The 57502-nt window shown below is 72.7% G+C and carries 50 protein-coding genes (2 of these 50 running past the window's edge); 23 read left to right on the top strand and 27 right to left on the bottom strand.

All coding sequences use genetic code 11. The annotated features are described in order from the left end of the window. Together AB0D29_RS05595 and AB0D29_RS05590 are read left to right on the top strand one after the other, a co-directional pair. Positions 1-534, top strand: the 3' portion of a protein-coding gene (locus AB0D29_RS05595; protein WP_362852287.1) for a hypothetical protein. 294 nt of this gene lie to the left of the window's left edge; only the last 534 of its 828 coding nucleotides appear in the window; the start codon falls outside the window, past its left edge; its stop codon occupies positions 532-534. A 53-nt stretch (positions 535-587) separates the two neighbouring features. After that, positions 588-1145 carry a hypothetical protein gene (locus AB0D29_RS05590; protein ID WP_362852286.1) on the top strand — a complete coding sequence of 186 codons (558 nt, stop codon included), beginning with the start codon at positions 588-590 and terminating at the stop codon, positions 1143-1145. On the opposite strand, the gene AB0D29_RS05585 is transcribed toward AB0D29_RS05590, so the two are convergent. From AB0D29_RS05585 to AB0D29_RS05565, 5 genes are all read right to left on the bottom strand, one after another. After that, a complete protein-coding gene (locus AB0D29_RS05585) occupies positions 1142-3175 on the bottom strand; it encodes a prolyl oligopeptidase family serine peptidase (protein WP_362852285.1) in 2034 nt (677 codons plus the stop codon). The two genes, AB0D29_RS05590 and AB0D29_RS05585, sit on opposite strands and share 4 nt — an antisense overlap. A 13-nt stretch (positions 3176-3188) precedes the next feature. After that, positions 3189-4550 carry a M20/M25/M40 family metallo-hydrolase gene (locus AB0D29_RS05580; RefSeq protein WP_362852284.1) on the bottom strand — a complete coding sequence of 454 codons (1362 nt, stop codon included), beginning with the start codon at positions 4548-4550 and terminating at the stop codon, positions 3189-3191. 1 nt (position 4551) lies between these two features. After that, on the bottom strand, positions 4552-5385 hold the full coding sequence (locus AB0D29_RS05575) for a M55 family metallopeptidase (protein WP_362852283.1): 834 nt from the start codon (positions 5383-5385) through the stop codon (positions 4552-4554). 147 nt (positions 5386-5532) lie between these two features. Next, entirely contained in the window at positions 5533-5976 is a 444-nt protein-coding gene (locus AB0D29_RS05570) for an SRPBCC family protein (protein ID WP_030715419.1), read from the bottom strand. A 75-nt stretch (positions 5977-6051) separates the two neighbouring features. Continuing rightward, on the bottom strand, positions 6052-6876 hold the full coding sequence (locus AB0D29_RS05565; protein WP_362852282.1) for a hypothetical protein: 825 nt from the start codon (positions 6874-6876) through the stop codon (positions 6052-6054). A 110-nt stretch (positions 6877-6986) separates the two neighbouring features. Here AB0D29_RS05565 and AB0D29_RS05560 point away from each other — a divergent pair, with 110 nt between their 5' ends. Together AB0D29_RS05560 and AB0D29_RS05555 are read left to right on the top strand one after the other, a co-directional pair. Continuing rightward, a complete protein-coding gene (locus AB0D29_RS05560; protein WP_362852281.1) occupies positions 6987-8018 on the top strand; it encodes an Rv2578c family radical SAM protein in 1032 nt (343 codons plus the stop codon). 112 nt (positions 8019-8130) lie between these two features. Beyond that, complete coding sequence (locus AB0D29_RS05555; protein WP_362852280.1) at positions 8131-9687, top strand: alpha/beta hydrolase; 1557 nt, start codon at positions 8131-8133, stop codon at positions 9685-9687. On the opposite strand, the gene AB0D29_RS05550 is transcribed toward AB0D29_RS05555, so the two are convergent. Further along, the gene (locus AB0D29_RS05550; protein WP_362852279.1) at positions 9688-10239 is read right to left on the bottom strand and encodes an adenylosuccinate lyase; all 552 of its coding nucleotides are present in this window, start codon (positions 10237-10239) and stop codon (positions 9688-9690) included. It lies immediately after the preceding gene. 472 nt (positions 10240-10711) lie between these two features. On the opposite strand from AB0D29_RS05550, the gene AB0D29_RS05545 reads away from it, so the two are divergent. The 12 genes from AB0D29_RS05545 to AB0D29_RS05490 all read left to right on the top strand — a co-directional run bounded on the left by AB0D29_RS05545 (position 10712) and on the right by AB0D29_RS05490 (position 24726). After that, positions 10712-12508: a 3-hydroxybutyryl-CoA dehydrogenase gene (locus AB0D29_RS05545; RefSeq protein ID WP_362852278.1), complete on the top strand. Its 1797-nt coding sequence runs from the start codon at positions 10712-10714 to the stop codon at positions 12506-12508. Between the two features lie 163 nt (positions 12509-12671). Then, complete coding sequence (locus AB0D29_RS05540; RefSeq protein ID WP_362852277.1) at positions 12672-13484, top strand: TetR family transcriptional regulator; 813 nt, start codon at positions 12672-12674, stop codon at positions 13482-13484. 403 nt (positions 13485-13887) lie between these two features. Then, the gene (gene ccrA, locus AB0D29_RS05535) at positions 13888-15225 is read left to right on the top strand and encodes a crotonyl-CoA carboxylase/reductase (RefSeq protein WP_362852276.1); all 1338 of its coding nucleotides are present in this window, start codon (positions 13888-13890) and stop codon (positions 15223-15225) included. A gap of 31 nt (positions 15226-15256) precedes the next feature. Then, positions 15257-17326, top strand: a complete 2070-nt coding sequence (locus AB0D29_RS05530; RefSeq protein ID WP_362852275.1) for a protein meaA — start codon at positions 15257-15259, stop codon at positions 17324-17326. Continuing rightward, on the top strand, positions 17323-18297 hold the full coding sequence (locus tag AB0D29_RS05525; protein ID WP_249768874.1) for a CoA ester lyase: 975 nt from the start codon (positions 17323-17325) through the stop codon (positions 18295-18297). Before AB0D29_RS05530 ends, AB0D29_RS05525 begins: the two co-directional genes overlap by 4 nt. Before the next feature lie 5 nt (positions 18298-18302). Then, positions 18303-18815 (top strand): MaoC family dehydratase, encoded by a 513-nt coding sequence (locus tag AB0D29_RS05520; protein ID WP_030010163.1) that lies wholly within the window; start codon positions 18303-18305, stop codon positions 18813-18815. Between the two features lie 2 nt (positions 18816-18817). Further along, positions 18818-20023 carry an acyl-CoA dehydrogenase family protein gene (locus tag AB0D29_RS05515; protein ID WP_030027413.1) on the top strand — a complete coding sequence of 402 codons (1206 nt, stop codon included), beginning with the start codon at positions 18818-18820 and terminating at the stop codon, positions 20021-20023. A 186-nt stretch (positions 20024-20209) separates the two neighbouring features. Further along, entirely contained in the window at positions 20210-20866 is a 657-nt protein-coding gene (locus AB0D29_RS05510; protein ID WP_030010161.1) for a phosphatidylserine decarboxylase, read from the top strand. Continuing rightward, positions 20853-21713 carry a CDP-diacylglycerol--serine O-phosphatidyltransferase gene (gene pssA / locus AB0D29_RS05505; RefSeq protein ID WP_362852274.1) on the top strand — a complete coding sequence of 287 codons (861 nt, stop codon included), beginning with the start codon at positions 20853-20855 and terminating at the stop codon, positions 21711-21713. The genes AB0D29_RS05510 and pssA overlap by 14 nt, the downstream gene beginning before the upstream one ends. Positions 21714-22220: 507 nt before the next feature. Beyond that, a complete protein-coding gene (locus tag AB0D29_RS05500; RefSeq protein ID WP_351585426.1) occupies positions 22221-23705 on the top strand; it encodes an AlkA N-terminal domain-containing protein in 1485 nt (494 codons plus the stop codon). A gap of 10 nt (positions 23706-23715) precedes the next feature. Next, positions 23716-24240 carry a methylated-DNA--[protein]-cysteine S-methyltransferase gene (locus AB0D29_RS05495; RefSeq protein ID WP_362852273.1) on the top strand — a complete coding sequence of 175 codons (525 nt, stop codon included), beginning with the start codon at positions 23716-23718 and terminating at the stop codon, positions 24238-24240. A 96-nt stretch (positions 24241-24336) separates the two neighbouring features. Next, positions 24337-24726, top strand: coding sequence for an SHOCT domain-containing protein (locus tag AB0D29_RS05490; RefSeq protein ID WP_362852272.1), 390 nt, complete (start codon positions 24337-24339; stop codon positions 24724-24726). 21 nt (positions 24727-24747) lie between these two features. Here the strand turns inward: AB0D29_RS05490 and AB0D29_RS05485 are convergent, their stop codons facing one another. Genes AB0D29_RS05485 through AB0D29_RS05475 form a run of 3 tightly spaced genes read right to left on the bottom strand, consistent with a single transcriptional unit; the run spans position 24748 to position 27452 of the window. Then, positions 24748-25176, bottom strand: coding sequence for a hypothetical protein (locus tag AB0D29_RS05485; RefSeq protein ID WP_362805526.1), 429 nt, complete (start codon positions 25174-25176; stop codon positions 24748-24750). A 35-nt stretch (positions 25177-25211) separates the two neighbouring features. After that, positions 25212-25712 carry an NUDIX hydrolase gene (locus AB0D29_RS05480; RefSeq protein ID WP_362852271.1) on the bottom strand — a complete coding sequence of 167 codons (501 nt, stop codon included), beginning with the start codon at positions 25710-25712 and terminating at the stop codon, positions 25212-25214. Between the two features lie 18 nt (positions 25713-25730). After that, entirely contained in the window at positions 25731-27452 is a 1722-nt protein-coding gene (locus AB0D29_RS05475; protein WP_362852270.1) for a BCCT family transporter, read from the bottom strand. A gap of 143 nt (positions 27453-27595) precedes the next feature. Here AB0D29_RS05475 and AB0D29_RS05470 point away from each other — a divergent pair, with 143 nt between their 5' ends. Then, complete coding sequence (locus tag AB0D29_RS05470; protein WP_362852269.1) at positions 27596-28744, top strand: glycerate kinase; 1149 nt, start codon at positions 27596-27598, stop codon at positions 28742-28744. Positions 28745-28913: 169 nt separating this feature from the next. Next, positions 28914-31694, top strand: coding sequence for a SpoIIE family protein phosphatase (locus AB0D29_RS05465; protein WP_362852268.1), 2781 nt, complete (start codon positions 28914-28916; stop codon positions 31692-31694). A 15-nt stretch (positions 31695-31709) separates the two neighbouring features. Here the strand turns inward: AB0D29_RS05465 and AB0D29_RS05460 are convergent, their stop codons facing one another. Next, positions 31710-33776: a SpoIIE family protein phosphatase gene (locus tag AB0D29_RS05460; RefSeq protein WP_362852267.1), complete on the bottom strand. Its 2067-nt coding sequence runs from the start codon at positions 33774-33776 to the stop codon at positions 31710-31712. A 229-nt stretch (positions 33777-34005) separates the two neighbouring features. On the opposite strand from AB0D29_RS05460, the gene AB0D29_RS05455 reads away from it, so the two are divergent. Further along, positions 34006-36555, top strand: coding sequence for a discoidin domain-containing protein (locus tag AB0D29_RS05455; protein ID WP_362852266.1), 2550 nt, complete (start codon positions 34006-34008; stop codon positions 36553-36555). A gap of 68 nt (positions 36556-36623) precedes the next feature. Here the strand turns inward: AB0D29_RS05455 and AB0D29_RS05450 are convergent, their stop codons facing one another. Continuing rightward, on the bottom strand, positions 36624-37841 hold the full coding sequence (locus AB0D29_RS05450; protein WP_362852265.1) for an aromatic amino acid transaminase: 1218 nt from the start codon (positions 37839-37841) through the stop codon (positions 36624-36626). Next, on the bottom strand, positions 37834-38859 hold the full coding sequence (locus AB0D29_RS05445) for a DMT family transporter (protein WP_362852264.1): 1026 nt from the start codon (positions 38857-38859) through the stop codon (positions 37834-37836). The genes AB0D29_RS05450 and AB0D29_RS05445 overlap by 8 nt, the downstream gene beginning before the upstream one ends. A gap of 135 nt (positions 38860-38994) precedes the next feature. On the opposite strand from AB0D29_RS05445, the gene AB0D29_RS05440 reads away from it, so the two are divergent. Further along, entirely contained in the window at positions 38995-39474 is a 480-nt protein-coding gene (locus tag AB0D29_RS05440) for an Lrp/AsnC family transcriptional regulator (protein WP_362852263.1), read from the top strand. A 19-nt stretch (positions 39475-39493) separates the two neighbouring features. Here AB0D29_RS05440 and AB0D29_RS05435 read toward each other — a convergent pair whose 3' ends face one another. The 4 genes from AB0D29_RS05435 to AB0D29_RS05420 all read right to left on the bottom strand — a co-directional run bounded on the left by AB0D29_RS05435 (position 39494) and on the right by AB0D29_RS05420 (position 43362). Then, positions 39494-40012, bottom strand: a complete 519-nt coding sequence (locus AB0D29_RS05435; protein ID WP_362852262.1) for an O-acetyl-ADP-ribose deacetylase — start codon at positions 40010-40012, stop codon at positions 39494-39496. 60 nt (positions 40013-40072) lie between these two features. Continuing rightward, positions 40073-41491, bottom strand: coding sequence for an NAD(P)/FAD-dependent oxidoreductase (locus AB0D29_RS05430; protein ID WP_362852261.1), 1419 nt, complete (start codon positions 41489-41491; stop codon positions 40073-40075). Between the two features lie 113 nt (positions 41492-41604). Then, positions 41605-42429, bottom strand: coding sequence for an inositol monophosphatase family protein (locus tag AB0D29_RS05425; protein WP_362852260.1), 825 nt, complete (start codon positions 42427-42429; stop codon positions 41605-41607). A gap of 111 nt (positions 42430-42540) precedes the next feature. Continuing rightward, entirely contained in the window at positions 42541-43362 is an 822-nt protein-coding gene (locus AB0D29_RS05420) for a helix-turn-helix transcriptional regulator (protein WP_362852511.1), read from the bottom strand. 141 nt (positions 43363-43503) lie between these two features. Here AB0D29_RS05420 and AB0D29_RS05415 point away from each other — a divergent pair, with 141 nt between their 5' ends. Then, the gene (locus AB0D29_RS05415; RefSeq protein ID WP_362852259.1) at positions 43504-44922 is read left to right on the top strand and encodes an MFS transporter; all 1419 of its coding nucleotides are present in this window, start codon (positions 43504-43506) and stop codon (positions 44920-44922) included. A gap of 275 nt (positions 44923-45197) precedes the next feature. Here the strand turns inward: AB0D29_RS05415 and AB0D29_RS05410 are convergent, their stop codons facing one another. The 9 genes from AB0D29_RS05410 to AB0D29_RS05370 form a co-directional block, all read right to left on the bottom strand. After that, positions 45198-45818 carry a VOC family protein gene (locus AB0D29_RS05410; protein WP_362852258.1) on the bottom strand — a complete coding sequence of 207 codons (621 nt, stop codon included), beginning with the start codon at positions 45816-45818 and terminating at the stop codon, positions 45198-45200. Between the two features lie 249 nt (positions 45819-46067). Then, positions 46068-47069, bottom strand: coding sequence for a TIGR03842 family LLM class F420-dependent oxidoreductase (locus tag AB0D29_RS05405; RefSeq protein WP_362852257.1), 1002 nt, complete (start codon positions 47067-47069; stop codon positions 46068-46070). An 18-nt stretch (positions 47070-47087) separates the two neighbouring features. Continuing rightward, positions 47088-48488, bottom strand: a complete 1401-nt coding sequence (gene hydA, locus AB0D29_RS05400; RefSeq protein ID WP_362852256.1) for a dihydropyrimidinase — start codon at positions 48486-48488, stop codon at positions 47088-47090. Positions 48489-48498: 10 nt separating this feature from the next. After that, positions 48499-49794 carry an aspartate aminotransferase family protein gene (locus AB0D29_RS05395; RefSeq protein ID WP_351292612.1) on the bottom strand — a complete coding sequence of 432 codons (1296 nt, stop codon included), beginning with the start codon at positions 49792-49794 and terminating at the stop codon, positions 48499-48501. Beyond that, positions 49791-50633 (bottom strand): nitrilase-related carbon-nitrogen hydrolase, encoded by an 843-nt coding sequence (locus tag AB0D29_RS05390; protein WP_362852255.1) that lies wholly within the window; start codon positions 50631-50633, stop codon positions 49791-49793. The genes AB0D29_RS05395 and AB0D29_RS05390 overlap by 4 nt, the downstream gene beginning before the upstream one ends. A 492-nt stretch (positions 50634-51125) precedes the next feature. Then, complete coding sequence (locus AB0D29_RS05385; protein WP_362852254.1) at positions 51126-52640, bottom strand: hypothetical protein; 1515 nt, start codon at positions 52638-52640, stop codon at positions 51126-51128. 99 nt (positions 52641-52739) lie between these two features. After that, positions 52740-53120: a PPOX class F420-dependent oxidoreductase gene (locus tag AB0D29_RS05380; RefSeq protein WP_351292618.1), complete on the bottom strand. Its 381-nt coding sequence runs from the start codon at positions 53118-53120 to the stop codon at positions 52740-52742. A 9-nt stretch (positions 53121-53129) separates the two neighbouring features. Then, positions 53130-53336, bottom strand: a complete 207-nt coding sequence (locus tag AB0D29_RS05375) for a hypothetical protein (protein WP_362852253.1) — start codon at positions 53334-53336, stop codon at positions 53130-53132. 171 nt (positions 53337-53507) lie between these two features. After that, a complete protein-coding gene (locus AB0D29_RS05370; RefSeq protein ID WP_362852252.1) occupies positions 53508-53759 on the bottom strand; it encodes a helix-turn-helix transcriptional regulator in 252 nt (83 codons plus the stop codon). Positions 53760-53824: 65 nt separating this feature from the next. On the opposite strand from AB0D29_RS05370, the gene map reads away from it, so the two are divergent. Continuing rightward, entirely contained in the window at positions 53825-54592 is a 768-nt protein-coding gene (map, locus tag AB0D29_RS05365; RefSeq protein WP_362852251.1) for a type I methionyl aminopeptidase, read from the top strand. A 3-nt stretch (positions 54593-54595) separates the two neighbouring features. Here map and ggt read toward each other — a convergent pair whose 3' ends face one another. Beyond that, on the bottom strand, positions 54596-56401 hold the full coding sequence (gene ggt / locus AB0D29_RS05360; RefSeq protein WP_362852250.1) for a gamma-glutamyltransferase: 1806 nt from the start codon (positions 56399-56401) through the stop codon (positions 54596-54598). 159 nt (positions 56402-56560) lie between these two features. Between ggt and AB0D29_RS05355 the strand changes: the two genes are divergently transcribed. Continuing rightward, on the top strand, positions 56561-57289 hold the full coding sequence (locus tag AB0D29_RS05355; protein ID WP_362852249.1) for a hypothetical protein: 729 nt from the start codon (positions 56561-56563) through the stop codon (positions 57287-57289). Here the strand turns inward: AB0D29_RS05355 and AB0D29_RS05350 are convergent. Beyond that, positions 57249-57502, bottom strand: the 3' end of a protein-coding gene (locus tag AB0D29_RS05350) for a cytochrome P450 (RefSeq protein WP_362852248.1). 1006 nt of this gene lie beyond the right edge of the window; the window shows 254 of its 1260 coding nt (coding positions 1007-1260); its start codon lies beyond the right edge, outside the window — the gene reads right to left on this strand; its stop codon occupies positions 57249-57251. The two genes, AB0D29_RS05355 and AB0D29_RS05350, sit on opposite strands and share 41 nt — an antisense overlap.

Genomic DNA, 57502 nt, shown 5'->3' with positions numbered 1-57502 from the left:
AAGGACAGCTTCGCCCGTCTGGACCTGGCCGGGGACGGCTTCGAGGTGCTGTTCGAGGCGCAGTGGATCCACCGCCCGGCCGGGAGCGCGGCTGCGGTGGCGGCCTCGTCCGGGCTGGAGTGGTCCGAGGTGACCGGTGCCGAGGAGCTGGCGGCCTGGGAGGGCGCCTGGGGCGGCGAGGAGGGCACCGGGCCGTTCCGGCCAGCCCTGCTGCGCGAGGGCATCGTCTTCCTGGCGGGCCGCGCCCCGGGGGACGCCGGGGGCCGGATCGTCGCCGGGGCGGTCGTGAGCACCGGCGGCGGTGTGGTGGGCGTCTCCAACCTGTTCGCCGGTGACGGGGCTCCGGCCGACGCGGCCTGGGCGGGCGTCCTCGCCGCGGTCGCCGCCCGCTGGCCGGACCTGGACGTCGTCGGCTACGAGGGCGGGGCGGACCTGGACATCGCGGTCCGCAGCGGTTTCACCGCCATCGGCCCGCTGCGGGTCTGGCTGCGCACGAGCGAGCGGACCCGCCACCTGCGGCGCAGCGCCGAATGAGGCGGTGGCCGCGGCTTTGCGCATCATGATCGACTTCGATCAGACTGGGTGTCATGACATCGCATCAGACGAGTGGGCTCATCGGCGCCGCGTTCGGAGTCTTCTTCGTCCAGGCGAACGCCGGAGCCCTGCCTCCGGCCGTCGCCGTTCCCCTGCGCCTCCTCGCGATATCCGCCTTCGTCTGGCTGTTCATCGCGCTGCGCCGGTCCCGCGTACCCTCGGCCGCCGCCGACTGCCCGGCGCCGAGGAGGTTCGGGCGGGGCTACCTCCTCGTGGTGGCCGCCGAGGTGGTCGTCGTCGCGGCCGGCCTCTTCGTCATCAACCGCCTGCTGCACGTCCCGCGGGCCACGGTCGGCTGGATCGCCCTGATCGTCGGCCTGCACTTCTTCGGCCTGGCGGCGGTCTGGCGCATGCCGTCGCTCCGGCTGCTGGCGGCCGCGATGTCCGCCTGTGGCGCCGCCGGTCTGGTGCTGGCCGCCTGCGGCTGCTCCGCGGCCGCCATCGCCGCGGTCGCGGGCATCGCCCCGGGAGCCCTGCTGCTCGGCTCCGTCTGGTGGAGCGTACGGACCGCGCCGCGGTCCGCCGACAGCCCGGCTCAGACTGCGGCCTAGGCCTCCAGCGCCAGCCGGGGGACGTCGGTCCGTTCGATCCCGAAGACCTGGGCGTACAGCGACAGTTCGGCCTCCAGCGCCCGGATCATGGTGTCCGCCCGGCGGAAGCCGTGGCCCTCGCCCGCGAAGGCCACGTATGCGTGCGGCACCGGCGCGTGCGGCAGCGGACGGTCCCGCAGGGCCGCCAGGAACCGCTCCGCCTGGGCCGGCGGGCAGATCGCGTCGTCCAGGCCCTGGAGCAGCACGAACGGCGCCGTGATCCGGTCGGCGCGGGCCACCGGGGAGCGCTCGCGGCAGAGCACGGCGAGGGTCTGCGGCGGCCCGGCGAGGCCCTCGATGTAGCGGGACTCCAGGTCGTGGGTCTCCTCCGCGAAGCCCAGCAGGTCCAGCACCGGGTAGATGATCGCGGCGCAGGCGTAGAGGTCGGTGGCGGCCAGCGAGGCCGCCGCCGTCCAGCCGCCGGCGCTGCCGCCGCGGATGGCGAGCCGGTCGGGGTCGGCGGTGCCCTCGGCGGCGAGCGCCCGGGCCACCGCCGCGCAGTCCTCCACGTCGACGACGCCCCACTGCCCGCGCAGCCGCTCCCGGTAGGCGCGTCCGTAGCCGGTGGACCCGCCGTAGTTGACCTCGACCACGCCGATGCCGCGCGAGGTGAAGTACGCGATGTGCAGGTCGAGTACGGGCGGCACGTGGTCGGTGGGGCCGCCGTGCGCCCACACCACGTACGGGGGCAGTTCGTCGGCGGCGGCCCGGCAGGCCGGGTGGTGCGGCGGGTAGACGTGCGCGTGGATCTGACGGTCGTCGGGGCCGAGGAAGGTGCGGCTCTGCGGTTCCGGGTAGTAGGCCGGGTCCACCGGGTCCACGCCCTGCGCGCCGATCACCCGGGCGTGCCCGGTCGCGGTGTCCAGCTCGACCACCTCGTACGCGCTGCGCGGGCTGGCGGCGACCCCGTAGACCCGGGTGCCGTGCACGGCGAGCGTCGGCTGCCAGGCCGTCCACGGCCCGGCCGCGTCGACCAGGTCGCCGCTCTCGGCGTCGAGGATGCCGAGCACCGGGGAGCCCTGGCCGTGCAGGACGGCGAGGAGTCCGCCGCCGGCACCCGCGACCCGGGTGGCACCGTCGGGCAGCGGGGCGAGCCAACGCAGCCCGGGCTTCCACAGCGGGCCGCCGAACTCCTCTTCCCTGGGGCACAGGTTGACGGCTGCGCCCGTCTCCGGGTCCACCCGGTACGGGTTCCACCAGCCGCCTCGGTCGCTCACGGCGAGGAGGGTTCCGCCGGCCGTCCAGTCCACTTGGGCCACGGACTCCTCGGGGCCGCCGAGCACGGTCCGTACCCCGGTCAGCCTCGCGTCCGCGGTGATCTCGGCCAGCTTCAGCTCGGTGCCGTCCCAGGGCATCCGGGGATGGTCCCACGCCAGCCAGGCCGCGTGCCGGCCGTCCGGGGAGAGCCGGGGCCCGGTGGTGAAACGGTGCCGGCCGTCCGTCAACTCCCGTACCGCCGAGCGGTCTTCCGCCGCGGATCCGTCGAGCGGCACGGCGGCCAGCACCCGGCGCACGTCGGTCGGGGCGGGCCCGGTGAACTCCTCCAGCACGCACCAGACCTCGCCGCCGCGCAGCACCGGGTCGGCCCAGCGCAGTCCACCGCCGGTCCCGGACAGGGGGGTGAGGGGGCGCGGCGCCGGGGCGCCGGGCGCGTCCGGTTCGTAGGCGTACAGCCGCTGGTCGGCGAAGTGGACGAAGACCAACAGGGGTCCTCCGACGGGCCGTTCGGTTCCGGCCCAGGGCAGCCCGCCGTACTCGGTGACCCGGCTGCGCACGTTCCACGGGGCGGGCAGCTCGGTGAACTCGGCGTCCCCGTCAGCGAGTCGGCGGCGGACGAGGGTGCGGCGGCCGGCCTCCCGCGGCCGGGGCTCGGTCCACCACACCTCGGGGCCGACCGTGCCGACGTACTCGGGCCGCCCGTCGAGCGCGGCGGCCAGCGCGGCGTCGATGGGCGAGGGCCAGCTTCCGTAGGGCCGGGTCGGCGCCGCCATCACCGGGCCCCGCTCACAGGGACCGCAGCGCGTGGTCGAGTACGCGGACACCGAAGTGCAGGGCTTCGACGGGGACCCGCTCGTCCACGCCGTGGAAGAGGGCCCAGTAGTCGAAGCCGGGCGGCAGCTTCAGCGGGGAGAAGCCGTAGCCGGTGATGCCGAGGCGGGAGAACTGCTTGGCGTCGGTGCCGCCCGCCATGCAGAAGGGCACGACGTGCCCGTCCGGGTCGAACCGCTCGACGGACTCGCGCAGGATCGCGTACGTCCGTCCGTCCACCGGGGCCTGGAGCGGCACCTCCCGGTGGTGGAACTCCCAGTGCACGTCGGGGCCGGTCAGCTCGTTCAGGGTGGCGGTGAACTCTTCCTCGCCGCCCGGCAGCATCCGCCCGTCGACGTAGGCGGTGGCGTGCTCGGGGATCACGTTGAGCTTGTAACCGGCGCTCAGCATCGTCGGGTTGGCGCTGTTGCGCACGGTCGCCTCGACCAGGGCGGCGGCCGGGCCGAGCTTGCCGAGGACCGTGTCGAGGTCGAAGCCGGGGCGGCGCGGGTCGACCGACAGGTCCTGCAGGGCGGCGAGTTCGGTGATGCAGGCGGTGACGGTGTCGGTGAGCCGGACGGGCCATTCGTACTCGCCGATCCGTGCCACGGCGGCGGCGAGCCGGCTGACGGCGTTGGCCTTGTTGGGCTTGGAGCCGTGTCCCGCGATGCCGCGCGCGGTCAGCTTCAGCCAGGCCGTGCCCCGTTCGCCGGCGGCGATGGGATAGAGGGCCGGGCCGCCGGGGCGGGTGTGCACGGTGAAGGCGCCGGACTCGCTGATGCCCTCCGTGCAGCCCTCGAAGAGGTGCGGGTGCCGGTCCGCGAGGAAGCCCGAGCCGTCGACCGCGCTGTCCTCCTCGTCTGCGGTGTAGGCGATCACGATGTCCCGGCGCGGCTTCACTCCGGCGCGCGCCCAGGCCCGTACGACGGCCAGCACCATCGCGTCCATGTTCTTCATGTCGACGGCGCCGCGGCCCCACACCACGCCGTCGCGGACCTCGCCGGAGAAGGGGTCCACGCTCCAGTCGGCGGCCTCGGCGGGGACGACGTCGAGGTGGCCGTGGACGAGGAGGGCCTCGGCGGTGGGATCGGTGCCCTCGATCCGGGCGACGACGTTGGTGCGGCCGGGGGTGCGCTCCAGCAGGACCGGCTCCAGGCCGGCCGCCGCGAGCCGCTCGGCGACGTATTCGGCGGCGGGGCGCTCGCGGCAGTCGCCGCCGCCCCGGTTGGTGGTGTCGATCCGGATGAGGCCCGAGGTGAACTCGACGGCCTCGTCGAGGGCCGCTTCGTCCACGGCGCCGACGGCCTCCGCGAGTGCCCCGTCATTGATTGCGTGCATGTCAGCCATACTGCTCCTCCACGGCCGCCGAGACGACCGTCGTGACCGCCTTGAAGGCGCGGATCCCCTCGTACATCGTCTCGCTGGTGTACGCGACCCTGCGCTCCCCGCACCGCTCCACGCCCGGGACCACCGTCGCGGTCATGGCCAGGTGCTCGGCGTCGAACTCCAGCTCCACGGTGAACGGGCCGCCGCGGACCGGCTCGTACCGTACGGCGAGGGCGGCGGCCTCCTTGGCCGCGGCCCGGATGTCGGCGGCGGTGCGGGCGGGGGTCCGGCAGACGGCGGCGTAGCGCGAGACGTGGTCCTTGACGGCGACGGTCACCGCGTCGGGGGCGTAGCCGGCGGCGTCGACGCAGGTCAGGTCGTCACCGGTGACGAGGACGACGGGGACGCCGTACTCGGCGACGACGTGCGCGTTGAGCAGCCCCTCGCTGGCGCGGACCTCGTTGACCCAGACCCCGGTGATCGAGTTGGCCAGGTAGGTGTGGGCGAGGACGCCCTCGGTGCCGGCACCGGTGTGGTAGCCGACGAAGGCGATGCCGTCGACGTCGCCGTGCTGGACGCCCTCGACCATGGAGAGGGTCTTGTGGCGGCCGGTGAGCATCTCCGCGCGGGCGTCGAGCCGCTCCAGCAGCAGGTTGCGCATGGTCCAGTGCGCCTCGTTGATGACGACCTGGTCGGCGCCGCCGTCGTAGAAGCCGAGCACGGCGGCGTTCACGTCGGAGGTGAACATGGAGCGGCAGCGTTCCCACTGCGGGGTGCCGGGCAGCACGTCGGCGGGCCAGGTGACGCCGGTGGCGCCTTCCATGTCGGCGGAGATGAGGATCTTCATCGGGCCCCCGTGCGGTCGGATGCGCAGGGCCCCACACTAACCGCCGCACCCCGCCCCGGCCCGGGGCCACGCCCGGCCCCCGCGGGTCCGTTCAGTTCACCCGATCCGGGGAGGCCGTGTACCCGGCCCCACCGGCAACGGCCGGGCTCAGGCCTCGACTTCGGCGGCGAGGTTGGCCAGCAGGGTGTCGTAGATGCGGGCGAGGCCCTTGGGCGCGAAGGTGCGCTCGAAGAAGCCGCCGATGCCGCCGGCGCCGTTCCAGACGGTGGTGACGACGGCCTTGGACTTGCCCTCGCCGGCCGGGGTGACCACCCAGGTGGTGACCATGGAGGAGTTGCGGTCCTTCTCCACGAGCTGTCCGTCGGTGGGCTCGGTGACCTCCAGCAGGCAGTCGCGCACGCGCTTGCTGGTGGCCTGGAGCTTCCAGTGCACGAGGGTGCCCTCGCCGTCGCCGCCCTCGCGCACCTCGTACTCGCTGAAGTGCTCGGGCAGCAGCTTCTGCCGGGTTCCGCTGTAGTCGGCCAGCGTGTCGAAGACCGTCTCCGCGTCGGCTCCGATGATGCGCTCCGTGGTGGCCTCGACCTGCGCCATGCCTGTTCCTCCAGCAGTTGTGTCCGCTCGTCACGGCGAAGCCAACCACCTCCGGGGCAAGCGCCCAAATCCGGCTCAGACGTGGCAGCGTACGCGGACGAGGAGAGTGTCCCCGGGGAGCGCCTCCAAGTACCCGCTCGTGAAACGTCGGTACGGCTCCGGCAGGGGCGGAGTGTGGGGGCAGGCGCCCGGGCCGTCGCAGGCGCCGTGTACGGGCCCGTCCTCCCCGTACCACCAGCCGTCGAGGGTGAGCACGTGATCGTATGCGGGCTTCCAGGCGGTCTCCTCGGCGACGAACTCCTCCCGGCCGGTCCAGCCGACGGCCCCGGCGGCTCCGTTGTAGAGGAACCCGCCGCCGAGCTCGTATCCCCGGTGCGCGGCCAGCAGCGCCGCCACGCCCTCCCTGTAGGCGACGACCAGCGGCTGGGCGTCGAAGGCCTCTTCCGCCTCCCGCTCCGCGAGGCGCCCGGCCCGGTACTCGTCCGGTGTGCTCCAGGGGCGGTACGAGACCTCGCGGTGCGGCTCGGCCGGCGGGTGGCGGGGGGCCAGCCCGTGCCACAGGTCCCAGGCCGCCCGGGCCAGCCCGGCCGCCTCGGCCCGGATCTCGGCGAAGGCCAGTGCCTCCCGGGGGCCGCCCGCACACCACCCGGGGAGGCTCGGCTCGCGGGTGCCGTCACCGCGCGGGCCGTCGTGCACGACCCGCGGGTCCTCCTCGTACCCCGGCAGCAGCTGGAAGCCTCCACGGTCGGCGCCGCCCCGGATCCACCAGCCGTCCCAGATGTCGAGCTCCTCGCCCCGGCTGTAGTCGATCTCGAAAGGCGACATCGCCTCCGCGACCGCCTCGTCCAGCCTGCTCCGCGCCTCGCCTGGGAGGCACACCACGATCCGCATTCCCGCCATGGGCGCGGCCTCGCAGCCGGCCCGCCTCCCTGACCAGCGAATATCCCGGCCCGCACGATCATGGGAACGTTTGTTCTATTCTCGGGCCAGAGCTACCGAGGGAGGCGCTCATGCGCTGGGACAACCTGACCGAGGGCGCCACCGGGCCCGCCGCGCTCTTCGGGGCCGACGCCGTCGTGACGCGCACCTTCGACACCCCGGAATTCCGCGGGATCACCTTCCACGAAGTGCGGGCCCGCTCGATCGTCAACCGGGTGCCCGGCGCCTCGCGCATGCCGTTCGAATGGACCGTCAACCCGTACCGCGGCTGCAGCCACGCCTGTGTGTACTGCTTCGCCCGCAAGACGCACAGCTACCTCGACCTCGACACCGGACTCGGCTTCGACTCGCAGATCGTCGTCAAGACCAACGCCCCCGAGCTGCTGCGCCGCGAGCTCGGCTCGCCCCGCTGGAGCGGCGCGCACATCGCCATGGGCACCAACGTCGACTGCTACCAGCGCGCCGAGGGCCGCTACCGGCTGATGCCCGGCATCATCGAGGCCCTGCGCGACCACGCCACCCCCTTCTCCATCCTCACCAAGGGCACGCTGATCCTGCGCGACCTCCCGCTCCTCCAGGAGGCCGCCGGGCTCGCCGAGGTCGGGATCTCCGTCTCCGTCGGCTTCACCGACACCGCGCTGTGGCGGACCGTCGAGCCCGGCACGCCCTCCCCCGCCGCCCGGCTGGGCGCGGTACGGACCCTCACGGACGCCGGCATCGAGTGCGGGGTGCTGATGGCCCCGGTGATCCCCTTCCTCGGGGACCGTCCGGAGCAGCTGCGGGCGACCGTCCGCGCCGTCGCCGAGTCCGGGGCGACCTCCGTGACACCCCTGGTACTCCATCTGCGCCCCGGCGCCCGCGAGTGGTTCACGGCCTGGCTCGGCGAGCACCACCCGCACCTCGTGGAGCGGTACGAGCGGATGTACGCGGGCGGCTCGTACGCCCCCACCTGGTACCAGCGCCAGATCACCCGCCAAGTCCACGAACTCGCGGCCGAATTCGGCATCGGGCCGTCCCGGCGCGGCGAGGCCCGCCGGATCGTGACGCCCGAGCGCCCGGCCGAGGAGGTGCCCGCCGGGGTCACCCAGCTCACGCTGCTGTGACCTCGGACGGCCCCTGAAGGCTCATCACATCGGGCCAATAAGCAGCCAAATCCCGCCTTCCAGGCGCGGTTTCCGGGACGATTCCGCCCAGAACCCTCGGCTGGGAGGCCCCATGCTGCACCCCTTGAAGAAGCGCGCCGCTGTCCTGCTGTCGATCGCGACCGCCGCCACCGCCCTCGCGGGCCCGGTCACCGCGGCCCCCGCGGCGGAGCGCGCCGCCGCGCTGCGGTGGACCGGCTGTGCGACCCCGCGCTATCCCACGTTGCAGTGCGCCTCCCTCAAGGTCCCCCTCGACCACGCCCGGCCCGCCGGACGCCAGATCTCCCTCGCGCTGACCCGGGTCCCGCACACCGCCGCCACCTCCCAGGGGCCGCTGCTGGTCAACCCGGGCGGGCCGGGCGGCAGCGGCCGCAGCCTGGCCGGATTCGTCGCCTCCGCCCTCCCCAAGGACGTGGCCGCGCAGTACGACGTGATCGGCTTCGACCCGCGGGGCGTCGGCAAGAGCGAGCCGACCCTCGACTGCGCGGCCGGCCACTTCGCCCCCGTCCGGCCGGACTCCGTACCCGTCGACGAGGCGACCGAGCGGGCCAACCTGGACCGGGTGCGGGCCTTCGCCGAGTCCTGCCAGGCCAAGCACGCGGACGTGCTGCCGTACATCGGCACCGTCGCGGCGGCGCAGGACATCGAGGCGCTGCGCGCCGCCCTCGGCGCGGAGCGGATCAGCTACTTCGGCTACTCCTACGGGACCTACCTGGGCGCGGTGTACGCCAAGCTCCACCCGGGCCGGGTGCACCGGCTCGTCCTGGACTCCGTGGTCGACCCGGGCGGGGTCTGGTACGAGGACAACCTGGCCCAGGACCAGGCCTTCGACACCCGTCACAAGGCGTTCCTGGCCTGGGTGGCCGAGCACGACTCCACCTACGGGCTCGGCACCGACGCGGTGGCGGTCGAGGAGCGCTGGTACGCGATGCGCGGGGCGCTGCGGGAGGCTCCGGCGGGCGGCAAGGTGGGCGCGTCCGAGCTGGAGGACACCTTCATGCCGGGCGGCTACTTCAACGGCTACTGGCCGAACCTGGCCGAGGCCTTCGCCGCGTACGCCGTGAAGCAGGACCCGAAGCCGCTGGTGGCGGCGTACGAGCGGTTCGGCGCGGTGGAGCCCTCGGCGGGCAACGGCTACAGCGTCTACACGGCGGTGCAGTGCCGGGACTCGGCCTGGCCGCGGGACTGGAACCAGTGGCGCGCGGACATGTGGCGTACGCACGCCGCGGCACCGTTCATGACCTGGAACAACGCCTGGTACAACGCCCCGTGCGCGTTCTGGCCGACGGAGCCGCTGCAGGCCCCGGACGTGACCAACGCGGACCTGCCGCCCGCCCTCCTCCTCCAGGCGACGGAGGACGCGGCGACCCCGTTCGCGGGTGCGCTCAGCATGCGGGACAAGCTGAAGGGCTCGGCCCTGGTCGTCGAGGAGGGCGGCGGCAACCACGGCATCGCGCTCAGCGGCAACAAGTGCCTGGACGAGAAGGTGTCGGCGTACCTGCGGACGGGGCAGGCCGCGGACGCCACCTGCGCCGCCCAGGCGGCCCCGAAGCCTGCCGCGGCGACGCGTGCGGTCGCGCCCTCGGCGGGCGGTGCGGCCCTGCACGGCCTGCTCGGCTTCCGGGGCTGATCAGGCGAGCGCGCGCAGTGCGGCCGTCGCCGCCACGGCGAGGCGGGGGTGGGACTGGGCGCGGGTGAGGAGTTCGCGTGCGCGGGGGTCGGCGAGGGCGCCGAGCCCCTCCACGCAGGCCAGGGCCACCCGCCAGTACGGGTCGTTCGGGGACAGCAGCCGCGACAGGGTGGTCAGCAGGGCCGGTACGGACTCGGGGGCGCGCAGGGCGGTGAGCAGCCGGACGGGCTGGAGCGCGTAGGCCGTGCGCAGCCCGTTGGTGGCGAGGGCCGCCGCCGCGCGGGCGGTGCGCGGGTCGTCCAGGACGGCCAGCGCCTCGGCGGCGGCCGCGCAGCGGGGCGGGTCCCGGTGGTTGAGCAGCAGGACGAGGGACTCGAAGGCCCGGCGGTCGCCTGCGAGGCCGAGCCGGTACGCGGCCAGTTCGCGGGCCCACAGGGGCAGTCCGGCGGTGGTCAGGGAGGCCGCCAGGGCGTCGGGGCCGGCCGCGAGCAGGACCTCGTACTCGGGGGACTGCCCCGCCTCCGCCCGCAGGCGCTCCAGCACGTCGTTCACCCGGCCACCCTAGGCCGGGGCGGCGGCCGCCACGCCGGGTTCCGGGAGATCGGCGGAGCCCGGTTGATCGATGATCGATGATCGGTACATTTGGGCGGTACAGGTCACATCTCCGCGCTCTGGCGCACCAGTTACCGACGAGTTACTGTCCTCATAACGCAATACGTACGAGGGCGGCCTGGTGACGCAGCCGCCTCGTGTCGGTCGGTTCGTTCTTCGCACGGCGTGACCCCGGGACAGGGTCGGGCCGGTTCCGCCCCCGGGCTCCCTTCCCTCTGGGTCCTCCCGCCGGGCTCCTCCCCGCGGGCCCTCTCCCTCGGGGTTCCTCACCGCACCGCATGCCGCACGGCATTCCGTACGCCTTCCCGCTCGGGTCTCCGCTCGGGTCTCCGCACGGCTTTCCGTTCGGCACCAGCGCGCGCTGTGCGCCGCGCGCCACTCAGTCGTCACCCTCTTCCACTGGAGTCCCTCGATGGACCGTCAGTCCAGTCACCCCACCCTCCAGACCATCGCCGTCGTCGGCCTCGGCACGATGGGCACCGGCATCGCCGAGGTCCTCGCCCGGGCCGGCCGCGAGGTCATCGGCATCGACGTCAGCGAGAGCGCGGCCCGCCGCGCCGCGGCCGCCCTCGCCTCGGCCACCGCGCGCTCCGTCACCCGGGAGCGCCTCACCGAACAGGAGCGGGCGGACGTGCTCGCCCGCTTCCGCACCTTCACCGACCTGGCCGCGGCCGCCGAGGCCGACCTCGTGATCGAGGTCGTGCCCGAGTCGTACGAGGCCAAGCAGCAGGTGTTCCGCGAGCTCGACGCGATCGTGCGCCCCGACACCATCCTGGCCACGGGCACCAACGCCCTCTCGGTGACCCGGCTCGCCGCCGAGTCCCAGCGCCCCGAGCGCGTGCTGGGCCTGCACTTCTTCAACCCGGCCCCGGCGATGAAGCTGGTCGAGGTCGTCTCGTGCGTCCTGACCGCCCCGCCGGCCGTGGACGCGGTCACCGAGCTGGCGCGCGACCTCGGCAAGGAGCCCGTGGCGGTCGGCGACCGCCCCGGTTTCGTCGCCGACGGCCTGCTCTTCGGCTACCTCAACCAGGCCGCCGCGATGTACGAGGCGAAGTACGCCTCCCGCGAGGACATCGACGCGGCGATGCGGCTCGGCTGCGGTCTGCCCATGGGCCCGCTCGCGCTGCTCGACCTGATCGGCGTGGACACCGCCCGGACCGTCCTGGAGGCCATGTACGCCTCCTCCGGCGACCGGCTGCACGCCCCGGCCCCGATCCTGGGGCAGCTCGCCGAGGCGGGCCTGACCGGGCAGAAGTCGGGCCGCGGGTTCTACACGTACGAGGCGGCCGGCAGCTCCACCGTCGTCCGCGACCTCCAGACCCCGCCGGACGGCTCCCTGCTCGGCAGCGGCCGTCCGGTGACCTCGGTCGGCGTGGCCGGCTCCGGGACCATGGCGAGCGGGATCGCCCAGGTCTTCGCCCAGGCCGGGTACGACGTGGTGCTGGCGGCCCGCAGCCAGGAGAAGGCGGACGCGGCGAAGGCCGCCATCGGCAAGTCCTTGGGCCGTGCGGTGTCCAAGGGCCGGCTGACGCAGGAGGCCGCGGACCGGACCCTGGACCGGATCGCCCCGGCCGGTTCCCTGGACGCCTTCGCCGAGGTGGACCTGGCCGTGGAGGCCGTCGCCGAGGACCTGGCGGTCAAGCAGGAGCTGTTCGCCACCCTGGACAAGGTCTGCAAGCCGGGTGCGGTGCTGGCCACCACCACCTCCTCGCTGCCGGTGATCGCGGTGGCCCGCGTGACCTCGCGCCCGCAGGACGTGATCGGCATGCACTTCTTCAACCCGGCGCCGGCCATGAAGCTGGTCGAGGTGGTCCGGACCGTCCTGACCGCCGACGACGTGCACGCCACGGTCCGCGAGATCTGCGTCAAGGTGCGCAAGCACCCGGTGGACTGCGGGGACCGGGCCGGCTTCATCGTGAACGCGCTGCTGTTCCCGTACCTCAACAACGCGATCAAGATGGTCGAGCAGCACTACGCCGGCATCGACGAGATCGACGCCGCGATGAAGCTGGGCGGCGGCTACCCGATGGGGCCGTTCGAGCTCCTCGACGTGGTCGGCCTCGACGTCTCGCTGGCCATCGAGAAGGTCCTCCACAAGGAGTTCCGCGACCCCGGCCTGGCCCCGTCCCCGCTGCTGGAGCACCTGGTGGCGGCGGGCTGCCTGGGCCGGAAGACCGGCCGCGGATTCCGTGAGTACGCCCGCCGGTAACCGGTCGGGCCACGAGCCGGATGCGTGGGGAGGGCTGCTCGGGTCCGCCGGACCCTCACGGCGGACTGACCCTCCCGAGCCCAGTGCGGGCTCTCCCCCGCATCCACCCCTCTCCCACCCCCCGCAGGCGCGCTCCCCTGCGCGAATGAAGTACTTTCGCTCTATGTCCCAGCCCGCCAAGACCTCGCCCCGCGCCGCCACGGCCTCCGACGCCCCGGAGAGCCCGGCCGGCACCAAGGCGGCCGCACAGCGGCTCAAGATGCGCCGCGAGCTCGCCGCCGCGGCCATGGAGCTGTTCGCGACCAAGGGGTACGAGGCGACGACGGTCGACGAGATCGCCGCGACCGCCGGGGTGGCGCGCCGGACCTTCTTCCGGCACTTCCGGTCCAAGGAAGAGGCGATCTTCCCGGACCACGACGACACCCTGACCCGAGCCGAGGCCGTCCTCGACGTGGCGCCGGCGCACGAGCACCCGCTCGACACGGTGTGCCGCGGGATCAAGGAAGTCATGAAGATGTACGCCGCCTCGCCCGCGGTGTCGGTGGAGCGCTACCGGCTGACCCGCGAGGTGCCCGCGCTGCGGGAGCGGGAGATCGCCTCCGTGGCCCGGTACGAGCGGCTGTTCACCCGCTACCTGCTGGCCCACTTCGACGAGCACGACCACCACGACGGCAACGACGATCCGCTGCTGGCCGAGGTGGCCGCCTCGGCGGTGGTCACCGCCCACAACCACGTGCTGCGGCGCTGGCTGCGGGCGGGCGGCCAGGGGGACGTGGAGGCGCAGCTGGACCACGCCTTCTCGATCGTCCGCAAGACCTTCGGGACGGGGATCGGGGCGGGCCGCACCCTGGGCACCGCGCCGGCCGCGCCCGCGGCGGTCCGTACGGAGGGCGAGGTACTGGTCGCGGTGGCCCGCACGGACGCCCCGCTGGACGAGGTCATGCGCACCATCGAAGAGGCGCTGCGCAACAAGTAGCGACACCTGTGGAGACTGTGGTCACACCGGCCGCCCCCGTTTCGGGGGCGGCCGCTTTTTTGTGTCCGGCGTATGTCCGGCTTGCCCCTACTCGCCGGTAACTCTGATCGATCATCGCTCATCGGTGCAGGTCAATCGGCAAATGAGAGAAAGTTTTGGCACGCGGTGCCTTGCCGGGTGACACGGGGTGCCATACGTTGAATCTCGTCCGGATGTCCCCGCGACCCGTGCCCACACCGCACGGAACGCGCCCCGGATGCCTGCGTCACCAGGCCCCGCACGCCCCCCACCACGGGCGTCGCCCAGCACCACCGCACCAGCCGGACCGACGGCACACACCACGCACCACGCACCCCGATTACCTCAAGCGCACCCTCATCAGCGCTACGCCGGAGGCTCTACCGTGAAGGACATCCTGGACGCGATTCAGTCGCAGTCCGCCACCGCCGCAGACTTCGCAGCCCTGCCGCTGCCCGACTCGTACCGTGCGATCACCGTGCACAAGGACGAGGCGGAGATGTTCGCGGGGCTGACGACGCGCGAGAAGGACCCGCGCAAGTCCCTTCACCTGGACAACGTCCCGGTGCCGGAACTGGGCCCGGGCGAGGCCCTCGTGGCCGTCATGGCCTCGTCGGTCAACTACAACTCCGTGTGGACCTCGATCTTCGAGCCGGTGTCCACCTTCAGCTTCCTGGAGCGCTACGGGCGCCTGTCGGAGCTCACCAAGCGCCACGACCTGCCGTACCACGTCATCGGCTCCGACCTCGCGGGCGTCGTGCTGCGCACCGGCCCCGGCGTCAACGCCTGGAAGCCGGGCGACGAGGTCGTCGCGCACTGCCTGTCGGTCGAGCTGGAGTCCTCCGACGGCCACAACGACACGATGCTCGACCCCGAGCAGCGCATCTGGGGCTTCGAGACGAACTTCGGCGGCCTGGCGGAGATCGCCCTGGTCAAGTCGAACCAGCTGATGCCCAAGCCGGACCACCTCAGCTGGGAGGAGGCCGCCTCCCCCGGTCTGGTCAACTCCACCGCCTACCGCCAGCTGGTCTCCCGCAACGGCGCCGGCATGAAGCAGGGCGACAACGTCCTGATCTGGGGCGCGAGCGGCGGGCTCGGCTCGTACGCCACCCAGTTCGCCCTCGCCGGCGGCGCCAACCCGATCTGCGTCGTCTCCTCCCCCGAGAAGGCCGACATCTGCCGGGCGATGGGCGCCACCGCGGTCATCGACCGCAACGCCGAGGGCTACAAGTTCTGGAAGGACGAGCACACCCAGGACCCGAAGGAGTGGAAGCGCTTCGGCAAGCGCATCCGCGAGCTGACCGGCGGCGAGGACATCGACATCGTCTTCGAGCACCCCGGCCGCGAGACCTTCGGCGCCTCGGTCTACGTCACCCGCAAGGGCGGCACCATCACCACCTGCGCCTCGACCTCCGGCTACATGCACCAGTACGACAACCGCTACCTGTGGATGTCGCTCAAGCGGATCGTCGGCTCGCACTTCGCGAACTACCGCGAGGCGTGGGAGGCCAACCGCCTGGTCGCCAAGGGCAAGATCCACCCCACCCTGTCGAAGGTCTACTCCCTGGAGGAGACCGGCCAGGCCGCCTACGACGTCCACCGCAACCTCCACCAGGGCAAGGTCGGCGTCCTCGCCCTCGCCCCCGAAGAGGGCCTCGGCGTCCGCGACCACGAGATGCGCGCCCGGCACCTCGACGCGATCAACCGCTTCCGCAACGTCTGAGTCGGCTCAAAGGCCATAAGGATCGCCTGAGATGACAGAGCGCCAGAAGGACCGTCCGTGGCTCATGCGGACGTACGCCGGCCACTCCACGGCCGAGGCGTCCAACGAGCTGTACCGCCGCAACCTCGCCAAGGGACAGACGGGTCTGTCGGTCGCCTTCGACCTGCCGACCCAGACCGGCTACGACCCCGACCACATCCTCGCCCGCGGCGAGGTGGGCCGGGTCGGGGTCCCGGTCTCCCATCTGGGCGACATGCGGCGGCTGTTCCAGGACATCCCCCTGGAGCAGATGAACACCTCGATGACGATCAACGCCACCGCCATGTGGCTGCTGGCGCTCTACCAGGTGGCCGCCGAGGAGCAGGGAGCGGACGTCTCCCTGCTCCAGGGCACCACCCAGAACGACATCGTCAAGGAATACCTCTCGCGCGGGACGCACGTCTTCCCGCCGGGGCCGTCCCTGCGGCTGACGACGGACATGATCGCGTACACGGTCAACCACATCCCCAAGTGGAACCCGATCAACATCTGCTCGTACCACCTCCAGGAGGCCGGGGCCACCCCGGTCCAGGAGATCTCGTACGCCATGTCCACGGCGATCGCGGTCCTCGACTCGGTGCGCGACTCGGGCCAGGTGCCCGAGGAGCGCTTCGGCGAGGTCGTCGCCCGCATCTCCTTCTTCGTGAACGCGGGCGTCCGCTTCGTCGAGGAGATGTGCAAGATGCGCGCCTTCGGCCGCATCTGGGACAAGGTCACCCATGAGCGGTACGGCATCGAGAACGCCAAGCAGCGGCGCTTCCGGTACGGCGTCCAGGTCAACTCGCTCGGTCTGACCGAGGCGCAGCCGGAGAACAACGTCCAGCGCATCGTGCTGGAGATGCTCGCGGTCACCCTCTCCAAGGACGCCCGCGCCCGCGCCGTGCAGCTGCCCGCCTGGAACGAGGCGCTGGGCCTGCCCCGGCCCTGGGACCAGCAGTGGTCGCTGCGCATCCAGCAGGTCCTCGCCCACGAGAGCGACCTGCTGGAGTACGAGGACATCTTCGCCGGATCCCACGTCATCGAGGCCAAAGTCGACTCCCTGGTCGCCGACTGCCTGGCCGAGATCGACCGGATCCAGGAGATGGGCGGCGCCATGGCCGCCGTCGAGTCCGGGTACCTCAAGGGCGAGCTGGTCTCCTCGCACGCCGAACGGCGGGCGCGGATCGAGGCCGGCGAGGACAAGATCGTCGGTGTCAACTGTTTCCAGCAGACCGAGGAGAACCCGCTCACGGCCGACCTGGACGGCGCCATCATGACGGTCGACCCGGCAGTGGAGGCGCTCACCGTCGAGCGCATCGTCCGCTGGCGGGCCGAGCGTCAGGAGTCCTCGGACCGGCAGGGGAACGGCGATCCCTTCGTCTTCCCCACCACCCAGCAGGCACTGGAGCGCCTCAAGGAGGCCGCCGCCGGCACCGAGAACCTGATGGAGGCCACCCTGGAGTGCGCCCGGGCCGGTGTCACCACGGGCGAGTGGTCGAGCGCCCTGCGCGAGGTGTTCGGCGAGTTCCGCGCCCCGACCGGGGTCTCCTCGGCCCCCGTCGCGGTCACCGCCGAGCCCGGCACCCCGATGCACGAGGTCCGCGAGAAGGTGGCCCGTACGGCCGACGAGCTCGGCTCGGGCCGGCTGCGCCTGCTGGTCGGCAAGCCGGGTCTGGACGGGCACTCCAACGGCGCCGAGCAGATCGCCGTCCGGGCCCGCGACGCGGGCTTCGAGGTGGTCTACCAGGGCATCAGGCTGACCCCGGAGGAGATCTCCTCCGCGGCGCTGGCCGAGGACGTGCACTGCGTGGGACTGTCCATCCTGTCCGGGTCGCACAGCGCTCTCGTCCCGGACGTCCTGGAACGGCTCCGGCTGGCGGGGGCGGGTGACATCCCCGTCATCGTCGGCGGCATCATTCCGAACGCGGACGCCGTGACGCTCAAGGCGGCCGGTGTGGCCGCGGTCTTCACGCCGAAGGACTTCGGCATCACGGAGATCATCGGCCGTATCGTCGACGAGATCCGCAAAGCGAACAAGCTCGACCCTCTCGAAATCGTTGCAAGCACGGAGGTCCCCGCATGACCACGCCTGTCCACCCGGTGAACCGTCTCCGCCCGCGCCGCTCCTGCCTCGCGGTGCCCGGTTCGAACCCGCGGTTCCTCGAGAAGGCCCAGGGCCTGCCGGCCGACCAGGTCTTCCTGGACCTGGAGGACGCCTGCGCGCCGCTCGCCAAGGAAGGCGCCCGCCACACGATCGTGGACGCGCTGAACAACGGCGACTGGACGGGCAAGACCCGCGTCGTGCGCGTCAACGACTGGACCACGCACTGGACGTACCGCGACGTCATCACGGTGGTCGAGGGCGCCGGCCAGAACCTCGACTGCATCATGCTGCCGAAGGTGCAGGACGCCCAGCAGGTCGTGGCCCTGGACCTGCTGCTGACGCAGATCGAGAAGACCATGGGCTTCGAGGTCGGCAAGATCGGCATCGAGGCGCAGATCGAGAACGCCAAGGGCCTGGTGAACGTCGACGAGATCGCCGCCGCCTCGCCCCGGCTGGAGACCATCATCTTCGGCCCGGCCGACTTCATGGCCTCCATCAACATGAAGTCGCTGGTCGTGGGCATGCAGCCGCCCGGCTACGGCGCGGACGCCTACCACTACATCCTGATGCGGATCCTGATGGCGGCCCGCATGCACAACCTGCAGGCGATCGACGGCCCCTTCCTCCAGATCCGTGACGTGGACGCCTACCGCGAGGTGGCCGGCCGGGCCGCGGCGCTGGGCTTCGACGGCAAGTGGGTGCTGCACCCCGGTCAGGTCGACGCGGCGAACGAGGTCTTCTCCCCCTCGCAGGAGGACTACGACCACGCCGAGCTGATCCTCGACGCGTACGACTGGTGCACCTCGGAGGCCGGCGGCAAGAAGGGCTCCGCGATGCTCGGCGACGAGATGATCGACGAGGCCAGCCGCAAGATGGCCCTGGTCATCGCGGGCAAGGGCCGCGCCGCCGGTATGCAGCGGACCAGCAAGTTCGAGATCCCGGAGGCCTGAGCACCATGCAGTTCGGACGCACCTACGAAGAGTTCGAGGTCGGGGCGGTCTACAAGCACTGGCCCGGAAAGACCGTCACCGAGTACGACGATCATCTCTTCTGTCTGCTGACCATGAATCACCACCCGCTCCACATGGACAGCAATTACGCCGAGAACACCACCGACTTCGGCAAGAACGTGGTCGTGGGCAACTACATCTACTCGCTGCTGCTCGGCATGTCCGTGCCGGACGTCTCCGGGAAGGCCATCGCCAACCTGGAGATCGAGTCCCTGCGGCACGTGGCGCCGACCTTCCACGGCGACACCATCTACGGCGAGACCACGGTCCTCGACAAGACCCCGTCGAAGTCGAAGAACGACCGCGGCATCGTCTACGTCGAGACCAAGGGCTACAAGCAGGACGGCACCCTCGTCTGCGTCTTCCGGCGCAAGGTGATGGTCCCGACCGAGACGTACATCAAGGAGCGCGGCGGCGAGCAGCCCGGCCGCCCCACGCTGAAGGAACAGGGGAAGTAGCCATGGCCCGACTCGCCCAGACCGCCGGGCTCACGGACGTCCAGCGGGAGATCCTGAAGACCGTCCGCGAGTTCGTCGACAAGGAGATCATCCCGGTCGCGACCGAGCTGGAGCACCGCGACGAGTACCCGCAGCAGATCGTCGACGGTCTCAAGGAGCTCGGCCTCTTCGGGCTGATGATCCCGGAGGAGTACGGCGGCCTGGGTGAGTCGCTTCTCACGTACGCCCTGTGCGTCGAGGAGATCGCGCGGGGCTGGATGTCCGTCTCGGGCATCATCAACACCCACTTCATCGTGGCGTACATGCTCAAGCAGCACGGCACCCAGGAGCAGAAGGACCACTTCCTCCCGCGGATGGCGCTGGGCGAGGTGCGCGGCGCGTTCTCGATGTCCGAGCCGGCGCTGGGCTCCGATGTGTCGGCCATCTCCTCGAAGGCGGTGAAGGACGGCGACGAGTACGTCCTGAACGGCCAGAAGATGTGGCTGACGAACGGCGGCAGCTCCACCCTGGTGGCCGTTCTCGTCCGAAGTGACGAAGGCCACCCCGAGGGCACGGCGCCCCACAAGTCGATGACGACCTTCCTCGTCGAGAAGGAGCCGGGCTTCGGTGAGGTCCGTCCCGGTCTGACCATCCCGGGCAAGATCGACAAGATGGGCTACAAGGGCGTCGACACGACCGAGCTCATCATGGACGGACTACGCATTCCGGCCAATCGGGTCCTCGGAGGCCAGACGGGCCGAGGGTTTTACCAAATGATGGACGGGGTCGAGGTCGGCCGCGTGAACGTGGCGGCGCGTGGCTGTGGCGTCGCTCAGCGTGCTTTCGAGCTGGGTGTCTCTTATGCCCAGCAACGTCACACTTTCGGCAAGGCGATCGCCGAACACCAGGCCATTCAGTTCAAGCTGGCCGAGATGGCTACCAAGGTCGAAGCCGCCCATGCGATGATGGTCAATGCAGCACGCAAAAAGGACTCTGGGGAACGAAACGACCTCGAAGCAGGGATGGCGAAGTACCTCGCCTCCGAGTACTGCAAGGAGGTGGTCGAGGACGCCTTCCGCATTCACGGCGGATACGGGTTCTCGAAGGAGTACGAGATCGAGCGTCTCTACCGGGAAGCTCCGATGCTGCTGATCGGTGAAGGTACCGCCGAGATCCAGAAAATGATCATCGGGCGACGCCTGCTCGAGGAGTACCGACTCCAGGGCTGAAAGTCCCTTTTGCGGCGAATCATCCATGGGTTCGTCGCGAAAGGGTCACTGCCAGTCACTGGCCGACGGTCATCGACTCGGCTTCTGGCTTGCCCAGTTGTTGCGTGCAACCGATAGCATTCCAGTAAAGCCGCCGTCCCGTCCCCCTGTTTGCGGCGCGGCAATCACCCGCTACGAAGGTCATCCATGCCCCACAGCCAAACCTCTGCACCTCGCGACAGCCTCCTTGGCGTACGCCTCGCGCGCGGAGCATCGCCGTGGCTTCTGCCGACCGTCGCCACCGCGGCGCTCAGCCTCACCCGGGCGCGCAAGTCCGGGCGCTGGGCCGCGGCGGCCGTGCCCGCCACCGCGCTCGCCGCGGGCATGCTGTGGTTCTTCCGCGACCCCGAGCGTGAGATCGCTCAGGGCCGTGTCATCTCCCCCGCCGACGGTGTGGTGCAGAGCATCATGCCGTGGAAGGACGGACGGACCCGGGTCGCGATCTTCATGAGCCCGCTGAACGTCCACGTCAACCGCGCGCCCCTCGCGGGCACGGTGACGTCCGTGGAGCACATCCCCGGCGGATTCGTCCCGGCGTTCAACAAGGAGAGCGAGAACAACGAGCGCGTTGTCTGGCACTTCGACACCGAGCTCGGCGACATCGAGATGGTGCAGATCGCCGGCGCCGTCGCCCGTCGCATCGTCCCGTACCTGCCGGCCGGCACCAAGGTGGAGCAGGGCGAACGCATCGGTCTGATCCGCTTCGGGTCCCGCGTTGACATCTACCTCCCCGAGGGTGTCGAGGTCGCGGTCGAGGTCGGTCAGGCCACCACCGCGGGGGTGACACGAATTGACCGTGACTGACCCTGAGACTCCGGCCGCCGGCTGGGTGCCCGAGCCCGCCGAGGAGGAGTCCGCCGAGGACGACATGCCGCTCTCGCTGCGGCTGTCGATAGCGGACACCCTCACGCTCGGCAACGCGACGTGCGGATTCATGGCGGTGTACTTCACCACCACCGGGATCCTCATTCCGCACCTCACCGGCAGTGGCGAGTCGGGCATGGCCCGCAACAGCGCCGCGACGGCAGTGATACTGATGCTGCTCGCCGCGGTCTTCGACCTCTTCGACGGCATCGTGGCCCGCAAGCTGCGCAGCTCGCCGATGGGTGCCGAGCTGGACAACCTGTCCGACCTGATCAGCTTCGGTCTGGCTCCGGCCTACTTCGTGCTCGTCTACGGCATGGTCGCCGTGGACGCGCACCAGAAGATGTCGGCGCTGGCCGCGATCGTGGTGCTGCTCGCCGTGGTGCTGCGACTCGCGAGATTCAGCTGCGTGACGATGAAGGACGGCATGTTCCAGGGCATGCCGAGCCCCTTCGGCGCGCTGACGGTCGTCTCGATCGTGCTGCTGGAGCTGCCGTTCGTCCCGACCCTGCTGGCGATCATCGGGGTGGCCTGGCTGATGGTGAGCCGGGTCGAGTACCCGAAGCCGCGGGGCGTGCTCGCCGTGGCGATGCTGTGCTGGATCATCGGCGCGATGGGTCTGCTGGCGGCCTGGGCGTTCGACGCCCCGGGCGGTCAGCTGCTGCTCCAGACCGGCTGCGCCCTGCAGATCGCGATGGCGGCGACCATTCCGCTGTTCGCGACGACCCGCCGGGCGAACACGTTCCGGCACAACAGGCGCGAAGCCCGAGCCGCGACGCTGCGCTGAGCTCAGCTGTGACAGAGGGCCCCGGATGCCATCGGCATCCGGGGCCCTCTGTCGTTTCCCGGGGGCCGGGGTCGACGGCGCGTTGCCGGGGGCCGGGGGCGACGGCGGGGCGGGGAGTGTCCGGGGTAGGCATGATTTATGGCCCCCGAGCCACATGCCTCAGCACTCGGGATACGGGCCAACAAATCACGTTTGACACCCCGGACACTCCCCGCCCCGCCGCCGCCCCCTCCCGTCGTCCCGGCACCGGTACACGCGCCTGAGGGCGGGGGCGGGTCCGGTGGTGGGGCGGGGGTCGTCCGGGGTGTAAAACGTGATTTGTTAGCCCGGACCGCGGAGCGCGTTGCCGGTCTGCCCGTGGGGCCATAAATCATGCCTACCCCGGACGGCCCCCGCCCCGCCGCCGGACCCGGCCCCGCCCGGCCCCCATCCGAGCCCCGGCCCCGGCGTAGCCTTGATGTCGGAAAACCGCCAGCCGCAGGCGACCGCGCCCCGGATCCTGGAGCCATGCACACCGATACCGAACGTTGCGTGAGGGCCGTGCAGTCGAAGGACGCCCGCTTCGACGGCTGGTTCTTCACCGCCGTGCTGACCACCCGCATCTACTGCCGGCCCAGCTGTCCCGCAGTGCCGCCGAAGGTCGAGAACATGACCTTCCTGCCCAGCGCCGCCGCCTGCCAGCAGGCCGGGTTCCGGGCGTGCAAGCGGTGCCGGCCCGACACCAGCCCCGGCTCGCCGGAGTGGAACGCACGGGCCGACGCCGTCGCACGCGCGATGCGGCTGATCCAGGACGGGGTCGTCGACCGGGAGGGCGTACCGGGGCTCGCGACGAGGCTCGGGTACTCCACCCGCCAGGTGGAGCGGCAGCTCAACGCCGAGCTCGGGGCCGGCCCGCTCGCCCTGGCGAGGGCCCAGCGCGCGCAGACCGCCCGGCTGCTCATCGAGACCTCCGAGCTGCCCATGGGCGACGTGGCCTTCGCCGCCGGCTTCTCCTCCATCCGCACCTTCAACGACACCGTCCGCGAGGTCTTCGCCCTCTCCCCGAGCGAGCTGCGGGAGCGGGCCGTGAAGGCCGGCCGCCACAAGAACGACCCGCCCCGGATCCCCGGGACCATAAGCCTGCGGCTGCCGTTCCGGGCCCCCCTGAACCCCGACAACCTCTTCGGGCACCTCGCCGCGACCGCCGTCCCCGGCGTCGAGGAGTGGCGCGACGGCGCCTACCGCCGCACCCTGCGCCTCCCCCACGGCACCGGGGTCGTCGCCCTGACCCCGCAGCCCGACCACATCGGCTGCCGCCTCGCCCTGACCGATCTGCGCGACCTCACGATCGCCATCAGCCGCTGCCGCTGGATGCTCGACCTGGACGCCGACCCGGAGGCCGTCGACGAGCAGCTGCGCTCCGACCCGCTGCTGACCCCGCTCGTGGACAAGGCCCCCGGGCGCCGGGTCCCCCGTACGGTCGACGCGCAGGAGTTCGCCGTACGGGCGGTCCTGGGCCAGCAGGTCTCCACCGCGGCGGCGCGTACGCACGCGGCCCGGCTGGTGACCGCGCACGGCGAGCGCGTCGAGGACCCCCTGGGCGGGCTGACGCACCTCTTCCCCTCCCCGCAGGCGCTGGCCGCGCTGGACCCGGAGTCCCTGGCGCTGCCGCGCAGCCGCCGCACGACGCTGACCACCCTGGTCGCGGCGCTCGCGGACGGTTCGCTGCCGCTCGGCTTCGACAGCGACTGGGAGGCGGCGCGGGCGCAGCTCGCGGCGCTGCCCGGCTTCGGCCCGTGGACCACCGAGATCATCGCGATGCGGGCGCTCGGCGACCCGGACGCGTTCCTGCCGTCCGATCTGGGGGTGCGGCGGGCGGCGCAGGGGCTCGGGCTGCCGGCCGGCCCCGCCGCGCTGACCGCGCGCGCGGCCGCCTGGCGGCCCTGGCGCGCGTACGCCGTCCAGTACCTGTGGGCCACCGACGCCCACCCGATCAACCACCTGCCCGTCTGAGGAGCACACCATGCGAGACACCGTGATCAGCGGCAAGCAGCACGCCGTCGTCGACAGCCCCTACGGCCCGCTCACCCTGGTCGCCACGGACGGCGTCCTCAGCGGCCTCTACATGACGGAGCAGCGCCACCGGCCGGCCGAGGAGTCCTTCGGGGAGCGGGTCGCCGCGACCGAGGAGCCCTTCCCCGAAGTCGTGCGCCAGCTGGCCGCGTACTTCGCCGGGGAGCGCACCGAGTTCGACCTGCCGCTCCGTCTGGAGGGCACCGATTTCCAACGCAGCGTCTGGGAGCAGCTCGTACGGATCCCGTACGGCGAGACCTGGTCGTACGGGGAGCTCGCGGCCAGGCTGGGCAAGCCGAACGCCTCGCGCGCGGTGGGTCTGGCCAACGGCAAGAACCCGGTCGGCATCATCGTGCCGTGCCACCGGGTGATCGGCGCCTCGGGCGGCATGACCGGCTACGGCGGCGGGCTCGACCGGAAGGTGCGGCTGCTGGCCTTCGAGTCCGGGGAGCCGCTCCAGGACCGGCTGCTCTAGGGGGCGTCCTGCCGCGGTCCTTCCGGTCCCGCTCCGCATGCGCAGTCGTCGCGGCGGGCGTATGAAGGAAGGACCGCTACAAGATCGGAGCCGGGTATGGACGACTACCCACTTCTCAACGTCTTCTGGACGATGCTGTGGCTGTTCCTGTGGATCATGTGGTTCTTCCTGCTCTTCAAGGTCATCACGGACCTGTTCCGTGACCACAGCCTCAGCGGCTGGGCGAAGGCGGGATGGCTCATCTTCGTGCTCCTGCTGCCGTTCCTCGGCGTGTTCGTCTACCTCATCGCCCGCGGGAGGAGCATGGGCGAGCGGGACCTGAAGCAGGCGCAGGACAACGAGGCGGCCTTCCGGGAGTACGTCCAGAAGACGGCGGGCCCCGGCGGCGGTTCGGCGGACGAGCTGCACAAGCTGGCCGCCCTGAAGGACAAGGGCGACATCACCCAGGAGGAGTTCGACCGCGCCAAGGCCAAGCTCCTGGCCTGACCCGCGCTCCCCCTTCCGGGGTCAGACGACGAGGAGCGGGACGAGCAGGGCGAAGGCCGCGCCCGCCTCCACGGCGTAGCTGTAGAGCGAGGGGTGCTGGACGGGGGCGGCGAGCAGGACCACGCTCTGCTGGGCGGCGGCCGCCGCCACCCAGTCGGCGTCGGCCCCCAGGTTGCCCTCGTACCAGCCCTCGCAGGATCCGGGACCGCTGACGGCGAGCAGGTCGTCCTCGCGGCGGTACAGGGCCCGCCATTCGGTGGCGGGCACGGACCAGCCGTCGAAGTCGGTGAACCGGGACCAGCCGCCCTCGCGGATCGCGGTGTCGAACATCCAGACGGGCATCCCCTCCGGGGTCACCTCGCCGGCGGACTGCTGGTCGGTCGTGAAGTGGACCATGGGAAGGGCGTCGGGCCCGTCGGCGGTGCTGGGCCAGGCGTACATCGTGATCATCAGCTGATTCTGTCCTGCTCGCAGTAGGCCTCGTGTTACGAAACGCCCGGGCGGCGGCCGTTCTCCAGTTCCACGGTGCCCTCGCCCGACAGCAGGACCCCGCAGGCCTCTTCGGTGCGCCGGCCGAGCGATCCGGGGAGGTAGGCGGTGAGTTCGGCGGGGTCGACCAGCCGCCAGGAGATCAGCTCCTCCTCCTGGAGCTTGATCGAGGCGAGCTGTCCGGCGTCGAGCACGCCGCCGTCGTAGACGTACGCGACCAGCGGCGGGCGGCCCTCGCCGAGGGACCAGTCGACGGCGAGCAGCCGGCCGAGCGGGAGGTCGAGGCCGATCTCCTCGGCGCTCTCGCGGCGGGCGGCGGTACGCGGGGACTCGCCCTCGTCCGACTCGATGGTGCCGCCCGGCAGGGTCCATCCCTCGCGGTAGTTGGGCTCGACGAGCAGGACCCTGCCCTCGGCGTCCCGGTAGAGGGCGGCCGCGCCGGCCAGCACCCGGGGCAGGCTCGCGATGTACGTGGCGAAGTCATCCGTGGTGGTCACTCCGCCACCCTACCGAGATCACGCGGCGGGGCCGCCGGGCCCGCCCTCGCGGCCTTGGCCCTTGGACTCGGCGACGCGTCGCAGCCGCGGGTGGCGGGCGGCCTCCTGCTCGGTGATGACGTCGCCGACCATGGCCCGGACGGCGTCCCGCATGCCGTGCAGGGCGTGGTGGCGGGCGGGTCCGGCGCCGGGGTCCTCGCGGAGTTCCTTCACCAGCGCCCAGCAGAGCAGCAGCATGACGATGACGAAGGGCAGCGCGACCAGGATGGTGGCGGTCTGCAGGGACTTCAGACCGCCCGCGACGAGCAGCACGGCGGCGACGGCGGCCATCAGTACGCCCCAGGTGACGACGAGCCAGGTGGGCGGATTGAGGGAGCCGCGGCTGGTGAGCGAGCCCATGACCAGGGAGGCGGAGTCGGCGCTGGTGACGAAGTAGGTCATGACCAGGAGCATCGCCACCCAGGAGGTGACCGTGGACAGCGGCAGGGCGTCCAGCATCGCGAAGAGCGAGGCCTCCGTACCGTCCTTGATCTTGAGGGCGAAGTCGACGGCTCCGGTGGAGTCGAGGCGGATGGCGGTGCCGCCCATCACGCAGAACCAGACGACGGTGGCCCCGCTGGGCACGAGCAGCACGCCGACGAGGAACTCGCGGATGGTGCGGCCGCGTGAGATGCGGGCGATGAAAGTGCCGACGAAGGGGGCCCAGGAGAGCCACCACGCCCAGTAGAAGATCGTCCACGCGCCGAGCCAGGCGGAGTCGGTGAAGGCGCCGGTGCGGGTGGCCATGGACACGAGCTCGCTCACGTACCCGCCCACACTGGAGGGGATCACGTCGAGGATGTAGACGGTGGGGCCGAGCACGAAGACGAAGAGCATCAGGGTGGCGGCGAGCACGATGTTGATGGTGCTCAGCCACTTCACCCCCTTGTGCAGGCCGGAGAAGGCCGAGAGGACGAAGGCCGCCGACAGCGAGCCGATGATGATCAGCTCGACGGTGGTGGAGTCCTCGATGCCGGTGGTGAGGCTGAGCCCCTTGGAGACCTGGAGCGCGCCGAGCCCGAGGCTGGTGGCGGTGCCGAAGACGGTGGCGAAGACGGCGAGCAGGTCGATGGCCTTGCCGGCCGGGCCGTCGGCCCGCTCCTGGCCCATCAGCGGGACGAAGGCGGAGCTGAGGCGGTTGCCGCGGCCCTTGCGGAAGGTCGCGTAGGCCAGGGCCAGGCCCGCGATGCCGTAGATGGCCCAGGGGGTGAGGGTCCAGTGGAAGAAGGAGTACTCCATGGCCGCGAGGGCGGCGGCGCCGGTTCCGGGAGCCGCTCCGGAGGCGGGCGGCGGGGCCAGGTAGTGGGTGAGCGGCTCCCCCACCCCGTAGAACATCAGGCCGATGCCCATGCCGGCGCTGAACATCATCGCGATCCACGCGAGGTTGGTGAACTCGGGCTCGGAGTCGTCGGCGCCGAGGCGGATCCGGCCGAAGCGGCTGATCGCGAGCAGGACGCACATGACGAGGAAGGTGTCGGCGGCGATGACGAACAGCCAGGCGAAGTTGTTCAGGACCCAGGCGAGCGCGGTGCTCGACGCGGTGTCGAAGGAGTCCTTGCCGAGGGCCGCCCAGGCGACGACGGCCAGCACGGCGATCACGCCCACGGTGACGACGGTGCGGTCGGGCGCGCCGTCCACGGGGCCGTCGGATCCCCCTCCCGGGGTGTCCGGACGTGGCTGTTCCAGTGATTCCGCGCTCATGCGGCCACACTATGCAGGCGTATATCCCTATTTAGGGGCATGGCGCGCCGGGTGTGGCCCAGGCCACTCATGGGCATAGGAGGATCCTCCGGATAAGCTCATGGCGGCGCGACTGCACTGTTCGATAGCAAGGGAATAGCAAGGTGACGGACGGAGCAGTAACTGAGGCCGCGCGCGTGCTCATCGCCGCGGACAAATTCAAGGGCTCGCTCACGGCCGTTCAGGTCGCGGAGCGGGTGACGGCCGGACTCCGCTCGGCCGTACCGGGCGTGGAGATCGAGACCCTCCCCGTCGCGGACGGCGGCGACGGTACGGTCGCGGCCGCCGTGGCGGCCGGTTTCGAGCGCCGGGAGGTACGGGTCACCGGACCCCTCGGCGACCAGGTCACGGCCGCCTTCGCGCTGCGCGAGGGCACCGCGGTGGTCGAGATGGCGGAGGCCTCCGGGCTGCAGCTGCTTCCGGCGGGCACCTTCGCCGCGCTGACGGCGACCACGTACGGCTCGGGCGAGCTGCTGAAGGCCGCGCTGGACGCGGGCGCGCGCTCGATCGTCTTCGGTGTGGGCGGCAGTGCCACCACGGACGGCGGCGCCGGCATGCTGGCCGCGCTGGGCGCGGTGTTCCTGGATGCGAACGGCGAACCGGTCGGTCCGGGCGGCGGCGCACTGGCCGATCTGGCCTCGGCGGACCTGTCCGGCGTCGACCCGCGCTTCGCGGACGTGGAATTCGTCCTCGCGAGCGACGTGGACAACCCGCTGACCGGCCCGAAGGGCTGCGCGGCGGTCTACGGACCGCAGAAGGGCGCCTCGCCCGAGGACGTGGCGACGCTCGACGCGGCGCTGGCGCACTTCGCGGTGGTGCTGGAGAAGTCGATCGGCGCGAAGGCCGCCGAGTGCGCGGTGCTCCCGGGTGCGGGCGGCGCGGGCGGCATCGGCTACGGCGCCCTGCTGCTCGGTGCCACGTTCCGTCCCGGCATCGAGCTGATGCTGGAGGTGCTGGGCTTCGCCCCGGCCCTGGAGCGGGCCACGCTGGTCATCACCGGTGAGGGCTCGCTGGACGAGCAGACCCTGCACGGCAAGGCTCCGGCGGGCGTCGCGGCCGCGGCGCGCGCGGCGGGCAAGCCGGTGGTGGCGGTCTGCGGGCGGCTGCTGCTGAGCCAGGAGGCCCTGGAGGGGGCCGGCATCCGCAAGGCGTACCCGCTCACGGACCTGGAGCCCGACCCGGCGAAGTCCATCCCGAACGCGGGTCCCCTGCTGGAGCAGGTCGCCGCCAACATCGCCGCCGACGTCCTCTGAGGCGCCCGGCACGGCCACCGAGGCCCGGACCCCCGGCCCGGGGGTCCGGGCCTCGGCCGTACGGAAGGCGGGTGCGGCGGCCGGGAGAACGCCCGGAGCAGCCGAACGCCCGTGATCACGAGGACCCGGCAGCCGCCCCCGAAAGCCCGGACAGTGTTAGAAATGGCTCATGACCGGACGTAATGGTCGCCAGGCGACCGGGTGGGGCTCGCGCCTCCTCGGGCACCTGTCCCTGGGGGCGCACAGTGTCGCCGGTCAGGTCTTCGCCCTCCAGGCGGTGATCGTGGTGCTGCTGATCACCGCTGCCGCGGCGGCCCTGGTGGTCCAGGCCCGGTACGACAGCGAGCGCGACGCGCGCCACCGCTCGCTCGCGGTCGCCGAGGGCTTCGCCCACTCCCCCGGTCTCGCGGCGGCGCTGGCCTCGCGGAATCCGACCGCCACGCTCCAACCGCTGGCCGAGGCCGCCCGCCGGGCTTCGGGGGTCGACTTCGTCGCCGTGATGTCCACCGACGGGATCCGCTACACCGACTCGCGGCCCGAACTGATCGGCCGGCGGGCCACCGGCGACCTCAGCCGCGCCGCCTCCGGCCAGTCCTTCACGGAGACCTTCACGGGCGAGCCGAGCGACGCCGTCCGGGCCGTGGTCCCCGTACGGAACGCCGAAGGCGCCGTCGTCGGCCTGGTCGGCACCGGCATCGAGGTGGAGAACGTCTCCATGGTGGTCGAGGGCCAGCTGCCCCTCCTCCTCGGCGCCGCCGCGGGCGGCCTGCTCCTCGGCACCGCGGGCGCCGCCCTGGTCAGCCGCCGGCTGCGGCGCCAGACCCGGGGCCTGGGCCCCGCCGAGATGACCCGGATGAACGAGCACCACGAGGCCGTGCTGCACGCCGTGCGCGAGGGCGTGCTCATCATCAGCGCGGACCACAAGCTGGTCCTCGCCAACGACGAGGCCCGCCGGCTCCTCGACCTGACGCCGGACTCCGAGGGACGCGCCGTCGCCGATCTCGGTCTCGACCCGCGCACCACCGAGCTGCTCGCCTCCGGCCGGGTCGTGACGGACCACGTGCACCTGGCGGGCGACCGGCTGCTCGCGGTCAACGTACGGCCCACCAAGCCGTACAAGGGGCGGCCCACCGGCAGCGTCGTGACCCTGCGCGACTCCACCGAGCTCGCGGCGCTCTCCGGCCGGGCCGAGGTGGCCCGCAGCCGGCTCCAGCTGCTGTACGACGCCGGGGTGCGGATCGGGACGACCCTGGACGTGGTGCGGACCGCCGAGGAGCTCTCGGAGGTCGCGGTGCCGCGCTTCGCGGACTTCGTCACGGTGGAGCTGCTGGAGCCGGTGCTGCGCGGTGACGAGCCCTCCGGCGTCTACTCCGAGATGCGCCGGGCGGCCATCACCGGCGTCCGCGCCGACTCGCCGCTCCAGCCGGTCGGCGACGTCATCCGCTTCGTCGTGCCCACGGCCCCGATGGCGGCGGCCCTGGACGCCGGGCACGCGGTGCTCGCGCCCGATCTGAACGCGGCCATGGGCTGGCGGGCCCAGGACGAGACCGGGACCCGCGAGGCCCTCGACTACGGCCTCCACTCGCTGATCTCCGTACCGCTCCAGGCGCGGGGCGTGGTCCTGGGCATGGCGAACTTCTGGCGGGCCGACACCCCGGATCCCTTCGACGAGGAGGACCTGTCCTTCGCGGAGGAGCTGGGTGCGCGCGCGGCCGTCTCCATCGACAACGCCCGCCGCTTCACCCGCGAGCACGCGATGGCCGTGACCCTCCAGCGCAGTCTGCTGCCCCGGGTGCTGCCCGAGCAGAACGCCGTGGAGGTGGCCTTCCGCTATCTGCCCGCGATGGCGGGGGTGGGCGGGGACTGGTTCGACGTGATCCCGCTGCCGGGCGCCCGGGTGGCCCTGGTCGTCGGGGACGTCGTCGGGCACGGGGTGCACGCGGCGGCCACCATGGGCCGGCTGCGGACCGCCGTGCACAACTTCTCCACCCTGGACCTGCCGCCCGACGAGCTGCTCGGGCACCTGGACGAGCTGATCAACCGGATCGACCAGGACGAGACCGGGGACGGCCGGGGCGAGGACGGGGAGGACCCGCAGGGGGTGCCCGAACCGGCCGCGATCACCGGCGCCACCTGCCTCTACGCGGTCTACGACCCGGTCTCCGGGCGGTGCGCGATGGCCAGCGCCGGGCACCCCGGGCCCGCCCTGATCCGCCCCGACGGGCAGGTGGAGTTCCCCGAGCTGCCCGCCGGGCTCCCGCTCGGCGTGGGGGGCATGCCCTTCGAGGCCACCGAGTTCACGCTGCCCGAGGGGAGCCGGCTGGTGCTGTTCACCGACGGCCTCGTGGAGGACCGCGACCGGGACTTCGACGCCGGGCTGCGCCTGCTCGGCGAGAGCCTGTCGCGGCCCGGCCGCAGCCCGGAGCAGGCCTGTGCGGACGTGCTCGCCGCGATGCTGTTCCCGGTGCCGAGCGACGACATCGCCCTGCTGATCGCCGACACCCGGCGCCTGGAGGCCGACCGGATCGCCGAATGGGAGGTGCCCGGCGAGCCCTCGGCCGTCTCGCGCGTGCGCAACGCGGGCTCCGCGCAGCTCGCCGCCTGGGGGCTGGAGGAGATCTCCTTCACGACCGAGCTGATCCTCAGCGAACTGATCACCAACGCCATCCGTTACGGGAGCGCGCCCGTCCGGGTGCGCCTGCTGCGCGACCGCACCCTCATCTGCGAGGTCTCCGACGGCAGCAGCACCTCCCCGCACCTGCGGTACGCGGCCACCACCGACGAGGGCGGGCGGGGACTGTTCCTCGTCGCCCAGTACGCCGAGCGGTGGGGCACCCGCTACACCGAGCGGGGCAAGGTCATCTGGGCCGAGCTGCCCCTGACCGGGGGCGGGGAGCCGCGGGAGGCGGACCCGCCGGACCTGGACGCCCTGGAGGGCATGGCGTGGTGAACGCACCGGCCCCCGTCACACCGGCCGGGTACGGGCCAGCAGCACCGCCACGTCGTCCTGCTGGGCGCACGGCAGCAGGGAGCGCAGGATCCCGTCGCACAGTTCCTCCAGCGGCTGCTCCGGCCGGCGCAGGGCCTGCGCCAGCTGGTCCATGCCCTGGTCGAGGTCCCGGTCCCGGGCCTCGATGAGGCCGTCGGTGTAGAGCACGAGCAGGCTCCCCGCCGGCAGCCGCACCTCCTCGGTGCGGAACTCCTGCCCGCCGGTGCCCAGCGGGGTGCCGGGCGGCCCGTCGAGGAAGGAGACGGTCCCGTCGGTGGCGACCACGGCCGGCGGCGGATGGCCGGCGCGGGCGATGACACAGCCTCCGGACTCCGGGTCGTACACGGCGTACACGCAGGTCGCCATCTCGTCCTCGCCGAGGTCGGCCACCACGGCGTCCAGCGAGCCGAGCATCCGCTCCGGGGACACCTCGTGGCGCGCGAGGGTCCGTACCGCCGTGCGCAGCTGTCCCATGACGGCCGCCGCGTGGATCCCGTGGCCCATGACGTCGCCGATGACCAGCCCGGTCCGGCCGCCGGACAGGGGGATGACGTCGAACCAGTCGCCGCCGACGTCGTGGTCGCTGGCGGGCAGGTAGCGCCCGGTGAGCACCAGGCCGGGGACCTCGGGCAGCGCGCTGTTGGTGAGGCTGCGCTGGAGGGTCAGGGCCGCCTCCCGCTGGCGGGTGTACATCCGGGCGTTGTCGATGTTGAGGGCGGCGCGGGCGACCAGCTCGTCGACGAGGACGCAGTCCTGCTCGTCGAAGGGCTCCCTGTCGCGCGTGCGCGTCACGGTGACCGCGCCGAGTACGGTGCCGCGCGCGACCAGCGGGACCAGCCGCGCCGAGCCCAGGGTGGCGAGGTAGGCGCGCAGGGCGTCGGCGCGCGGGGAGGTGATCAGCGCCGGGATGTCGGACACGTAGAGGTTCAGGGGCCGGCCCTCGGTGACGATCCGCTCGTAGTGGGTGCCCACGGGGATCTGGAAGGTCTGGCCGGGAGTGAGCTTGGCGGTGGGGGCCGTCGGGTCGGGGAAGCGGGCCGCCAGGCGGCGCAGGAGCCCGCGGGTGGAGGCGGCGGCCACGGCGCCCTCGTCGGGGCCCAGTACCGCCTCCAGCAGCTGCACGTCGGCCGAGTCCGCGAGCTGCGGCACCAGCACCTCCACGATCTCCTCGGCCGTCTGCTGGAGGTCCAGGGTCGTTCCGATGCGGGTGCCCGCCTCCGCCAGCAGCGCGAACCGGCGCTGGGCGCTCTCGGCCTCGGCCTGCGCCTGCTGGGCCTCGGTGATGTCGATGAGGGAGGCGATCACTCCGAGTGCCCGGCCGGATCCGTCGAGCAGCGGGGCGTACGAGCAGGACCAGGTCCGGTCGTGCTCGGGGTCGGCGGGGGTCCGCCCGGTGCGGCGGACGTCGACCACCGCGGTGCCCCGGTCGAGGACCTGCTGCATCGTCGCCTCCAGGGCGACGGCGTTGACCCCGGGCACCACCTCGGTGAGCCGTCTGCCGAGGTGCTCGGCGGCGGAGACGCCGTTCATCCGGGCCAGCGCGTCGTTGACCCGGAGGAAGCGCAGGTCGGGGCCGAGGGTGGCGAGGCCGATGGGCGACTGGGTGAAGAGGCTCTGCAGGGCGGCGAGCGAGTCCCGCATGTGAAGGACTTCGGTGGTCTCCACGGCGATGAGCATGGCGCCCATGCGGCCCTGCGGGTCGACGGCGGGCACGATCCACATCTCCATGGGGACGCGGTGGCCGTCGCGGTGGCGCACGGGCAGGGTGCCGACGACGGTCTCGCCGGCCTGGACGCGCCGGGTCAGCTGGCCGGCGAGCTCCCGGTTGGCGTCGGGGACGAGGACGGCGGTGCCGAGGCGGCCGATGATGTCCTCGGGGCGGTGCCCGAGCAGGTCCTGGGCGGCCAGCGACCATTCGACGATGCGACCGTCGGCGTCCTCGCGCCACAGCGCGATCGGCAGCAGCTCGCGGAGCACGCCCGCGTACCCGACAGCCGCCACCGGCTGTTCCGGCACCTCGCTGGTCGACTGGTAAGTGTCCAATGCACCGACCTCACCCCGGGGGGCTGATTCCTACCGATTCACCCTATCCGAGGCATCGGCGCGGGGCCTCCAGACTCCGGCCGGGCCCCGGGCGGCAGGGGAGGCCGGCGCGTACGGGCACATTTCGACGGCAATGCCGCTTCACGCCAACTCTCCCTCTTTCCAGGAGAGTTGCGATTGATCTGACCTATGTTCTCTGGGGCACGTCCCGTCGCCCCAGGAGGTCAGATTGCAGTCCAGGCGCTTATTCGCCTTTCCACGCCTGTTACGCCGTTCCCACCTGCTCATAGCCTTCGGCCTCGGCTCACTGCTGATAGGCCTGACCCCGTGGCTCGGGGTCTCCAGCACGGCGGCCGGCCGGGCCCCGGCCCCACGGCCCACGCCCGTGCCCCAGGACCAGCAGACGGCGAAGCAGTCACCGCACCACGGCATCGCTCCGGCGAACGCCATGGAACCCACGGCTCCGGTCCTCGACCGGACCGGATGGACGGCCACCGCGAGCGACGAGGAGACCGGCGGCGAGAACGGCCGCGCGGCCAACGTGCTCGACGGCAACACCAGCACCCTCTGGCACAGCAAGTGGAGCGGCACGCCCACCCCGCTCCCGCACACCCTCACCATCGACATGCGGCAGACCTCGGTCGTCTCCGCGCTCGTCTACCACCCCCGCACGAACGGGCCCAACGGGCGCGTCGGCGAGTACGCCATCAGCCTCAGCACGGACGGACAGAGCTGGGGAACCCCGGTCGCCACGGGCACCCTCGCCGACGACGCCGGCGCCAAGACGCTGGGCTTCGCCCCGCAGGGCGCCCGGTTCGTGCGCCTGACGGCCCTCACCGAGGCCGGCGGCCGCGGGCCCTGGAGCTCCGCCGCCGAGATCGACATGCTGGGGGACCCCGGCACTCCCGCGGCCACCGTCGACCTGTCCCGCACCGGATGGACGGCCACCGCGAGCGACGAGGAGACCGGCGGCGAGAACGGCCGCGCGGCCAACGTGCTCGACGGCAACACCGGCACCCTCTGGCACAGCAAGTGGAGCGGCACGCCCACTCCCCTGCCCCACACCCTCACCATCGACATGCACCGCACGTCGGTCGTCTCCGCGCTCGTCTACCACCCGCGCGCGGACGGGCCCAACGGGCGGGCGGGTGCCTACAGCATCCAGACCAGCACCGACGGCTTCACCTTCGCCGCACCGGTGGCCTCGGGCACCTGGCGCGACGACGACACCGTCAAGACCGCCACCTTCACCCGGGCCGAGCACGCCCGGTACGTACGGCTGACCGTGACGAGCGAGGCCGGCGGCCGCGGCCCGTGGACCTCCGCCGGTGAGATCCGCCTGAGCGGGCCGGCCAGCCCGGCCGTCCACGGCTCCTGGGGCCGGATCACCGGCTTCCCGCTGGTGCCCGTGGCCACCGCCGTCCTCCCCGGCGACAAGCTGCTGGCCTGGTCGGCGTACGCGGTCGACCGCTTCGGCGGCAGCAACGGCTACACCCAGACCGCGATCCTGGACCTGAAGACCGGCAAGGTCACCCAGCGCCGCATCGACAACACCGGCCACGACATGTTCTGCCCAGGCATCGCCATGCTGGCCGACGGCCGGGTGCTGGTCACAGGCGGCAGCAACGCGGAGAAGGCCAGCATCTACGACCCGGCCACCGACGCCTGGTCCGCCACCACCAGCATGAACATCGCCCGCGGCTACCAGGCCATGACGCTGCTCTCCACCGGCGAGGCCTTCGTCCTCGGCGGTTCCTGGAGCGGGGCGGCGGGTGACAAGGCCGGTGAGGCCTGGTCGCCGGACACCCGTACCTGGCGCAGGCTCCCGGGCGTCTCCGCCGTCCCGGCCCTGACGGCCGACCCGGCCGGACCCTACCGGGCCGACAACCACATGTGGCTGTACGCCACTTCGGGCGGCAAGGTGCTCCAGCTCGGTCCGAGCAAGCAGATGAACTGGATCTCGACCACGGGACAGGGCGGCATCACCCCCGCCGGCACCCGGGCCGACAGCCAGGACGCCATGACCGGCAACGCCGTCTCCTACGACATCGGCAAGCTGCTCACCCTGGGCGGCTCGCCCGCCTACCAGGACAGCCCGGCGACCCGGCGCGCCTACACCGTGAGCGTCACGGGCGACCAGGCCCAGGCCGCCCGTACCGGGGACATGGAGCACGCCCGCGCCTTCAGCAACAGCGTCGTGCTGCCCGACGGCAAGGTGGCCGTCTTCGGCGGGCAGGCCCGTCCGGTGCCGTTCAGCGACGCGACCTCGGTGCTGACGCCCGAGCTGTGGGACCCGGCGACCGGGGTCTTCACCCCGCTCGCCTCGATGGCCGTGCCGCGCAACTACCACAGCGTGGCCAACCTGCTGCCGGACGGGCGGATCTTCTCCGGGGGCGGCGGCCTGTGCGGTGACTGCGCCACCAACCACGCCGACGGGGCGGTGTTCACCCCGCCGTACCTGCTGAACGCGGACGGATCGCCGAAGCCGCGTCCGGTCATCTCCGCAGGCGTGCCCCCCAGGACGGCGCCCGGCACCTCGCTCACCGTGAGCACCGAGGGCCCGGTGGCCTCCTTCGTCCTGATGCGGGCGGCCGCCGCGACCCACTCCACCGACAACGACCAGCGGCGGGTCCCACTGGTGTCCACGGCCAACGGGGGCGGCTCCTACACGGTGTCCGTTCCCTCCGACACGGGTGTGGTCCTGCCGGGCACCTACATGCTCTTCGCCCTCGACGCCCAGGGGGTCCCGAGCATCGCCAAGTTCCTCACCGTCTCCTGACCGGTTGATTCCGGGTGACTCCGAGCGGTGTCCGGCCGTCGTCGCGGCCGGGCACCGCTTCTCCTCGGCTACGCCGTGCGCACGGCGTAGCCGGCCGGGTCGGTCGCGCCGAGGACTCCCGCGATGCCCCGGGCGAGGCACGGGATGCGGTGCGCGGGGATGCCCGCGATGTTGATACGCCCCGAGGTCGTGCCGTAGACCGCGTACTGCCTGCGCAGCTGGAGCATCTGCGGCGCGGTGAGCGGCAGCATCGAGAACATGCCCTTCTGCCGGGCGAGGGAGCGCGCCTGCTCGGCACAGCCCAAGGCGCTCAGGTGGGCGATCAGATCGGCCCGGTTGGCCATGATCCGGCCCCGCATGACGTCCAGTTCCGCGCGCCAGGCGGCCCGCAACCCCTGGTCCTCCAGGATCGTGGTGACGACGGCCGCGCCGTGCTCGGGCGGCATCGAGTACAGCGTCCGGGCGGCGTTCTGCAGGGCCGTCTCGGCGTGCCGCACGGCCTGGGCGGAGGACCCGAGCACGATGGCGCAGCCGACGCGGTCGCTGTAGAGGCCGAAGTTCTTCGAGCAGCTGACGGCGATCAGCATCTCCGGGACGCGCGCCGCCAGCATCCGCGTGGCCAGCAGGTCGGCCTCCAGGCCGTCGCCGAGGCCGTGGTAGGCGAGGTCCACGAAGGGCACCCAGCCACCGCGGGCGGCGGAGTCGGCCAGCGCCTCCCAGTCGTCGAGCAGCGGGTCCACGCCCGTGGGGTTGTGGCAGCACCCCTGGAGGAGGACCACGTCGTCCCGCCGGGCCTCGCGCAGTTCCCGCAGGACGCCGGCCGTGTCGAAGCCGCCCTCGGCGTCGCGCCAGCCGTACGTGCGGACCTGCAGCCCGGCGGCCTCCAGGATGGGCCGGTGGTTGACGTACGCCGGATCGCTGATCCACACCGTGGTGCCCGGGCGGGTCCGGCAGATCAGGTCGGCCAGCAGCCGCAGTGCGCCGGATCCGGCGACGGTCTGGACGGCCGCGGCCCGGTCGGCCGGCCCGTCCGGGCCCAGCACCAGGTCCAGCAGGGAGCGGTTGAAGGCGGCGTTCCCGGAGAGCCCGCGGTACTCCTTGGACTCGGAGCGCTCCGCCAGGCGCATCTCGGCCTCGCGCACGGCGGCCATGACGGGAGTGGTGCCCGTCTGGTCCCGGTAGACCCCGAGGACGAGGTTCAGCCGTTCGGGCCGCTCGTCGCTGCCGAACTCGTAGGTCAGGTCCCACAGCGGGTCGGTGGGCGGCGGGGGGAGGAGCTCAAGCATCTGCGGGAACCTCGGGTCGGGGGCGGCGGTTGGCGAGGACGACGCCGGCGGTGATCAGGGGGACGCCGACGAGCACGGCGAGGGTCGGGGTCTCACCGAGCAGGGGGACGGCGAGCAGGACGACGGCGACGGGGCTGAGGCTGCCGACGACGGAGCTGCGCTCGGCGCCGAGCCGGCGGATGGCGAAGGCGTACAGCAGGCCGGCGCACAGCCCGACGCCGAGGCCCTGCACCACGAGGAAGAGGGCGATGTCGCTGCCCGCCGCGTGCGCGAGGCCCGTCGGGAGCACCCCGGTCAGCACCAGGACTCCGATGACGGCGAAGGAGGGCAGGCACAGCAGTCCGATCGATCCGACGGGATCGAGGTCCACCTCGCGCAGGCCCACCGTGTAGAGGGCCCACAGGCCGCTGGCGACCAGGAGGATGCCGGAGCCGGCGAGCACGTCGGTGTCCACCGGGACGACGTAGCGCCAGACGAGGGCGGCCACACCGGCCGCGATCAGCGCGAGTCCGGCGGCCTGCGTCCCGCGGGGGACCCCGTGCCCGCGGCGGATCATGATCGCGGAGACGAAGAGCGGGACCATCCCGGGGACGATCGAGCCGACGAAGGCGGCGGAGGTCAGGGCGCCGCCGTGCATCGCGGCGAGGAAGAAGGGCACCCCCGCACCGCAGATGATCTTGACTGCGGCTCCGGGCCGTACCGCGGCGATGCGGCGACGGCGCCGCCACAGGGCGGGGAGGAGCACGACGAGGGGAACGCCGAAGCGCAGCAGGGCCGCGTCGGCGGGCAGCAGGGAGGAGGCGCTCAGGGCGCGGGCGCTGAGCGCGAAGGCCGCCCAGATCGCCACGGTCACCAGCAGGGCGAGCAGCCCCTCGGCCTGCGGGGAGAGCCGCAGGGAGCGGCGCAGGAACAGGCGCGGGGAAAGCCGCGGGGAGAGCCCGCGCCGGCCGGGGTGTCCGGCCCGCGGGCCCGCCGCATCGTGAGGCTGGGTCGCCCGGGTGGTGTGCGTCGCGACCAAGGAAATGCTCCAGCCTCTGGGACTCGGACCGGTCCGGTCCGTTCCAGGGCAACGCTAGGGCTTCGGGCGGGGCAGCCGATTGCCAGTTCTGTCGCTCGGACATACGTTTGGGGCAGAATCTGCCAAGGAGTGGCCGTGGACGCAGTCGATCTGCAGATCATCCGGGAATTGCAGGCCGACGGACGCCTGTCCAACCAGGACCTGGCCGACCGCGTGCGGCTCTCCCCCTCCCCCTGCCTGCGCCGGGTCCGGCGGCTGGAGGAGGCGGGCCTGATCCGCGGCTACACGGCCATGGTCGACCAGGTGGCCTTCGGGCTCCCGGTCACCGTCTTCGTGCGGATCCGCCTGGAACGCCACACGGCGGAGGCGGTACGGCTCTTCGAGGAGCACGTGGCCGTCATCGAGCACATCCAGGACTGCTACCTGATGGCGGGCAGCAGCGACTACCTGCTCCGCGTCGTCATCGAGGACCTGGAGGCCTACGAGGCCCTGGTGCGCCACCGCATCCACGCCATCCCGGGGATCGCCTCGATCGAGTCGAGCTTCGCGTACGGCAGCGTGAAGCAGACCCGCACCTATCCGCGGCCCGCCCCTGGCGCGTCACGGCGCGCTTAGGCCGTCTCGTCGCCACGGCCTACCGGGAGTCCTCGACCGCCGCCTCGAAGACGGCGAAGGCGGCCGCGTCGAAGAGGACGAACCGCACCTCCTGCACCTCGGTCCGGGCCGCCCGCACCGTCTCCACCGCGATCCGCGCCCCGTCGTCCATGGGCCAGCCGTAGATGCCGGTGGAGATGGCCGGGAAGGCGACCGTACGGGCCCCCAGCTCGTCGGCGACCCGCAGCGACTCGCGGTAGCAGGAGGCCAGCAGCTCCGACCGGTCCTCCTCCCGCGACCAGACCGGGCCCACCGTGTGGATGACGTGCCCGGCGGCGAGCCGGCCGGCCGTGGTGGCCACGGCCCGGCCGGTGGGCAGGCCCTTGCCGTAGTGCGAGCGCCGCAGGTCCTCGCAGGCCGCGAGGATCTCCGGCCCACCTCGGCGGTGGATGGCGCCGTCCACCCCGCCGCCGCCGAGGAGCGAGGAGTTGGCCGCGTTGACGATCGCGTCGGCCTTCTCGGCGGTGATGTCGCCGAGCACCAGGGAAATGCGGACCATCGGGAGCTCCTTTCGCGAGCGGCACTGCGCCCGGGACGCGGGTGCGGCGTCGAACCGCCGTCAGGCGTCGTTGCGCAGGTGGCGCCAGACGGCCTTGGCGGCGTTGTGGCCGGACATGCCGTGCACCCCGGGGCCCGGCGGGGTCGCCGAGGAGCAGAGGAAGACCGCCGGGTGGGCCGTCGTGTACGGGGAGAGGGTGATCTTCGGGCGCAGCAGCAGCTGGAGGCCCGAGGCGGCGCCGCAGGCGATGTCCCCGCCGATGTAGTTGGGGTTGCGGGCGGCGAGCTGGGGCGGGCCGGCCGTGGCGCGGGCCAGGACCAGGTCGCGGAAACCGGGGGCGAAGCGCTCCAGCTGCCTCTCGACGGCCTCGGTGAGATCGCCGTCCCAGCCGGCGGGGACGTGCCCGTACGCCCAGAAGACGTGCTTGCCCTCGGGGGCCCGGCCGGGGTCGACCAGGCTGGGCTGCGCCGTGATGAGGAAGGGGTTGCGGGGGGCCCGGCCGCCCGAGGCCAGCTGGAGGGCGGCGTCGATGTCACGGGTGCGCGGGCCGATCTGGACGGTGCCGGCGCGGCGCGGCTCCTCGGCGGTCCACGGGACCGGGCCGTCCAGCGCGTAGTCGATCTTGAAGACGGAGGCGCCGTACCGGTAGCCGTCGTAGGCGCGCCCCAGCCGGGCGATCCGGGCCAGCGCGGTCGGCGAGGTGTCGAAGACGTACGCCCGGGCCGGCGGGAGGTCGTCGAGCCGCTTGACCTCGAAACCGGTGTGGATCGTCCCGCCGAGGTCGCGCAGGTACGCGGCGAGCGCGTCGGAGACGGACTGCGAGCCTCCGCGCGCCATCGGCCAGCCGTTCGCGTGCGCGGCCAGCGCGAAGACCAGGCCGACGGCTCCGGTGCCGATCCCGCCGAGCGGAGCGATGACGTGGGCCACGAGCCCCGCGAACAGGGCCCTGGCCCGCTCGTCCCGGAAGCGGCGCAGGAGCCAGGTGGACGGCGGCAGCCCGGCGAGCCCGAAACGGGCGAGGGTGACGGGATCGCGCGGCAGCGCGGTGCTCGGCAGGGACATGAAGTCCCGGGCCAGGGTGTCCCACTTGCCGAGGAACGGGCCGACCAGACGACGGTAGGCCCCCGCGTCCCGCGGCCCGAACGACGCCGCCGTCTCCGCGACCGAGCGGGACAGGACGGCGGCCGTGCCGTCGTCGAAGGGGTGCGCCATCGGCAGCGGCGCGTGCAGCCACTCCAGCCCGTACCTCTTCAGCGGCATCGTGGCGAAGACCGGGGAGCCGGCTCCCAGCGGATGCACCGCCGAGCACGGGTCGTGCCGGAAGCCGGGGAGGGTGAGCTCCTCGGTCCGGGCGCCGCCGCCCACCGTGTCGGCGGCTTCGAAAACGGCCACCGAGAAGCCGCGCCGGGCCAGTTCGACGGCTGCGGTCAGCCCGTTGGGCCCCGCCCCCACCACGACCACATCGAAAATCGACGGCACTTGCGACTCCTTCGTCTCCGGCGGCCCTGCGCCTCCAGGATATTGCGCCCCGCGCCACGGGCCGGACACCCCTATGACCGGCCGGGATGCCGTCCGGTCCGCGGGGACACCGCCTAAGCCCCCCGGAGGAGCTCCCGGATGCGTACGGCGGTGGCCTCGTCGCGTCCGACGGCGAACGGCAGCGCGTTGTCGCGGTCCACCCGGAAGGGGACCCCGTCGACCGTGCTCTGCGCCCCGCCGGCCTCGGCGACCAGCAGCAGTCCGGCCGCGTGGTCCCAGGCCGAGGGCCAGGTGAAGGCCAGGCCGTCCATCTCGCCGCGGGCCACCTTCAGGTACTCCAGGCCCGCCGAACCGCACGGCCTGGCCGCCACCCCGGGCACGTCCAGCCGGGCCAGCGTCCGCTTGTTCTCGTCGGAGGTGTACAGCGGGTGCGCGATGGCGACCCGCAGCTCGGCGCCGGCCTCCGGCGAACCGCTGTGGATCCGCTCGCCGTTGACGTACGCGCCCTGCCCGCGCACGGCGGTCGCCAGCTCCTCCAGCGCCGGGGCGAAGGTCCAGGAGGCGAGGATCTCCCCGCGCACGGCCAGCGCCACCAGCGTGCAGAAGGCCGGGTCACCGTTCACGAACTGGCGGGTGCCGTCCACGGGGTCGACGATCCACACCGGCGCGTCCGCGCGCAGCGCCTCGTACACCGTGGGATCGGCGTGCACGGCCTCCTCGCCGACCACGGCCGAACCGGGCAGCAGCCGCGTCAGGGAGGCCGTGAGGTGCTCCTCGGCCCGGCGGTCGGCGACGGTCACCAGGTCGTGGGGGCCGCTCTTCTCGTCGACCTCGTGCTCGGCGAGCTGCCTGAATCTCGGCATGATCTCGATCGCCGCCGCCTTGCGGACGGCCTCTTCCACATCGGACAGGCCATGGGCCAGGAACTCATCGATCATGCCCCCCAGCAAAGCACGACCGGCCGACAAACCCCACCGCCATTCCCGGACGTCCGCCTGGCCACCGGGTGGCCGCCGGGTGAACCGCCCCGGGCCGGACCCCTCCGGGATTCAGCCGGCGAGCGGGAACATCGACGCCCGCCGGCCCTCGGGCGAGGCCAGCCACTCCAGCCTCTCGGCCGTGCCCGTGCCCGGCAGCGGGGTGTGGAGCACGATCGCCAGGTCGGGGCGGGCCGGCACGCGCAGCTGCGTCGACTCCACGTACAGCGCGCCGGCGACCGGATGGTCCATCTGCTTCTCCATCTGGCCGCCGGGCCGGACGTCACCGCGGTCCCACAGCTCGGCGAACTCCGGGCTGAGCTCCCGCGCCTCCTCGATCACGGCCCGGAAGCCCTCGTCGTGGGGGTTCTCGGAGCAGGCCGCCCGGTACTGGGCCACCACCACGCAGGCGATCCGCTCCCAGTGCGCCGCGCGGGACCGGTAGATGGGGTCGGTGAAGAAGGCGATCAGGCAGTTCTGCACGATCTCCGGACGCATCCCGAACACCAGCGCGGCCGCGTCGTTGTACGCCACGGTGTTCCAGTACACGTCCATGATGTGCGCGGGGAACGGCATCCAGGCGTCGATCAGCCGCTTCAGGCCGTCGCACATGCCCCGGTCGTCCGGGGCGACCTCCAGGGCCGGCGGGTTGAGCCCGGCGAGCACGTACAGGTGCCGGCGCTCGGCGCTGGTCAGCTTCAGCACCCGGCCCACCGAGTCCAGGACCTGCGAGGACACCGTGATGTCGCGGCCCTGTTCCAGCCACTGGTACCAGGAGACCCCGACCCCGGCGAGCACGGCCACCTCTTCGCGGCGCAGGCCCGGGGTACGCCGACGGGCCCCGCCGTCCGGCAGGCCGGCCTCGGTCGGGGTGATCCGCGCGCGCCTGTTCATCAGGAACTCGCGCAGTTCCGTCCGACGGTGCGCATCGGTCGCTGTGGCCACAAAGTCCCCCTGTTCGGCTGCCTGGTGGTGCCGCCAACAGGATAAGTTCCCACTCTGCACGGACATTCCCGGGCCACGAAGGTGGTGGCCATGGCGATCGACACACACCCCACGACCACCGGGCCCCGCCCGGCGACCCCCGACGACACCCGGCTCTCCGGACGGGCGCGGCTGGTCCTCTTCGTCCTCTGCGCCGCCCAGTTCATGGTGGCGCTCGACTTCTCCGTACTGAACGTGGCCCTGCCGGTGCTCGGCGAGGACCTGGGCCTCGACCGGTCCGCCCTCCAGTGGGCGGTCACCGCGTTCGCGCTGCCCTCCGGCGGCTTCCTCCTCCTGTTCGGCCGGATCGCCGACCTGTACGGCCGCAAGAAGCTGTTCCTCACCGGCCTCGCGCTCTTCGGCGCGGCCTCGGTGCTCGCGACCCTCGCCTGGGACCCGGCGTCCTTCCTGACCGGGCGCGCGCTGCAGGGGCTGGGCGCGGCGGTGATCGTGCCCACCGGCATGTCCCTGCTGACCACGACCTTCCCCGAGGGCCCGCTGCGCGACAAGGCGCTGGGCATCTCCGGCACCCTGCTCTCCCTCGGTTTCACCGTCGGCATGGTACTCGGCGGCGTCATGACCGACACCCTGGGCTGGCGCTCCACGATGGGCCTGCTCGCGGTCGCCTCGGTGGTCGTCCTCGTCCTCGCCCCGGGCCTGCTGCCGGAATCGCGCACCGCCGAGCGGCCGCGCCTGGACGTGCCCGGCGCCGTCACCGTCACCGGCGGACTGCTCGCGCTGATCTACGCCCTGACGACGGCGGCCCAGCGCGGCTTCGGCGAGCCGGACGTCTGGGGCACGCTGGTGGCCGGACTCGCCCTGCTCGCCGCGTTCGTGGCGGTGGAGTCGAAGTCCCCGGCCCCGCTGGTCTCGCTGCCGATGCTGAAGCGGCGCACGATCGCTTGGGGCAACATCGGCGGTCTGGTGACGTTCTCGATGATGTCGACGGCCGTCTTCGTGCTGACCCTCTACCTCCAGGAGACCCTGGAGCTGTCGTCCTTCCGTACGGGTCTGGTCTTCGGCGTCCAGGGCATCGCCTCCGTCCTGGCCGGTTCGTACGCCTCGAAGGTGATCGGCCGCTTCGGTGCCCGCCGCACCCTGGTCGGCTCGCTGCTCGGCCAGGGCCTGCTGGGCGTCGTACTGCTCGGCGTGGGCACGGGGTCGGGCGCCCTGCTGGCGACCGCGGCCGTCTCGCTGGCCAGCATGTGCCACCTCGGCGCGATCGTCTCGTACGGAGTGGTGGTGACGAGCGGCGTGCCCGACGAGGAGCAGGGCCTGGCGACCGGCCTGGTCACCACCACCCAGCAGGTCGGCATCACCATCGGCATCCCGCTGCTCGGGGTGCTGGCCACCACCGGGGCCTCGCTCTTCGACGGGGTGCGCACGGTCCTCGCGGTCGACGCGGCGATCGTGATCGCGGCGGCCCTCCTGGTGGCCCTCGGCCTCGGTCTTGGCCGCCGCAAGGCCTAGGTCCTGTCCGGGCGATCTTCGTGGATCAGGCCGCGTCTCCCCCAGCTACCGCTGGGAGGTGCCCCCAGGCGCGGTGCATCGCAAGGCGGAGGAGCGCAGCTCGTACTTGGCCGTACTCGCGCGCTCCGACAACGCGGCGAGGTGCCGTGCCTGGGGGCACCTCCCAGCGGTAGCTGGGGGAACGTCGCGGGCCCGCGAAGATCGCCCGGACAGGGCCTAGGTCCTGTCGAAGCCGGGGGGACGGCCGCCTCGGCGTGGCCGGGGGCCGTGCACGGTCAGATCGTGACCGGGCCGTTGGCGGTGGCGAACTCGACCGAGACCAGGCCCGGTTCCTCGTCCTCGACCCAGGTGACGTCGATCTGGTCGAGGGGGTGGTCGGCCGGTTCGCCGAGGAATTCGGCGATGGAGGCGGCGTCGCCGGCGATGGAGACCCCGTGGATGGTGCTGGAGGTGCGCGGGTCGGCGCTCGGGCGCTCCTCGGTGGGGACCAACCACTGGAGGAAGTAGGGCAGTTGCGGGTCCTCCAGCAGTTCCAAGAGGCCGATCTGCTTCCACCTCAGGTCGAACCCGTCGGGGCGGACACGGTGGCCCTCGGCCGAGGTGCGGCCGAGGCGGGCCTCGACCGGGGCGATGTCGTCGACGGAGACCACCCAACCGAGCCAGCCGCCGCCCTCGGCGGCGCGGCGCGCGACCGCCTGGCCGAAGGGTGCGCGGTCGGCGGCGGGGTGGTCGAGCGTGGTGACGACCTCGACGTAGGTGCCGCCGCTCAGCGGGAGGATGAAGTTGCGGGTGCCGAACCGCGGGTGCACGCCCCCGTCGACGAACCCGGCGCCGAGGGCCGAACCGATCCACTGGACGGTCGAGACGAAGCTGTCGCGGGCCACCGCATAGGACACGTGATCAAGTCTCACTGCGGCATCATCACCCGACGACCCGTACAAATCCCGACGCCACGCACGCGGCCCGGCCGCGTCCGCCGTGGATTCAGCCGTGGAGCGGATCGATCATCGTCGGTCCCGGCGGGGAAAGCCTGGTCGAAGCCGGGCAGCAGCGCTGCCGCCACAGGATTTCGATCCGGGCCGCGGCCGCCACCCGGCCCGATGCCCTCGGGCTGGGTGGACGACCGTCGGGGAGACCGGTCCGCTTCAGCGGTCCATGGCCGGGATGACGTACTGGCCGTACGCGTCGATCGTGGCCTCGCGCGCGTCGTGCATGTCGTACACGGCGAACTGGTCGACGCCGAGGTCGCGCAGGACCCGGAGCTTCTCGATGTGGGCCTCGGCCGGGCCCAGGAGGCAGAAGCGGTCGACGATCTCGTCGGGGACGAAGTCCGCGGACGGGTTCCCGGCGCGGCCGTGGTGGCTGTAGTCGTAGCCCTGACGGGCCTTGATGTACTCGGTGAGCTCGTCGGGGACCATCGAGGAGTGCTCGCCGTAACGGGTGACGAGGTCGGCGACGTGGTTGCCGACCATTCCGCCGAACCAGCGGCACTGGTCGCGGGCGTGCGCGAGGTCCTCGCTCACGTACGCGGGGGCCGCCACGCAGATGGTGATCTCCGCCGGATCACGGCCGGCCTCGGCGGCGGCCTCGCGGACCGACTTGACCATCCACTCGGTGAGGTACGGGTCGGCGAGCTGGAGGATGAACCCGTCCGCCTTCTGCCCGGCCAGGGCGAGGGCCTTCGGCCCGTACGCCGCCATCCACACCGGCAGCCGGCCCTCTCGGACCCACGGCAGCCGGACCGGGTTGCCGTCGACCAGCGCCTCGCGGCCCTCGGCGAGGTCCCGGATGACGTCGATGGCCTCGCCGAGCCGGGCCAGGGTGTTGGGTTTGCGCCCGGCGACCCGCATCGCCGAGTCGCCGCGGCCGATCCCGCAGACGGTGCGGTTGCCGAACATGTCGTTGAGGGTGGCGAAGGTGGAGGCCGTGACCTCCCAGGTGCGGGTGCCCGGGTTGGTGACCATGGGGCCCACGTGCAGCTTGCGGGTGTGTTCCAGGATCTGGCTGTAGATGACGAACGGCTCCTGCCACAGCACCGCGGAGTCGAAGGTCCAGCCGTAGCGGAAGCCGTTGCGCTCGGCGCGGCGCATGAGGCTGATGACCTGCGAGGCGGGCGGGTCGGTTTGCAGGACGAGGCCGAAGTCCATGAGGCGGCTCCTTGACGCTTACAGGTACTGGCAGGTGGAGCGGGGGATGAAGGCCCCGTGACCCGCCCGGCCGGTGAATTCGCGCTGGTCGATGACGAGTTCGCCGCGCGACAGCACCGTGTCGACGCGTCCGGTGATCCGCTTGCCCTCGTACGCCGAGTAGTCCACGTTCATGTGGTGCGTCTCGGCGGAGATGACCTGCTCGGCGTGCGGATCGTAAAGGACGATGTCGGCGTCGGAGCCCGGCGCGATGGTGCCCTTCTGTGGGTAGAGGCCGAACATCCGGGCCGGGGTCGCGCAGGCGATCTCGATCCAGCGGCGGCGGCTGATGTGCCCGTCCAGGACGGCCTGGTGGAGGAGGTCCATGCGGTTCTCCACGCCGGGCAGTCCATTGGGGATCTTGGAGAAGTCCCCGCGGCCGAGCTCCTTCTGGCCACGGAAGCAGAAGGGGCAGTGGTCGGTGGAGACCACCTGGAGGTCGTTGGTCCGCAGCCCCCGCCACAGCGCCGCCTGGTGCTCGCGGGGACGCAGCGGAGTGGAGCAGACGTACTTGGCGCCCTGGAAATCGGGCTCTTCGAGGTTGTCGGTGGACAGGAACAGGTACTGCGGGCAGGTCTCCCCGAAGACGGGCAGGCCCTTGTCACGGGCGGCGGCCAGCTCGGCCACCGCCTCCTCCGCCGAGACGTGGACCACGTACAGCGGCGCGCCGGCGACCCGCGCGAGCTGGATCGCGCGGTGGGTGGCCTCGGCTTCGAGGAGCACCTTGCGGACCTCGCCGTGGTGGCGGGGGTCGGTCTCCCCGCGCGCCAGGGCCTGTTCGACGAGGACGTCGATCGCGATGCCGTTCTCGGCGTGCATCATGATCAGCCCGCCGTTGGAGGCACCCCGCTGCATGGCGCGCAGGATCTGCCCGTCGTCGCTGTAGAAGACGCCCGGGTAGGCCATGAACAGCTTGAACGAGGTGACGCCCTCCCCGACGAGGAGGTCCATCTCCTTCAGGGTGCCCTCGTTGACGTCCGAGAGGATCATGTGGAAGGCGTAGTCGACGGCGCAGTTGCCGTCGGCCTTGGCGTACCAGGTGTCGAGTCCCTCGCGCAGGGAGTGGCCCACGCTCTGCACGGCGAAGTCGACGATGGTGGTGGTGCCGCCCCAGGCGGCGGCCCGGGTTCCGGTCTCGAAGGTGTCCGAGGCGGAGGTGCCGCCGAAGGGGAGTTCCATGTGGGTGTGGGCGTCGACCCCGCCCGGGATCACGTACTTCCCGCTCGCGTCGATCGTACGGTCGGCCGTCCACGCCTCGGCGGCCGCGGAGCCGTGTGCGGCGAGGGCCGCCACGCGGCCGTCCTCGATCAGGACGTCCGCGTGCACTTCGTCGGCGGCGGTGATGACGAGGCCGCCGCGGACCAGGGTGCGGATGCTCATGGGAGTCCCCCTACTCGATGCTGCGCAAGGCCTGTTCGAGGATCTCGGCGCCCTCTTCCGCCTCGGCGACGGTGAGGGACAGGGGCGGCGCGATGCGCAGCACGCTGGTGTTGTACCCGCCGCCCTTGCCGAGCAGCAGGCCGCGTTCGCGGGCCGCCTCCAGGACGGCGGAGGCGGCGTCCGGGTCGGCCTCGTCGGTGCCCGGCTTCGTCAGCTCCAGCCCGGCCATCAGGCCCCGGCCGCGGACCTCCCGTACGGCGGGTGCGTGCGCGGCGACGGCGCGGAGCCGGTCCAGCAGCAGGCCGCCGACGCGGCGGGCGTTGCCCTGCAGGTCGTGCTCCAGCAGGTACGCGAGGTTGGCGACGCCGGCGGCCATGGTGACCGGGGAACCGCCGAAGGTGGAGATGGAGTTGGAGTCGATGCAGTTCATCACCTCGGCGCGGGCGACCACGCCGCCGATGGACATGCCGTTGCCGATGCCCTTGGCGAAGGTGAGGATGTCGGGCGGGCCGTTCTGGGCGTGCGCCTGCCAGCCCCAGAAGTGCTCGCCGGTACGGCCCCAGCCGGTCTGCACCTCGTCGCTGATCCACAGGATGCCGTGGCGGTCCAGGACCTCGCGGAAGGCCCCGTACAGGCCGTCGGGCGGGGAGGTGAAACCGCCGACGCCCTGGATCGGTTCGGCGATGAGGGCGGCCACTCCCCCGCGGGCCTGGCCGAGCACGTCCTCCAGGTCGGCGACGGCCGCGGCGGTGAAGTCGGCGTCGGAGAGGTGGGCGAAGGGGCCGCGGCTGCGGACGGCGCCGTGCACGTAGTACGTCTGCAGCGGCGAGAGGCTGGTCGGGGACCAGCCGCGGTTGCCGGTGATGGAGACGGTGGAGAAGGACCGGCCGTGGTAGCTGTTGCGCATCGCCAGGATCTGGTTGGAGCGGCGGTACGTCGTCGCGAGCAGCAGGGCGGTGTCGTTGGCCTCGGTGCCGGAGGTGGTGAAGAAGACCCGGGCGTCCGGGATGCCGGACAGGGCGGCGACCCGCTCGGCCAGCTCGATCATCGGCCGGTTCAGGTACAGGGTGGAGGAGTGGATGATCCGCCCGGCCTGTTCGGAGACGGCCTTGGTGACCTCGGGCAGGGCGTGGGCGGTCATCGTGGTGAGGATGCCGCCGAAGAAGTCGAGGTAGCGGTTGCCGTCGGCGTCCCAGACGTGGCGGCCTTCGCCGTGGGTGAGCTCGATGGGGTGCTTGTAGTAGAGCGCGAGCCAGTCGGGCAGCACGGTGCGGTGGCGGCTGTGGAGCGGGGTGGGGTCGGTCACGGTTGTACGAGCCCTCCGTAGGCGTCGGGGCGGCGGTCCCGGTAGAAGGCCCATTGGTCGCGGACCTCCTTGATCAGGTCGAAGTCCAGGTCGCGGACGAGGAGTTCCTCCTCCTTGTCGCTGGCGACCTCGCCGACGAACCGGCCGCGCGGGTCGACGAAGTAGCTGGTGCCGTAGAAGTCGTTGTCGCCGTACTCCTCCTGGCCGACGCGGTTGATCGCGGCGATGAAGTACTCGTTGGCGACGGCGGAGGCGGGCTGCTCCAGCTGCCACAGGTAGGAGGACAGGCCCCGGTGGGTGGCGGAGGGGTTGTAGACCAGCTGGGCCCCGGCCAGGCCCAGGGCGCGCCAGCCCTCGGGGAAGTGGCGGTCGTAGCAGATGTAGACGCCGACCTTCCCGACGGCGGTGTCGAAGACGGGCCAGCCGAGGTTGCCCGGGCGGAAGTAGTACTTCTCCCAGAAGCCCTTGACCTGGGGGATGTGGTGCTTGCGGTACTTGCCCAGGTAGCTGCCGTCGGCGTCGATGACGGCGGCGGTGTTGTAGTAGAAGCCCTCGTTCTCCAGCTCGAAGACCGGGACGACGATGACCATGCCGGTCTCGCGGGCGAGCTCCTGCATGCGGCGGACGGTGGGACCGTCGGGGACGGCCTCGGCCCAGCGGTAGTGCTCGGGCTCCTGGACCTGGCAGAAGTAGGGGGCGTTGAACACCTCCTGGAAGCCGATGATCTTTGCCCCCTGGGCGGCGGCCCGGCGGGCGTGCTCCTCGTGTTTGGCGATCATCGATTCGGTGTCTCCGGTCCAGGTGGCCTGGACCAGCGCGGCGCGGACGACTTGGGCCATGAGCTGCTCCTCGCGACGGGAACGCCGAGTTCTACGCACGTAGATGATGTCCGTAGGGAGTAGAACGTAGGCCCCGTCACAGCGTGGGGCAAGACCGCCGTGCGCTGTTGGAGTAGTCGATCACGTTACGTCGCCCCGCGGTCGATTACGGTCAGCAGACGGGCGGGTTAGGGGGAGCTTGTCGGACCGCCGGTTGGCTGCGCCGCTCGGCCCGGGCACGGCTCCGCTCCCGGGGCTCCGCCCCGACCCCCGCCGGGCTCCGCCCGGACCCGCTCCTCAAACGCCGGAGGGGCTGAATTTGGTGCGGCCGAAGCGGGCCGGTTGGGGCGGGGTCGGGTGTGTGTCGGGGTGATCCCCGCAGGGCGCCGAACGCAAGGTGCCCAGTCCCTCCGACCCCCCGACACGTTCGGCGTCCGAGGAGACACCCCGGCGCGCGCCCGGCCCCGCCCCAACCGGCCCCCACCCCTGCCGAACCGCCGGAGGCAACCGGCCTCAGCCCGCCCCGATGCCCGCCACCCGTAAGGCGTGGACGAGGTCGCGGTGGCGGGAGCCGGGGAGGGCGCGGGCCGCCTGGAGCAGGCGCGGGGCGAACCATTGCGGGTCGCGGCGGGCCAGCCCGGCCGCCTCCTCGGCGGTGCGGACCCGGACGAACGCGCCGAGCAGGGCGTCGGCCTCGCGGATGCGGCCGGCGCCGCCGAGGGCGAGCGCGGCGTCCGCGACCTCGGCGGCGGGGCGGGCCACGCCCTGGCGCAGCAGGGCGTCGCAGTCGGCCTCCCGGCCGGCGTCGCCGAGGGCCGCGGCGGCGGCCGCGAGCTGCGCGGGCGGGAGCGAGCCCGCCTCCCACAGCAGGGTGGCCCAGTCGGCCGCGAGCCCGGCGCGGGCCAGCTCGGCGGCCAGCCCGGGCAGCCGCTCGGCGGACCCGGCCGCGGTCTCGCACAACAGCGCGTGCGCCTCCCCGCTGCGGCCCTGTGCGCGCAGCGCGAGCAGTTCGGTGGCGACGGCCCGCGCGCTCCCGGTCCCGGTGGCCGCCGCGGCCTCGGCGCGGGGCGCGGGTTCGCCGCCCGCTGCCGCGGCCGTCTCGCGGGGCGGCGTCACGGGCTCCGGCCGCGGGCGGCCGAACCGGGCGCCGCGCGGGGCGGGCCGGCCGTGCTCCTCCCCCGGGCCGCCCGACCCCGGGCCGCCCGACCCCGGGCCGCCCGCGTCGGCCGGCTGCCCGGGCGGCGGGGTGAAGGCCGGCACCTCGGGCGCCGCCGACCCGGCGTACCGGGCGCCCCCGGCCCGCCGCCCCCCGCGCAGCCACCGCCCCTCGGCCCGCCCCACGGCCCCGTGCCCGCCCGGCGCGTCGGCCCCGCCGGACGCCTCGCGCGCCTGCCCGTCCGGCGGCCCGGGCCGCTCGGCCGGCGCTTGTGGCCGTTCGGCCGCCTGGCGGGGCCGCCGGGGCGGAGCTCCGGTCCACTCCTCCGATGCCTCGGACCAGGCGGCCGGGTGGTGGGGCTGTTCTGGGGGCACGGGCCGTTGGCGGGGGACGCCGGGCAGGGGGGAGGCGGGTTCCGGGCGGGCGGGCCGCAGGGCGGTCAGCCGGGCGGCCAGGTCCTCGTGGCGGGCCGCGGCGCGGGCCACGTCGTCCTGGGTCCAGGAGAGTTCGCGGGTCAGGGCGTCCGTCTCCGCCGGGTCGGCGCAGACGGAGAGCCGCGCCGTCAGGTTCCGCAGGGCCGTCTCCGAGTCGGAGCGCTGGGCGGCGGCCGCCGCGAGCAGGGTCCGCAGCTCCTGCTCGCCGCCCGGCAGCCGGTCCCACACGGTGACGGCCGCCGTCCGCAGCTGCGCCGCGTATACGGTCTCCCGCGCCGCGGACTCCGCGCCCCTCGCCCCCGCCAGGTCCCTCAGCAGCGACTCCACCACGTCCCAGGGCGGCATCGCGGCCCCCTCCAGACAGGCCCGCATGCCCTCCGGATCCCGGCGCAGGAACTCCCCGTACCAGCCTGCCCCGGGATCCAGCCTCTGGGTCAACCCCCGCAAATATCCGGAGAGTTGACTGATCGCCAGTGAAGTCGCGGTCTCCATGACCGCATTGGATCCCATCCGTGTTACGGGCGGGCTACGGGAGTCTCAAAGCTTGACGGCGATCGCGGTGTGCGGCCGCTTCCCGCGCCGCGCCAGGGTGGCGGGCACGTCCACCAACCAGTACTGCCAGGTGTACTTGCGCGACATCAGCTTCCGCACCCGCCGCAGTCCCGTCTCGTCGAGCAGCCGGGCCTCGCCCTCGTGCACGGGCGCCCCCTCCCGGACGCGCCCGCGCACGTCGCACGCGGTGACGGTGACCCGCCCGTTGTTGCGGATGCGCTTGACCTTCCACGTTTCGGTACGCGTCCACACGTACAGCTCGCCCCCGTCGGCCACCGCCCAGACCGGCGTGGCCACGGGCGTGCCGTCCTTGCGGAAGGTGGTGAGACTGATGTAGCGCGCTCTGCCGAGTTCCTCGAGATCCATGACGCGACCCTAGCCCCGAGGGCCCCCCGGCGGGGGCGGGGGCGTCCATCCGTTGGCTGCGGCAGGGCCGCGGGCCGTCTTGGAGGGCGCGCGGCCCTCCTCGTCGGCGCGTGCCGGGCCGTCGGGGACGGCGCACGCCGCGAGCAGCAGGCCGCCCGCGAGGAGCGCGCCGAGGATTCCGAAACCGAGTCGCTGGGATGCGTTCGTGGCTGACACGCCTTCACGCTTGCCCCGCGCCCCGGCGCTCCCACCGCCGATTGGGCCGTTCGGCCCGCCGGCCCGCCCGGACGGACCGGTCAGGCATCAGGCGTCAGGCGTCAGGCGTCAGGCGTCAGGCGTCAGGCGTCAGGCGTCAGGCGTCAGGCGTCAGGCGTCAGGCGTCAGGCGTCAGGCAGGAACGATGGCGCAGCGCGTCAGCAGGTCGTCCAGCGAGAGCCCGAGCGCCCCGGCGAGCGCGGCGACCGTGAAGAAGGCGGGAGTGGGCGCCCGGCCGGTCTCGATCTTGCGGAGGGTCTCGGCGGAGAGCCCCGCGCCGGCCGCGACCTCGACCATGCTGCGGCCGCCGCGCGCCTCGCGCAACAGGGCGCCGAGCCGCTCGCCGCGCTCGCGCTCTTCGGGGGTGAGGGGGGTACGGACCATGCCGTCATCCTACCCCCGGACGCCAATAACTATCCCGTGATACTTATACCGGTATAGTTATTGGCATGGTGAAACTGAAGACGGACCGAGAGATCGACGAGATGCGCGCCGCGGGCCGGGTGGTCGGCCGCGCCCTGGCCGCCGTACGGGAGGCGGCGCGCGTCGGGATGACGCTGCTGGACCTGGACGGGGTGGCCCGCGGGGTGCTGAGCGAGGAGGGCGCGACCTCGCCCTTCCTGGGCTACCGGCCGCGGTTCGCGCCGGTGCCCTTCCCCGGCGTGGTGTGCGCCTCGGTCAACGACGCGATCGTGCACGGCATCCCCGACGGGTACCGGCTGCGCGACGGCGACCTGGTCAGCATCGACTGCGGGGCGAAACTCCGCGGCTGGGTCGGGGACGCGGCGGTGAGCTTCACCGTCGGCCGGGCCCGCCCGGCCGACCTGCGGCTGATCGAGACCTCCGAGGCGGCCCTCGCGGCCGGGATCGCCGCCGCCGTGCCCGGCAACAGGATCGGGGACATCGCCCACGCCGTCGGCACGGTCTGCCGCGCCGCCGGGTACGGCGTCCCGGACGGCTTCGGCGGCCACGGCATCGGCCGCGCCATGCACGAGGACCCGGGCGTGCCCAACGAGGGCCCGCCGGGACGCGGCATGAAGCTGCGCCCCGGCATGGTCCTCGCCATCGAGCCGATGCTGATCGCGGGCGGTACGGACGACTACCGGTGCGACGGGGACGGCTGGACCCTGCGCACCGTCGACGGCAGCCGCGCCGCGCACTCGGAGCACACGGTCGCGATCACCACCGAGGGCCCGAGGATCCTCACCACCGTCTGAGGGCTACGGCCTGCCGTGCGGGTGGACCACCATGGCCGAGCCGCCGCCGCGGCGGCTGGTCTCGGCCGCCGCCAGCCAGCGGCCGTCGGGCAGGCGCTGGACACCGGTGGCGGCGCCGATCTCCGGGTTCTGGCGGAACCCCTGGCCGAGTGCCTCCAGCGAGGCGCGGAGCGGGCTGTTCCACAGGCCCGGCTCCAGCTCGGTGGTGGCCTGGTTGCGCTGGCTGGCGCGCGGCGCGGCGATCGCGTCGACCAGCGGCAGGCCCCGGTCCAGGTGGCCGATGAGGGTCTGCAGGACGGTGGTGATGATGGTGGCGCCGCCCGGCGAGCCCACGGCGAGCACCGGCCGGCCGTCCTCCAGCACGATCGTCGGGGACATGGAGGAGCGCGGCCGCTTCCCCGGGCCGGGCAGGTTCGGGTCCGGGACCCCGGGCGCGGCCGGGGCGAAGGAGAAGTCGGTGAGCTCGTTGTTCAGCAGGAAGCCGCGGCCCGGCACGGTGATCGCGCTGCCGCCGGTGGACTCGATGGTCAGGGTGTAGGACACCACGTTGCCCCAGCGGTCGGCGACCGTCAGGTGGGTGGTGTTCTCCCCCTCGTACGTGGTCGGGGCGGCCTGCCCGGTGGTGGCGCACGGCACCGGGCTGCGCGGGTCACCGGGGGCGAGCGGGCTGGTCAGCGTACGGTCCGGCCTGATCAGGCAGGCGCGCGAGTCGGCGAAGCGCTGCGAGAGGAGCTCGCGCGTCGGCACCTTCACGGCGGCCGGGTCGCCGACCCAGCGGCCCCGGTCGGCGAAGGAGATCCGCGAGGCCTCGATGAACCGGTGCAGGTACTGCGTCTCGGAGAGCTTCGACAGGTCGGTGCGTTCCAGGATGTTGAGGGCCTCGCCGACGGTGGTGCCGCCGGAGGAGGAGGGCGCCATGCCGTAGACGTCCAGGCCGCGGTATCCCACCCGGGTCGGTTCCTGCCGCTTGGTGGCGTACGCACGCAGGTCGCGGGTGGTCAGGTCGCCGGAGCGGACGATCCGCGTCGCCGCCGGGTCCACCGGGGGCTTGCGGACTGCTCGGACGATCTCGTCGGCGATCGGGCCGCGGTAGAGCGCGCCCGAGCCCTTGCGGGCCAGTTCGGCGTAGGTGTCGGCCAGGTCCGGGTTCTTGAAGGTGGAACCGACCACCGGCAGGGCGCCGCCGGGCAGGAAGAGCTTCGAGGTGTCCGGGAAGTCCCTGAAGCGGGCCTCGTTGAGCTCGGTCTGGGCCCGGAAGGTGCTGTCCACCGTGAAGCCGTCGCGGGCCAGTTTCTCGGCGGGCCGCAGGAGTTGGCGCAGCGGGCGGGTGCCCCACGCGTCGAGGGCGCTCGTCCAGGTGGCGGGGGTGCCGGGGACGCCGACGCCCAGGCCGCTGGTCTGGCCCTCGGCGAAGGGGATGGGGACGCCGTTCTCCTGGAAGAGGGTGTCGGTGGCCGAGGCCGGCGCGGTCTCGCGGCCGTCGATGGTGTGCACGCGGCGGGACTCGGCGTCGTAGTAGACGAGGTAGCCGCCTCCGCCGATGCCCGCCGAGTAGGGCTCGGTGACCCCGAGCGCGGCGGCGGTGGCGACGGCGGCGTCCACGGCGTTGCCGCCGGAGCGCAGGACGTCGATGCCCACCGCCGAGGCGTCCGCGTCGACACTGGCGACGGCCCCGCCGTAGCCCGCGGCGACCGGGACCTTCGCCGGCGGGGCCGGGGACCCGGCGGCGGACGGCGGCGCGGCGCCGGTCGAGACGAGTGCGGCGACGACGGCCAGCAGCGGTAACGTGCGGGCGACGGGACGGTGCATCCGGACCTCCAGTGGCAGCGTGGCGCCGAGCCTAGCGCCGAGCCCCCCGCCCCGTCAGGGCGCCTTGCGGCGCGCCCCGTCGGCCCGTGCCCGGTCACGGCCGGCGATCTTCCGCACCGGGTGTCCCGGTGCCGCGGTCACGGCGCTAGCATCCCGCGCATGAACGACGACGTGCGCAACATCCTGCTCGGGGTGATAGCCACCGCCCTCAGCGGCGGGCTCGGCTGGTTCGCCCGCACCTACCTCTGGCGGCGCGCGCTCCGCCGCAAGCAGGCCTTCTTCGGCCTGCCGACCGGCTCCGACTGTCTGTTCGTGGTCAACCGGCAGATGGGCGGCACCGATTCGTCCCTGCACCGCAACGACGCCTTCGCGCTGCTGGAGATCTCCTCCCTGATCAAGGACTGCGGGGCGACCGTCCAGATCGTCACCCAGGACGGGGCCCGCCAGGGCTTCGGCGAACGCGCCGAGTTCTGCGTGGGCGGGCCGGCGTCCAACGCGCGGACGACCGCGCACCTGGCCTCCATGCTGCCGGGGGTGCGGACCGACGTCGGGCTCGCGTCGGGGCATCCGGACCGCGGGGCCATCCGGGTCGGCGGGGAGGCGTACCGCTGGGTGAAGGGCGAGGTCGAGCACGTCCTGCTGGCGCGGCTGACGACGGAGCAGGGCACCCGGCCGGTGTTCCTGCTGTCGGGGCAGACCGCCATCAGCAACCAGGCCGCGGCCCGCTACCTGGCCAGGCACCACGAGCGGCTGTCCCGCAAGTACGGCAACGGGTCGTTCTGCCTCATGCTGAAGGTGATCAACTCCGATGCCTACGGGCCCGACGTCACGGAGCTGCTCGCGGACGTCACCGGGCCGGCCCGGACACCCGAACCGGAAGCCGTGTGATCCCGTTGATGAAGTTCGACACCAACCGCCTGGGCTGACCGGCGAGTTCCGGCACGGGCATGGCCGCGCACCACTCCTCGTAGAGGACGCGCAGCTGGAGCCGGGCGAAGTGGGCGCCGAGGCAGACGTGCGGGCCGTCCCCGAAGGAGACGTGCGGATTGGGCGTCCGGCCGAGGTCCAGGCGGCCGGGGTCGGTGAAGACCCGCTCGTCGT

It is taken from the genome of Streptomyces sp. NPDC048424, assembly GCF_040651555.1.
Lineage (GTDB): Bacteria > Actinomycetota > Actinomycetes > Streptomycetales > Streptomycetaceae > Streptomyces.
The sequence above is the reverse complement of the archived record's forward strand: the minus strand, read 5'-3'. Positions and strand labels throughout refer to the sequence as shown.

Bases quoted from the DNA above. Each gene is read 5' to 3' on its own strand.
- AB0D29_RS05590 (WP_362852286.1), top strand. From the start codon at position 588: ATGACATCGCATCAGACGAGTGGGCTCATCGGCGCCGCGTTCGGAGTC.
- AB0D29_RS05585 (WP_362852285.1), bottom strand. From the start codon at position 3,175: ATGGCGGCGCCGACCCGGCCCTACGGAAGCTGGCCCTCGCCCATCGAC.
- AB0D29_RS05580 (WP_362852284.1), bottom strand. From the start codon at position 4,550: ATGCACGCAATCAATGACGGGGCACTCGCGGAGGCCGTCGGCGCCGTG.
- AB0D29_RS05575 (WP_362852283.1), bottom strand. From the start codon at position 5,385: ATGAAGATCCTCATCTCCGCCGACATGGAAGGCGCCACCGGCGTCACC.
- AB0D29_RS05570 (WP_030715419.1), bottom strand. From the start codon at position 5,976: ATGGCGCAGGTCGAGGCCACCACGGAGCGCATCATCGGAGCCGACGCG.
- AB0D29_RS05565 (WP_362852282.1), bottom strand. From the start codon at position 6,876: ATGGCGGGAATGCGGATCGTGGTGTGCCTCCCAGGCGAGGCGCGGAGC.
- AB0D29_RS05560 (WP_362852281.1), top strand. From the start codon at position 6,987: ATGCGCTGGGACAACCTGACCGAGGGCGCCACCGGGCCCGCCGCGCTC.
- AB0D29_RS05555 (WP_362852280.1), top strand. From the start codon at position 8,131: ATGCTGCACCCCTTGAAGAAGCGCGCCGCTGTCCTGCTGTCGATCGCG.
- AB0D29_RS05545 (WP_362852278.1), top strand. From the start codon at position 10,712: ATGGACCGTCAGTCCAGTCACCCCACCCTCCAGACCATCGCCGTCGTC.
- AB0D29_RS05540 (WP_362852277.1), top strand. From the start codon at position 12,672: ATGTCCCAGCCCGCCAAGACCTCGCCCCGCGCCGCCACGGCCTCCGAC.
- AB0D29_RS05530 (WP_362852275.1), top strand. From the start codon at position 15,257: ATGACAGAGCGCCAGAAGGACCGTCCGTGGCTCATGCGGACGTACGCC.
- AB0D29_RS05525 (WP_249768874.1), top strand. From the start codon at position 17,323: ATGACCACGCCTGTCCACCCGGTGAACCGTCTCCGCCCGCGCCGCTCC.
- AB0D29_RS05520 (WP_030010163.1), top strand. From the start codon at position 18,303: ATGCAGTTCGGACGCACCTACGAAGAGTTCGAGGTCGGGGCGGTCTAC.
- AB0D29_RS05515 (WP_030027413.1), top strand. From the start codon at position 18,818: ATGGCCCGACTCGCCCAGACCGCCGGGCTCACGGACGTCCAGCGGGAG.
- AB0D29_RS05510 (WP_030010161.1), top strand. From the start codon at position 20,210: ATGCCCCACAGCCAAACCTCTGCACCTCGCGACAGCCTCCTTGGCGTA.
- AB0D29_RS05500 (WP_351585426.1), top strand. From the start codon at position 22,221: ATGCACACCGATACCGAACGTTGCGTGAGGGCCGTGCAGTCGAAGGAC.
- AB0D29_RS05495 (WP_362852273.1), top strand. From the start codon at position 23,716: ATGCGAGACACCGTGATCAGCGGCAAGCAGCACGCCGTCGTCGACAGC.
- AB0D29_RS05490 (WP_362852272.1), top strand. From the start codon at position 24,337: ATGGACGACTACCCACTTCTCAACGTCTTCTGGACGATGCTGTGGCTG.
- AB0D29_RS05485 (WP_362805526.1), bottom strand. From the start codon at position 25,176: ATGATCACGATGTACGCCTGGCCCAGCACCGCCGACGGGCCCGACGCC.
- AB0D29_RS05475 (WP_362852270.1), bottom strand. From the start codon at position 27,452: ATGAGCGCGGAATCACTGGAACAGCCACGTCCGGACACCCCGGGAGGG.
- AB0D29_RS05465 (WP_362852268.1), top strand. From the start codon at position 28,914: ATGACCGGACGTAATGGTCGCCAGGCGACCGGGTGGGGCTCGCGCCTC.
- AB0D29_RS05450 (WP_362852265.1), bottom strand. From the start codon at position 37,841: ATGCTTGAGCTCCTCCCCCCGCCGCCCACCGACCCGCTGTGGGACCTG.
- AB0D29_RS05435 (WP_362852262.1), bottom strand. From the start codon at position 40,012: ATGGTCCGCATTTCCCTGGTGCTCGGCGACATCACCGCCGAGAAGGCC.
- AB0D29_RS05425 (WP_362852260.1), bottom strand. From the start codon at position 42,429: ATGATCGATGAGTTCCTGGCCCATGGCCTGTCCGATGTGGAAGAGGCC.
- AB0D29_RS05420 (WP_362852511.1), bottom strand. From the start codon at position 43,362: ATGAACAGGCGCGCGCGGATCACCCCGACCGAGGCCGGCCTGCCGGAC.
- AB0D29_RS05415 (WP_362852259.1), top strand. From the start codon at position 43,504: ATGGCGATCGACACACACCCCACGACCACCGGGCCCCGCCCGGCGACC.
- AB0D29_RS05405 (WP_362852257.1), bottom strand. From the start codon at position 47,069: ATGGACTTCGGCCTCGTCCTGCAAACCGACCCGCCCGCCTCGCAGGTC.
- hydA (WP_362852256.1), bottom strand. From the start codon at position 48,488: ATGAGCATCCGCACCCTGGTCCGCGGCGGCCTCGTCATCACCGCCGCC.
- AB0D29_RS05390 (WP_362852255.1), bottom strand. From the start codon at position 50,633: ATGGCCCAAGTCGTCCGCGCCGCGCTGGTCCAGGCCACCTGGACCGGA.
- AB0D29_RS05380 (WP_351292618.1), bottom strand. From the start codon at position 53,120: ATGGATCTCGAGGAACTCGGCAGAGCGCGCTACATCAGTCTCACCACC.
- AB0D29_RS05370 (WP_362852252.1), bottom strand. From the start codon at position 53,759: ATGGTCCGTACCCCCCTCACCCCCGAAGAGCGCGAGCGCGGCGAGCGG.
- map (WP_362852251.1), top strand. From the start codon at position 53,825: ATGGTGAAACTGAAGACGGACCGAGAGATCGACGAGATGCGCGCCGCG.
- ggt (WP_362852250.1), bottom strand. From the start codon at position 56,401: ATGCACCGTCCCGTCGCCCGCACGTTACCGCTGCTGGCCGTCGTCGCC.
- AB0D29_RS05355 (WP_362852249.1), top strand. From the start codon at position 56,561: ATGAACGACGACGTGCGCAACATCCTGCTCGGGGTGATAGCCACCGCC.